Origin of the sequence: Paraburkholderia sp. JPY465, from assembly GCF_050436725.1 — a bacterium.
Lineage (GTDB): Bacteria > Pseudomonadota > Gammaproteobacteria > Burkholderiales > Burkholderiaceae > Paraburkholderia > Paraburkholderia youngii.
Genome location: NZ_JBNDMT010000003.1, coordinates 3,451,171 through 3,508,841, shown reverse-complemented (window position 1 = coordinate 3,508,841; position 57,671 = coordinate 3,451,171). Strand labels below are relative to the sequence as shown.

48 protein-coding genes and 4 pseudogenes (2 of these 52 only partly in view) are annotated in these 57,671 nt (G+C 62.7%); 27 read left to right on the top strand and 25 right to left on the bottom strand.

Annotated features, from left to right (window positions below; translation table 11 throughout):
- Nucleotides 1–439, top strand: the 3' portion of a protein-coding gene (locus QFZ94_RS30820; protein ID WP_429461545.1) for a LysE family translocator. 149 nt of this gene lie to the left of the window's left edge; only the last 439 of its 588 coding nucleotides appear in the window; its start codon lies beyond the left edge, outside the window; it ends in the stop codon at nt 437–439.
- Nucleotides 440–488: 49 nt separating this feature from the next.
- On the opposite strand, the gene QFZ94_RS30815 is transcribed toward QFZ94_RS30820, so the two are convergent.
- The 6 genes from QFZ94_RS30815 to cadR form a co-directional block, all read right to left on the bottom strand.
- The gene (locus QFZ94_RS30815; protein ID WP_429461543.1) at nt 489–1,355 is read right to left on the bottom strand and encodes an AraC family transcriptional regulator; all 867 of its coding nucleotides are present in this window, start codon (nt 1,353–1,355) and stop codon (nt 489–491) included.
- A 141-nt stretch (nt 1,356–1,496) separates the two neighbouring features.
- Nucleotides 1,497–2,291, bottom strand: a complete 795-nt coding sequence (locus QFZ94_RS30810) for an ABC transporter substrate-binding protein (RefSeq protein ID WP_429461541.1) — start codon at nt 2,289–2,291, stop codon at nt 1,497–1,499.
- A 64-nt stretch (nt 2,292–2,355) separates the two neighbouring features.
- Nucleotides 2,356–3,510: a pyridoxal phosphate-dependent aminotransferase gene (locus QFZ94_RS30805; protein WP_429461539.1), complete on the bottom strand. Its 1,155-nt coding sequence runs from the start codon at nt 3,508–3,510 to the stop codon at nt 2,356–2,358.
- 328 nt (nt 3,511–3,838) lie between these two features.
- Complete coding sequence (gene dbpA, locus QFZ94_RS30800) at nt 3,839–5,242, bottom strand: ATP-dependent RNA helicase DbpA (protein ID WP_410852488.1); 1,404 nt, start codon at nt 5,240–5,242, stop codon at nt 3,839–3,841.
- A gap of 23 nt (nt 5,243–5,265) precedes the next feature.
- Nucleotides 5,266–5,466, bottom strand: a complete 201-nt coding sequence (locus QFZ94_RS30795; protein ID WP_008918000.1) for a hypothetical protein — start codon at nt 5,464–5,466, stop codon at nt 5,266–5,268.
- 125 nt (nt 5,467–5,591) lie between these two features.
- Nucleotides 5,592–6,023: a Cd(II)/Pb(II)-responsive transcriptional regulator gene (cadR, locus tag QFZ94_RS30790; protein WP_429461536.1), complete on the bottom strand. Its 432-nt coding sequence runs from the start codon at nt 6,021–6,023 to the stop codon at nt 5,592–5,594.
- 81 nt (nt 6,024–6,104) lie between these two features.
- Here cadR and QFZ94_RS30785 point away from each other — a divergent pair, with 81 nt between their 5' ends.
- Complete coding sequence (locus QFZ94_RS30785) at nt 6,105–8,549, top strand: heavy metal translocating P-type ATPase (RefSeq protein ID WP_429461534.1); 2,445 nt, start codon at nt 6,105–6,107, stop codon at nt 8,547–8,549.
- 33 nt (nt 8,550–8,582) lie between these two features.
- On the opposite strand, the gene eutC is transcribed toward QFZ94_RS30785, so the two are convergent.
- Together eutC and QFZ94_RS30775 are read right to left on the bottom strand one after the other, a co-directional pair.
- Nucleotides 8,583–9,374 carry an ethanolamine ammonia-lyase subunit EutC gene (gene eutC / locus QFZ94_RS30780; protein WP_368587343.1) on the bottom strand — a complete coding sequence of 264 codons (792 nt, stop codon included), beginning with the start codon at nt 9,372–9,374 and terminating at the stop codon, nt 8,583–8,585.
- Complete coding sequence (locus QFZ94_RS30775) at nt 9,371–10,765, bottom strand: ethanolamine ammonia-lyase subunit EutB (RefSeq protein WP_429461531.1); 1,395 nt, start codon at nt 10,763–10,765, stop codon at nt 9,371–9,373. Before QFZ94_RS30775 ends, eutC begins: the two co-directional genes overlap by 4 nt.
- A 333-nt stretch (nt 10,766–11,098) precedes the next feature.
- Here QFZ94_RS30775 and QFZ94_RS30770 point away from each other — a divergent pair.
- The 5 genes and pseudogenes from QFZ94_RS30770 (at nt 11,099) to tnpC (ending at nt 17,026) form a co-directional block, all read left to right on the top strand.
- Nucleotides 11,099–11,980, top strand: a pseudogene (locus QFZ94_RS30770) (AraC family transcriptional regulator).
- A gap of 604 nt (nt 11,981–12,584) precedes the next feature.
- Nucleotides 12,585–13,490, top strand: a complete 906-nt coding sequence (locus tag QFZ94_RS30765; RefSeq protein WP_429461529.1) for a GIY-YIG nuclease family protein — start codon at nt 12,585–12,587, stop codon at nt 13,488–13,490.
- Between the two features lie 1,137 nt (nt 13,491–14,627).
- Nucleotides 14,628–15,086: an IS66-like element accessory protein TnpA gene (tnpA, locus tag QFZ94_RS30760; protein WP_429459834.1), complete on the top strand. Its 459-nt coding sequence runs from the start codon at nt 14,628–14,630 to the stop codon at nt 15,084–15,086.
- Nucleotides 15,083–15,427 carry an IS66 family insertion sequence element accessory protein TnpB gene (gene tnpB, locus QFZ94_RS30755; RefSeq protein WP_254346648.1) on the top strand — a complete coding sequence of 115 codons (345 nt, stop codon included), beginning with the start codon at nt 15,083–15,085 and terminating at the stop codon, nt 15,425–15,427. The genes tnpA and tnpB overlap by 4 nt, the downstream gene beginning before the upstream one ends.
- Nucleotides 15,428–15,457: 30 nt before the next feature.
- Complete coding sequence (gene tnpC, locus QFZ94_RS30750) at nt 15,458–17,026, top strand: IS66 family transposase (RefSeq protein ID WP_429461527.1); 1,569 nt, start codon at nt 15,458–15,460, stop codon at nt 17,024–17,026.
- Nucleotides 17,027–17,052: 26 nt separating this feature from the next.
- On the opposite strand, the gene QFZ94_RS30745 is transcribed toward tnpC, so the two are convergent.
- The 4 genes from QFZ94_RS30745 to dnaA form a co-directional block, all read right to left on the bottom strand.
- A complete protein-coding gene (locus QFZ94_RS30745; protein WP_429461525.1) occupies nt 17,053–17,793 on the bottom strand; it encodes a hypothetical protein in 741 nt (246 codons plus the stop codon).
- Between the two features lie 146 nt (nt 17,794–17,939).
- Nucleotides 17,940–20,411, bottom strand: coding sequence for a DNA topoisomerase (ATP-hydrolyzing) subunit B (gene gyrB / locus QFZ94_RS30740; protein ID WP_429461523.1), 2,472 nt, complete (start codon nt 20,409–20,411; stop codon nt 17,940–17,942).
- Between the two features lie 114 nt (nt 20,412–20,525).
- On the bottom strand, nt 20,526–21,629 hold the full coding sequence (dnaN, locus tag QFZ94_RS30735; RefSeq protein ID WP_410852357.1) for a DNA polymerase III subunit beta: 1,104 nt from the start codon (nt 21,627–21,629) through the stop codon (nt 20,526–20,528).
- 496 nt (nt 21,630–22,125) lie between these two features.
- Nucleotides 22,126–23,724 carry a chromosomal replication initiator protein DnaA gene (gene dnaA / locus QFZ94_RS30730; protein WP_368584817.1) on the bottom strand — a complete coding sequence of 533 codons (1,599 nt, stop codon included), beginning with the start codon at nt 23,722–23,724 and terminating at the stop codon, nt 22,126–22,128.
- Between the two features lie 383 nt (nt 23,725–24,107).
- Between dnaA and rpmH the strand changes: the two genes are divergently transcribed.
- The 4 genes from rpmH (at nt 24,108) to yidC (ending at nt 26,773) form a co-directional block, all read left to right on the top strand.
- Nucleotides 24,108–24,242 carry a 50S ribosomal protein L34 gene (rpmH, locus tag QFZ94_RS30725; RefSeq protein ID WP_004198824.1) on the top strand — a complete coding sequence of 45 codons (135 nt, stop codon included), beginning with the start codon at nt 24,108–24,110 and terminating at the stop codon, nt 24,240–24,242.
- Between the two features lie 19 nt (nt 24,243–24,261).
- The gene (locus QFZ94_RS30720; RefSeq protein ID WP_410852358.1) at nt 24,262–24,741 is read left to right on the top strand and encodes a ribonuclease P protein component; all 480 of its coding nucleotides are present in this window, start codon (nt 24,262–24,264) and stop codon (nt 24,739–24,741) included.
- Between the two features lie 112 nt (nt 24,742–24,853).
- Nucleotides 24,854–25,084 carry a membrane protein insertion efficiency factor YidD gene (yidD, locus tag QFZ94_RS30715; protein WP_013091032.1) on the top strand — a complete coding sequence of 77 codons (231 nt, stop codon included), beginning with the start codon at nt 24,854–24,856 and terminating at the stop codon, nt 25,082–25,084.
- A 30-nt stretch (nt 25,085–25,114) separates the two neighbouring features.
- Nucleotides 25,115–26,773 carry a membrane protein insertase YidC gene (gene yidC, locus QFZ94_RS30710; RefSeq protein WP_429461520.1) on the top strand — a complete coding sequence of 553 codons (1,659 nt, stop codon included), beginning with the start codon at nt 25,115–25,117 and terminating at the stop codon, nt 26,771–26,773.
- 140 nt (nt 26,774–26,913) lie between these two features.
- On the opposite strand, the gene QFZ94_RS30705 is transcribed toward yidC, so the two are convergent.
- A complete protein-coding gene (locus QFZ94_RS30705) occupies nt 26,914–27,321 on the bottom strand; it encodes an XRE family transcriptional regulator (RefSeq protein ID WP_368584819.1) in 408 nt (135 codons plus the stop codon).
- 346 nt (nt 27,322–27,667) lie between these two features.
- On the opposite strand from QFZ94_RS30705, the gene mnmE reads away from it, so the two are divergent.
- The 3 genes from mnmE (at nt 27,668) to QFZ94_RS30690 (ending at nt 30,847) form a co-directional block, all read left to right on the top strand.
- Complete coding sequence (gene mnmE, locus QFZ94_RS30700) at nt 27,668–29,062, top strand: tRNA uridine-5-carboxymethylaminomethyl(34) synthesis GTPase MnmE (protein ID WP_429461517.1); 1,395 nt, start codon at nt 27,668–27,670, stop codon at nt 29,060–29,062.
- A gap of 187 nt (nt 29,063–29,249) precedes the next feature.
- Nucleotides 29,250–30,440, top strand: a complete 1,191-nt coding sequence (locus QFZ94_RS30695; RefSeq protein ID WP_429461515.1) for a tyrosine-type recombinase/integrase — start codon at nt 29,250–29,252, stop codon at nt 30,438–30,440.
- A 245-nt stretch (nt 30,441–30,685) separates the two neighbouring features.
- Entirely contained in the window at nt 30,686–30,847 is a 162-nt protein-coding gene (locus tag QFZ94_RS30690) for a hypothetical protein (protein ID WP_176109870.1), read from the top strand.
- Between the two features lie 97 nt (nt 30,848–30,944).
- On the opposite strand, the gene QFZ94_RS30685 is transcribed toward QFZ94_RS30690, so the two are convergent.
- On the bottom strand, nt 30,945–31,274 hold the full coding sequence (locus tag QFZ94_RS30685) for an ecotin precursor (protein WP_429461513.1): 330 nt from the start codon (nt 31,272–31,274) through the stop codon (nt 30,945–30,947).
- 430 nt (nt 31,275–31,704) lie between these two features.
- On the opposite strand from QFZ94_RS30685, the gene QFZ94_RS30680 reads away from it, so the two are divergent.
- Nucleotides 31,705–32,658 carry a diguanylate cyclase gene (locus QFZ94_RS30680; protein WP_429461511.1) on the top strand — a complete coding sequence of 318 codons (954 nt, stop codon included), beginning with the start codon at nt 31,705–31,707 and terminating at the stop codon, nt 32,656–32,658.
- Nucleotides 32,659–32,689: 31 nt separating this feature from the next.
- Here the strand turns inward: QFZ94_RS30680 and QFZ94_RS30675 are convergent, their stop codons facing one another.
- Nucleotides 32,690–33,529, bottom strand: a complete 840-nt coding sequence (locus tag QFZ94_RS30675; protein WP_429461509.1) for an SDR family NAD(P)-dependent oxidoreductase — start codon at nt 33,527–33,529, stop codon at nt 32,690–32,692.
- A gap of 176 nt (nt 33,530–33,705) precedes the next feature.
- Between QFZ94_RS30675 and QFZ94_RS30670 the strand changes: the two genes are divergently transcribed.
- Nucleotides 33,706–34,641 carry a GlxA family transcriptional regulator gene (locus tag QFZ94_RS30670; protein ID WP_429461507.1) on the top strand — a complete coding sequence of 312 codons (936 nt, stop codon included), beginning with the start codon at nt 33,706–33,708 and terminating at the stop codon, nt 34,639–34,641.
- Between the two features lie 103 nt (nt 34,642–34,744).
- Nucleotides 34,745–35,170 (top strand): HIT family protein, encoded by a 426-nt coding sequence (locus tag QFZ94_RS30665; RefSeq protein WP_429461505.1) that lies wholly within the window; start codon nt 34,745–34,747, stop codon nt 35,168–35,170.
- Nucleotides 35,171–35,370: 200 nt separating this feature from the next.
- Here QFZ94_RS30665 and QFZ94_RS30660 read toward each other — a convergent pair whose 3' ends face one another.
- On the bottom strand, nt 35,371–35,550 hold the full coding sequence (locus QFZ94_RS30660) for a hypothetical protein (RefSeq protein WP_176109876.1): 180 nt from the start codon (nt 35,548–35,550) through the stop codon (nt 35,371–35,373).
- A 493-nt stretch (nt 35,551–36,043) separates the two neighbouring features.
- Here QFZ94_RS30660 and sap1 point away from each other — a divergent pair, with 493 nt between their 5' ends.
- Nucleotides 36,044–36,382, top strand: a complete 339-nt coding sequence (sap1, locus tag QFZ94_RS30655) for a surface attachment protein Sap1 (RefSeq protein WP_013091020.1) — start codon at nt 36,044–36,046, stop codon at nt 36,380–36,382.
- Between the two features lie 255 nt (nt 36,383–36,637).
- Here sap1 and araH read toward each other — a convergent pair whose 3' ends face one another.
- From araH to QFZ94_RS30635, 4 genes are all read right to left on the bottom strand, one after another.
- Nucleotides 36,638–37,642 carry an L-arabinose ABC transporter permease AraH gene (araH, locus tag QFZ94_RS30650; RefSeq protein ID WP_429461503.1) on the bottom strand — a complete coding sequence of 335 codons (1,005 nt, stop codon included), beginning with the start codon at nt 37,640–37,642 and terminating at the stop codon, nt 36,638–36,640.
- A 73-nt stretch (nt 37,643–37,715) separates the two neighbouring features.
- Nucleotides 37,716–39,275 carry an L-arabinose ABC transporter ATP-binding protein AraG gene (gene araG, locus QFZ94_RS30645; RefSeq protein WP_368584827.1) on the bottom strand — a complete coding sequence of 520 codons (1,560 nt, stop codon included), beginning with the start codon at nt 39,273–39,275 and terminating at the stop codon, nt 37,716–37,718.
- Between the two features lie 93 nt (nt 39,276–39,368).
- On the bottom strand, nt 39,369–40,373 hold the full coding sequence (locus tag QFZ94_RS30640; protein WP_368584828.1) for an arabinose ABC transporter substrate-binding protein: 1,005 nt from the start codon (nt 40,371–40,373) through the stop codon (nt 39,369–39,371).
- A gap of 178 nt (nt 40,374–40,551) precedes the next feature.
- A complete protein-coding gene (locus QFZ94_RS30635; protein WP_429461500.1) occupies nt 40,552–42,000 on the bottom strand; it encodes an aldehyde dehydrogenase family protein in 1,449 nt (482 codons plus the stop codon).
- A 172-nt stretch (nt 42,001–42,172) separates the two neighbouring features.
- On the opposite strand from QFZ94_RS30635, the gene QFZ94_RS30630 reads away from it, so the two are divergent.
- Both QFZ94_RS30630 and QFZ94_RS30625 read left to right on the top strand, forming a co-directional pair.
- Complete coding sequence (locus QFZ94_RS30630; RefSeq protein ID WP_429461498.1) at nt 42,173–43,150, top strand: LysR family transcriptional regulator; 978 nt, start codon at nt 42,173–42,175, stop codon at nt 43,148–43,150.
- A gap of 142 nt (nt 43,151–43,292) precedes the next feature.
- Entirely contained in the window at nt 43,293–43,847 is a 555-nt protein-coding gene (locus QFZ94_RS30625) for a YaeQ family protein (RefSeq protein WP_429461961.1), read from the top strand.
- 43 nt (nt 43,848–43,890) lie between these two features.
- Here the strand turns inward: QFZ94_RS30625 and QFZ94_RS30620 are convergent, their stop codons facing one another.
- Nucleotides 43,891–44,316, bottom strand: a complete 426-nt coding sequence (locus tag QFZ94_RS30620) for a VOC family protein (RefSeq protein ID WP_368584832.1) — start codon at nt 44,314–44,316, stop codon at nt 43,891–43,893.
- 435 nt (nt 44,317–44,751) lie between these two features.
- Between QFZ94_RS30620 and ada the strand changes: the two genes are divergently transcribed.
- The 4 genes from ada (at nt 44,752) to QFZ94_RS30600 (ending at nt 49,404) form a co-directional block, all read left to right on the top strand.
- The gene (gene ada / locus QFZ94_RS30615) at nt 44,752–45,912 is read left to right on the top strand and encodes a bifunctional DNA-binding transcriptional regulator/O6-methylguanine-DNA methyltransferase Ada (protein ID WP_429461959.1); all 1,161 of its coding nucleotides are present in this window, start codon (nt 44,752–44,754) and stop codon (nt 45,910–45,912) included.
- Nucleotides 45,909–46,835 (top strand): DNA-3-methyladenine glycosylase family protein, encoded by a 927-nt coding sequence (locus tag QFZ94_RS30610; RefSeq protein WP_429461496.1) that lies wholly within the window; start codon nt 45,909–45,911, stop codon nt 46,833–46,835. Before ada ends, QFZ94_RS30610 begins: the two co-directional genes overlap by 4 nt.
- A gap of 213 nt (nt 46,836–47,048) precedes the next feature.
- The gene (gshA, locus tag QFZ94_RS30605; RefSeq protein WP_429461494.1) at nt 47,049–48,665 is read left to right on the top strand and encodes a glutamate--cysteine ligase; all 1,617 of its coding nucleotides are present in this window, start codon (nt 47,049–47,051) and stop codon (nt 48,663–48,665) included.
- 223 nt (nt 48,666–48,888) lie between these two features.
- A complete protein-coding gene (locus QFZ94_RS30600) occupies nt 48,889–49,404 on the top strand; it encodes a hypothetical protein (protein ID WP_368584835.1) in 516 nt (171 codons plus the stop codon).
- Between the two features lie 49 nt (nt 49,405–49,453).
- Here the strand turns inward: QFZ94_RS30600 and QFZ94_RS30595 are convergent, their stop codons facing one another.
- Complete coding sequence (locus QFZ94_RS30595; RefSeq protein WP_429461491.1) at nt 49,454–51,016, bottom strand: DHA2 family efflux MFS transporter permease subunit; 1,563 nt, start codon at nt 51,014–51,016, stop codon at nt 49,454–49,456.
- 212 nt (nt 51,017–51,228) lie between these two features.
- Nucleotides 51,229–51,735 carry a MarR family winged helix-turn-helix transcriptional regulator gene (locus QFZ94_RS30590; protein ID WP_429461490.1) on the bottom strand — a complete coding sequence of 169 codons (507 nt, stop codon included), beginning with the start codon at nt 51,733–51,735 and terminating at the stop codon, nt 51,229–51,231.
- Between the two features lie 258 nt (nt 51,736–51,993).
- On the opposite strand from QFZ94_RS30590, the gene QFZ94_RS30585 reads away from it, so the two are divergent.
- Together QFZ94_RS30585 and QFZ94_RS30580 are read left to right on the top strand one after the other, a co-directional pair.
- Nucleotides 51,994–52,398 carry a hypothetical protein gene (locus tag QFZ94_RS30585; RefSeq protein ID WP_429461488.1) on the top strand — a complete coding sequence of 135 codons (405 nt, stop codon included), beginning with the start codon at nt 51,994–51,996 and terminating at the stop codon, nt 52,396–52,398.
- A 257-nt stretch (nt 52,399–52,655) separates the two neighbouring features.
- Nucleotides 52,656–54,251, top strand: a complete 1,596-nt coding sequence (locus QFZ94_RS30580; RefSeq protein WP_429461486.1) for an efflux transporter outer membrane subunit — start codon at nt 52,656–52,658, stop codon at nt 54,249–54,251.
- 120 nt (nt 54,252–54,371) lie between these two features.
- Here QFZ94_RS30580 and QFZ94_RS30575 read toward each other — a convergent pair.
- Nucleotides 54,372–55,031 (bottom strand): annotated as a pseudogene (locus QFZ94_RS30575) (group II intron maturase-specific domain-containing protein); the annotation flags it as partial.
- A 319-nt stretch (nt 55,032–55,350) separates the two neighbouring features.
- Here QFZ94_RS30575 and QFZ94_RS30570 point away from each other — a divergent pair.
- Nucleotides 55,351–56,499, top strand: a pseudogene (locus tag QFZ94_RS30570) (recombinase family protein); the annotation flags it as partial.
- 519 nt (nt 56,500–57,018) lie between these two features.
- On the opposite strand, the pseudogene QFZ94_RS30565 reads toward QFZ94_RS30570, so the two are convergent.
- Nucleotides 57,019–57,671, bottom strand: a pseudogene (locus tag QFZ94_RS30565) (reverse transcriptase domain-containing protein); its annotated part runs 70 nt beyond the window's last position; the annotation flags it as partial.

Sequence of the window (57,671 nt, the reverse complement as noted above, 5' to 3'; positions counted from 1 at the left end):
GCTGCTTCTGTTGATCGGCCTTGGCCTGCACGAATTGCTCGCGCGCTTTCCCAATCTGATCGAGATCGTCAAATGGGCGGGCGTGGGCTTTCTGCTCTATATGGCCTACAAGCTCAGCATCGATAACGGCCAGCTCGGCGCGGACAAGCCGGCGCGCGGGCCGTCGTTCGCGCACGGCGCGGCGATGCAATGGCTCAATCCGAAGGCGTGGCTCGCATCGCTGGCCGGCATGGGCGCATATGCGGCAGGCGGCGACGGCGGGCTCGTCTGGCAATTCGCGGCGCTGTACTTCGTGATCTGCTATCTGTCGATCGCGAGCTGGGCCTATGCCGGCACGTTTTTGCGCAGGCATCTGCGTGAGGCGAAGCGAGTCCGCGTGTTCAATCGCGTGATGGCCGCGCTGCTCGCGCTCAGTGCGATTTATCTGCTCGTGGAGTGACGCGAGTCGCGCCTGCTTGCCGACGCGGCTTCACCACGCCGCGTCACGCCTAGCTGCGATATTGCCCCGGCGTAGCTGCCACCAGCCGCTTGAAGGTTCGCTGCAAATGCGCCTGATCGGCGAAGCCGGCATCGAGCGCGACATCGGCGATCGGCGCGCCGCGCCGCAATTGCGCGCGACTGTACTGGATGCGTCGATTGATCAGATACGCGTGCGGCGTCATGCCGTAGCGCAGTTTGAACGCGCGGATCAGATGCGAAGCGGACAGCCCGGCGGCTGCGCACACGTCGTCGAGTTTCAGCGCGCGCGTGCAGTTTTCGGCGATGTACTCCGCGGCACGCGCGAGCTGGACGCTCGCGGCACGCTCGGGCAAGCTCGCCGGATTGAGCGTTTGCTGCACGTTGGAGAAGAAAGTGATGGCCGCGCTTTCCTTGCGCAGCGTGTCGATGTCGTCGTGGTTGCCGGTGAGAATCGCGCTGAGCCGGTTGAGGCCGTCGAACAGCGCGGCGTCGAGCGTCATGATCTGCGAAAATGCGCGGAACGCATGGTTCTCGTTGAAGCCCAGCTCGTGCTGCAGTTTCGCGAACCACGCAACGTCGACGTGCAGCATCCGATACGACCAGCGCTCGCCGGCGACCGGGTTGCACGCGTGCACATCGTCGGGGTTCATCAGCACGACGGCGCCCGCGCCGATCCATTCTCGCGCGTGGCGATTCAGATACACGCTGCGGCCGCCCGTCACCGCGCCGATCGAAAACGTTTCGTGCGAATGTTTGGCGTAGCAGACCTTGCGGCCATCGTCGATGGAACGCGCTTCGATGAACGGCAGCGCGTCGCTACGCCAGAAACGCGGTGCGTCTGCGCCTTTTGCGCGTGCGGTGTTCGCAGCGCCTGCCGCTTCGATCGTCTCGCTCATGCGCGCTCTCCGGTTGATCCGCCGACTTCGCCGTTGTCTGCGACTTCGCGAAGCCTACGTATCCTAGCCGTCAAACGCACGACCAACAAGCGAGCGCGCGACGCCGCCCGCAAACGGCGCCGCCGGCCGAACGCGACGCGGTTACTTCGCGCTGACGTCGATATTGCCGAGATATTTCGCGGCGAGCGTCTTTACCGTGCCATCGGCTTGCACCTTCGCGATCGCGGCGTTCAACTGATTGCGCAGCGCGGTATCGCCCTTGCGAATGCCGTATGCGATGCCGCTGCCAAGAATCTTGTCGTCACGCACCGGCTGACCGACGAACGCATAGCCTTTGCCCTCGGGCTTCGACAGAAAGCCCGTTTGTCCGGCCGGCGCGAGTACCAGCGTGCCATCGAGACGGCCCGCGGTCAGATCGGTATAGACCTGGTTCTGATCCTGATACGGCAGCACGGTCACGCCGGCCGGTTCCCAATGCACCTTCGCGAAGGTCTCCTGAATCGAGCCTTGCAGCACGCCGATGCGCTTGCCCTTCAGCGACTCAGGCGTCGGCTGCAGACCGCTGTCGCTGCGTGCGATCAGCTGCGACGGCACGCGATAGACGACGGTCGTGAAATCGATCGCCTGGCGGCGCTGTTCGGTCGCGTTCATCGCCGAATTGATCGCGTCGAACTTGCGACCCTGCAGCGCCGGAATCAGGCCGTCGAACGAGGTTTCGACCCACTTGCACGTCATATGCGCGGCCGCGCAGACCGCGTTGCCCACGTCGATATCGAGCCCTTGCAGTTCGCCGTTCGGCCCTTTCGATTCGAACGGCGGGTACTGCGCTTCGAGGCCGAAACGCAGCGTCGCGGTATCGGCGGCGCTGGCGGCCGACCACGTTGCGAGCGACGCGCCGGCACAGGCCAGCGCCAACAAGCACTTGAGAATTTTCATAACGCCTCCCTTCTTTCTCCGAATACCTTGATCACTTCGATACCTGAAGTGTGCTCTCGCGCACTCAGATTTCACACAGGCGCCGCGCGCCTTCGAGCAGCGTCGCGTCGTCCTTCGAGAAACTCAGGCGAATCAGCCCCGAATCCGTGCCGTCGGTGTAGAACGCAGACAACGGAATCGTCGCGACGCGCGCATCGCGGATCAGGCGCAGCACGAAATCGCTGTCGCTCTCATCGGAGAAGCCGCGGAACCGGGCGAGCATAAAGAAACTGCCTTCGCTCGGCAACAGCTCGAAGCGCGATTCGCGCAGTGCATGCGCGAGCAGATCGCGCTTCTTCTGATAGAAGTCGGACAGGCCGAGGTAGCTGTCGCGATTGGCGAGCGCGTCGACGAACGCGTATTGCATCGGCGTATCGGCGGAGAACACCATGAACTGATGGACCTTGCGGATTTCGTCCATCAGCGCGGCGGGCGCGAGGCAATAGCCGACCCGCCAGCCGGTCACGTGATACGACTTGCCGAACGACGACACGATCACGCTGCGCTCCGCGAGTTCGCGATGGCGCGCCATGCTCTGATGCTTCGCGCCGTCGAACACCACGTGCTCGTAGACCTCGTCGGACAGAATCACGATGTCGGTGTTGCGCGTGAGCGCCTTCAGCCGCTCGATATCGGCGTCGCTGAAAATCGTCGCGGTCGGATTGTGCGGCGTGTTGACGATGATCATGCGCGTCTTCGGCGTGATCGCCGCGGCGACTTCGTCCCAGTTCACGCGGAAGCGATCGAGCGACAGCTTGATCGCGACCGGCTTCGCGCCCTGCAGGCGCATGATCGGGCCGTAGCTGTCGAACGACGGCTCGAAGTAGATCACTTCGTCGCCCGGATGCACGAGCGCGCTGATCGTCGAGTAGAGCCCTTCGCTCGCGCTCGCGAGCACCGTCACTTCGCTGGCGGGGTCGTAGCGCACGCCGTACAGCGTTTCGACCTTGTCGGCGAGCGTTTCACGCAGCGCGACGATGCCGGCCATCGGCGCGTACTGGTTGTGACCGGCGCGCATCGCCTGCGCGACGCCGTCCACGAGCTTCGGGTCCGGCGCAAAATTCGGCGCGCCCTGCGACAGGTTCAATGCATCGTGCTGCGCGGCCAGCTGGCCGATCACGGTAAAAATGGTGGTGCCGACGTCCGGCAGTTTCGAGCGGGCTTGCATGGCGCTCTGCATAAGACTTTCTCCCTTTCTTCAGCCGCTGGCGGCCGCGCGAAACGGCGGCGGCGGAGCGTTCCTTCCAGTGCGGTGATTAGGCATCAGCCAAAGAATGGTCACAATCGAAACTTTGTCATGCGTGGCATGCGTTTTCGTCATGGGTCGCGGTTGGCCGCTGCGCGCCCGGGAAGTCAGCGGATCGTGATTTGTGGGGAGGCGGTGGCGAATGCCGGAAACCGCGTAGGTATGAAGGAATGTGATGCTGAGCGGTTTGCTTACAAGAACGGCCGCAGACGCGGCCGTTCTCGAGTTATCGGACTTTCAAGGAAAGCTGGCGCTTCGTGAATCAGGCTTCGTCCATCAGACGGACCTTGACCTTGCGCCCCTTCAGCTTGCCCGCGCTGAGCCGGCGCACCGCCTCGCGCGCGATGCTGCGCTCCACCGCGACATAGGTCGACATGTCGGTGACGTTGATCTTGCCGATCTGCGAGCCCGCGAAACCGGCGTCGCCGGTCAGCGCGCCGAGCACGTCGCCGGGACGGATCTTGTCCTTGCGGCCGCCGAGGATCTGCAGCGTTTCCATCGGCGGCAGCAGCGGTTCGTTGCTGGCCGCCTTCAGCTCGTCCAGCTTGTGCCATTCGACGTCGCGCTTGTGCGCCTGCTCGATCCCGCCGACACGCCCCATCTCGTCCATGCTCGCGAGACTCAGCGCCCAGCCTTCCTGATCGGCGCGGCCCGTGCGGCCGATGCGGTGCGTGTGCACTTCCGGGTCCGGCGTCACGTCGACGTTGATCACCGCTTCCAGTTGCGCGATGTCGAGGCCGCGCGCGGCGACGTCGGTCGCGACGAGCACTGAGCAGCTGCGGTTCGCGAACTGGATCAGCACCTGATCGCGCTCGCGCTGATCGAGTTCGCCATGCAGCGCGAGCGCATGAAAGCCTTGCGCGCGCAGGACGTCGAGCAGATCGCGGCACTGCTGCTTCGTGTTGCAGAACGCGATCGTGCTGACCGGACGGTAGTGGTTCAGCAGCAGGCCGACCGCGTGCAGTCGCTCGTCTTCGGTCACCTCGTAGAAGCGCTGACGGATCTTGCTGTCGTCGTGCCGCTCGGCGAGTTTGACTTCCTTCGGGTTTCGCAGGAATTGCTGGCTCAGCTTCGCGATGCCCTCCGGGTACGTCGCCGAAAACAGCAGCGTTTGCCGCTCTTTCGGGCATTGCCGCGCGACCTTCGCGATGTCGTCGAAGAAACCCATGTCGAGCATGCGGTCGGCTTCGTCGAGCACGAGCGTGTTCAGCGCTTGCAGCACGAGCGTGCCGCGTTCGAGGTGATCCATGATGCGGCCCGGCGTGCCGACCACGACGTGCGCGCCGTGTTCGAGGCTCGCGGTCTGCGGACGCATCGGCGTGCCGCCGCACAAGGTCAGCACCTTGATGTTTTCTTCCGCACGCGCGAGTCGGCGGATTTCCTGCGTGACCTGATCGGCGAGTTCGCGCGTCGGGCATAGCACCATTGCCTGCGTGTCGAACTTGCGCGCGTCGAGACGCGCGAGCAGCGCCAGCGAGAACGCCGCGGTCTTGCCGCTGCCGGTTTTCGCCTGGGCGATCAGATCATGGCCGCCGAGCGCGATCGGCAGACTGGCGGCCTGGATCGGCGTCATTTCGACGTAGCCGAGCTGCGTCAGATTCGCGAGCGTCGCGGGCGGTAGCGGCAGCTCGCTGAATGCGGCGCCGGCGGGGGTGGGACTGTTCATAGGGTCGTCTGTAGGAATCGCGATTACTCGGCCATCGGGCCTTGATCCGGGCGGCCCGGCAGCTGCTCGTACAGCACCTCGCCGTCGTCGCCGTCGAAACGCTCGACGTAGTTGCGCGCGCCGCACAGCGGGCAGCGGAACAGGAGCCCCTGGCCTTCGTTCTTGATGACGACGTCGGATTGCTCCCACTGCGCGCCGCAGGACTGGTTTCTACAGGTGAACACGTTGATTCTCCAACTGGATTCGATGATCGATCGGCTAGGTCGCACGCGCGGCCTTGCCGTGTATGGGGTGGTTGCGCCGGCGCTGCGTCGTGATGCGACAGCGTCGTTCGAAGGCCGGCGCGGCGTCAGCCGAGGTGCGTATGCCGCGGACGCGCCACGGCCACATCCATGTCGGTCAGGCCGTGCACGATGCCGCAGTCTTCGACCGGATGCTCGCCGTGGCATTGATCGCGCAATGTGGACAGTTGCGCTTTCAGCTGCTGCAGTTCTTCGATGCGCGTGTCGACGTGCGCGACGTGCTCGTCGATCAGCGCATGCATACCGCCGCAGCCGTTCGTCGGCGCGTCGGTCAGACGCAGCAATGCGCGGATTTCGTCGTGGGTCATGTCGAGCGCGCGGCAATTGCGGATGAAGCGCAGGCGCTCGACATGCTTTGCCGTGTAACTGCGGTAATTGGCTTCAGTGCGCTCCGCCTCGGGCAGCAGGCGCTCTTTCTCGTAGAAACGGATCGTTTCCGTCGTGCAATGGGCGATTTTCGCCAGTTCGCCGATTTTCATGACCCCCTCCTCCACGCGGCCTTGACCTTGTAGTGGCTTCAAGGTGTTTACTAGACCACAAATCGCACGAGGAAGCCACCAATGCCTGATACCAGCCGTATTGCCACGGACCGTCCGGAACTGGACGAAGCCGGTACGCACGGGGGTTGCGGCGACGTTGATGCGGGCCACGATCATGCTCATGGCAGGGGCGCGGGTGACGGGTGCGGGCATGCGCATGGCGGTGAACATGCCTGTGGCGCCGACGTGGGCGGCGGTCATCGGCATGAAGGACATGATCATCACGATGGTCACGATCATGAGCACGGCCATGCCCATGATCACGCTGCTGGCGCTTGCTGCGCCTCTTCCACCGCGTTCGCGCCGGCGTCGCTGCGGCTGCCGCCTTCCGAAGCTGTCGGCGACGATCTGCGCACCGCAATCCGCATCCTGCAGATGGACTGCCCGACCGAGGAAGCGCTGATCCGCAAGAAGCTCGACCGCATGCCCGCTGTGCGAGGCACGCACTTCAACCTGATGCAGCGCGTGCTGACCGTGGTCCACGCGCCGGAGGCGCTCGAATCGGTTCTCGCCGCGCTGCGCTCGCTCGACTTCACGCCCGAACTCGCAAGCGACGCCGGCAGCGGTGCGAACGCCAACGCGGCACCCCAACCGATTACGGATGCCATGCGCAAGCCATGGTGGCCCCTGATCGTCGCCGGCATCGTCGCGGGGGCCTCAGAAGCCGCTGGCTGGCTCGGCGCGCCCACCTGGGTCGTGGCGGGTATGGCGATCGTCGCCATCGTCTCGTGCGGCCTCACGACGTATCGAAAGGGCTGGATCGCGCTGCGCAACGGCAACATGAACATCAATGCGCTGATGAGCATCGCCGTCACCGGCGCGGCTTTGCTCGGTCAGTGGCCCGAAGCGGCGATGGTGATGGTGCTGTTCACGATCGCCGAGCTCATTGAAGCGCGCTCGCTCGACCGCGCGCGCAACGCGATCGAAGGACTCATGCGGCTTACGCCCGACGAAGCCAGCGTGCAGCAGCCCGATGGCGCCTGGCAGTTCGTTCGCGTCGACACGGTCGTGCCGGGGACGCTCGTGCGCGTGAAGCCGGGCGAGCGGATCGCGCTCGACGGCGAAATCGTCGCGGGCCGCTCGAGCGTCGATCAGGCGCCGATCACCGGCGAGAGCCTTCCCATCGACAAAGCGACCGGCGACGCCGTGTTCGCCGGCACGATCAACCAGGCGGGCTCGTTCGACTATCGCGTGACGGCGGCCGCCGGCAATACCACGCTCGCGCGCATCATCCACGCGGTCGAGGAGGCGCAGGGCACGAAGGCGCCGACACAGCGCTTCGTCGATGAATTCGGGCGCGTCTATACGCCGATCGTGTTCGCGATTGCGCTCGCCGTTGCGCTGATACCGCCGATCGTATTCGGTGGGGCGTGGCACGCGTGGGTGTACAAGGCGCTGGTGCTGCTCGTGATCGCGTGTCCGTGCGCGCTCGTGATCTCGACGCCGGTGACGATCGTCAGCGGGCTTGCGGCCGCGGCGCGCAAGGGGATTCTGATCAAGGGCGGCGTTTACCTCGAACAGGGGCGCAAGCTGACCCGGCTCGCGCTCGATAAGACCGGGACCATTACGCATGGCAAGCCGGTGCAGACGGAGTTCGAGGTGGTTGGCGATACGGGTGAAACGTTGCGATACCGCACGCTTGCGGCAAGTCTCGCGGGCCGCTCCGATCATCCGGTTTCGATCGCGATTGCTGCTGCCGCAAATGACGACGGCGTCGAACACCTACACGTCGATGCGTTCGAAGCGATCGCTGGACGCGGCGTGCGCGGTGATATCGACGGTATCGGGTACTGGCTCGGCAATCATCGCTTGGTCGAAGAACTGGGCCGCTGCTCGCCGCAACTCGAAGCGCGTCTCGATGCGCTCGAACGGCAGGGCAAAACCGTTGTGATGTTCGCCGACGCGCAGCGCGTGCTCGCGCTGTTTGCGGTGGCCGACACGGTGAAGGACACGAGCCGCGCCGCCGTCGCCGAATTGCGGCGGCTCGGCGTCGGCACCGCGATGCTGACCGGCGACAACCGACACACCGCCGAGGCGATCGCGCAGCAAGTCGGCGTCGATGAAGCGCGCGGCGATCAGTTGCCCGAGGACAAACTCGGCGCGATCGCGCAATGGTCCAGCGATGGCGCGACGGTCGGCATGGTCGGTGATGGCATCAACGATGCGCCCGCGCTCGCGCGCGCCGACATCGGCTTCGCGATGGGTGCGATGGGAACCGACACCGCGATCGAGACCGCCGACGTCGCGCTGATGGACGACGATCTGCGCAAGATTCCGGCGTTCATCCGGCTGTCGAAAGCGACGTACGCGGTGCTGGTGCAGAACATCTCGCTCGCGCTGGGCATCAAGAGCATGTTTCTCGTGCTGACGTTGATGGGCTTCGGCACGATGTGGATGGCGGTGTTTGCCGATGTCGGTGCGAGCTTGCTGGTGGTCGGGAATGGGTTGAGGTTGTTGCGCAAGTGAGTGGGCGTGCGAGGTTTACGCTCGTTGCGACCTCTACGTTGAACCGTCGCTCACGGCTGGTTGCGTCGACGCGCTTGCCAGCAGCTCATCGCTGTCGTCTTTCAGACCCACTCCCGTGAGCCTCAGCGTTCTCGCCTGCGTGAGCAGATAGTGCAGCTTGTGCGCGGCCTGGGGATAGTCGAGCCCTTCGGGGCGCACGTTCGAAATGCAGTTGCGCTGCGCGTCGCTGCAACCCACTTTCGGCGCGTACGTGATGTAGATGCCGAGGCTATCCGGCGAACTCAACCCCGGCCGCTCGCCGATCAGCATCACGACGATTTTCGCGTCGAGCAATTCGCCGATCTCGTCGCCGAGTGCGACACGTGCCTGACGCGCGACCACCACGGGACCGATGGTCCAATCGGTGAGCTTCGGATGTATTGCTTGCAGCAACGGTACAGCCTGCTTCGACGCGGCAAACGCCGATAGGCCATCACCGATCACGAACAGTACATCGTTCGATTGCGTTGGCAGGCGCGCAAGCGTCGTGCGACTCTCATCCGACAGACGCCGCCCAAGATCAGGTCGCCTCAAATAATGCTCGCGATCCGGCGCGGCGCTATGCACATCGAGCGTGTTGAAGCCTTGTTCCTGTAGTTGCGCGTGCAGCGCGTCCGCATCGAGCGGATGATGCACGGCGTCGCGTGCCTGCGCATGCGCGAGATTGAACGCGAGCAATGGCGCGGTCGGCAGGCTGTTACCGGCTCGGCCCAACGCGATGCGTGCCTGCGTAAACCGACGCAGCGCGTTCCACGGGTCCTTGTCGAGTGCATCGTTCTCGCTCATGCGATCCCCATCCAGTCGCGTGCGCCTTCGAGCAGCGGTTGCCGCGCCGATCCGCCGATCAACGCGCCGCGTTCGTCGATGATCTGCATCGACTCCAGCCATTCCTCGAATTCAGGCGCGCGCCGTAGACCGAGCACATCGCGCACGTACAGCGCGTCGTGAAACGACGTGCTCTGATAGTTGAGCATCACGTCGTCCGCACCCGGCACGCCCATGATGAAATTGATGCCCGCGACGCCGAGCAGCGTCAGCAAGTTGTCCATGTCGTCCTGATCCGCTTCCGCGTGATTCGTGTAGCAGATGTCGCAACCCATCGGCACGCCGAGCAGCTTGCCGCAGAAGTGATCCTCGAGACCCGCGCGCGTGATCTGCTTGCCATCGTACAGATACTCGGGGCCGATGAAACCGACCACCGTGTTCACCAGGAACGGCTCGAACTTGCGCGCGACCGCATAGGCGCGCGCCTCGCAGGTCTGCTGGTCGACGCCGAAATGCGCATCGGCCGATAACGCGCTGCCTTGCCCCGTTTCGAAGTACATCAGATTGCTGCCGACGGTGCCGCGTTGCAGCGACAACCCCGCGTCGTACGCTTCCTGCAGTAGCGCGAGCGAGATGCCGAAGCTCGTGTTCGCTTTCTCGGTGCCGGCGATCGACTGGAACACCAGATCGACCGGCGCGCCTTTTTCGATCGCGGCGATTGTGCTCGTCACGTGCGTCAGCACGCATGATTGCGTCGGGACCTGATAGCGCTGGCGGAAGTCGTCGATCATCTGGAGCAGTTTTGTAATCGCGGCGAGGTTGTCGCTGGCGGGGTTGATGCCGATCAGGGCGTCGCCGCAGCCGTACATCAGGCCGTCGAGCATCGAGGCGGCGATGCCTTTGACGTCGTCGGTTGGGTGATTAGGCTGCAGGCGTACGGACATGCGGCCGGGTAAACCTACCGTGTTGCGAAAACGGGTGATGACCGGGCGTTTACGTGCTGCGGTGATCAGGTCCTGGTTGCGCATCAGTTTCGAGACGGCTGCGACCATTTCTGGTGTGAGGCCTTGGGTGATGCGGGTGAGTGCGTCAGTTTCGGTTGCGGTGCTCAGCAGCCAGTTGCGGAAGTCGCCTACCGTCAGGTGAGAGATTTCGGCGAAGGCTTGGGCCGAGTGATCGTCGATGATCAGGCGGGTAACTTCGTCGGTTTCGTAAGGGATCAGCGGGTCGTTCAGGAAGGTGCGCAGCGGTACTTGTGCTAGCGCCATTTTGGCCGCGACCCGTTCTTCTTCGCTTGCTGCCGCAATGCCTGCGAGCTGGTCGCCCGAGCGTTGCGGGCTCGCTTTTGCGAGCAGGGTTTTCAGATCGGCGAAGCGGTACGTGCGACTGCCGATCGACTCCGTGTAGCTCATGTTTGCGGCTCCATCGCTTCGCGCGGACGCGGGTAGGAATGGGAACGGCGGTTCGATGCTGCGGGTTGCTTGCTGCTTGCTGCTTGCTACTGGTGGGACGTATTACACGATAGCGCCAAATTGGGGCAGCGTCACGTTGCGGGGTTGGTGCTGATTACCGGTGCTGCGTCGGTCACTCCCGCTTGTGCGGGTGCGCAATGCGCGCTCAACAGGCGCTTAATCCGCTTGTCGTGGACCGCGTTAAATCCGCAGGTTTTGGTAAACGGCCGACACGCGCCGACGTGATACTTTGTCCGCATCCTCTCGCGCCAATTTTCTGCGGTCCAGCCAGTCATGCACGAATCAGATCATCGGGCTAGATACGAAACGCGACTCGCACGCGTGCTCGACCATATCTACGATCACCTCGACGGACCGCTCGATATCGGACGGCTGGCGGAGATTGCCTGTTTGTCACCGTATCACTGGCACCGGATTTATCAGGCGATGTATGGCGAGACGGTTGCGACAACCGTGCGGCGCTTACGGTTGCATCGCGCGGCGGGGTTTCTTGCGAATAGTTCGATGCCGATTGCCCAGATCGCCGAGCGTTCGGGGTATCGCAGTTTGCAGTCGTTTTCGCGGACGTTTCGCGCGGTGTTTGGCGTGCCGCCGGCGCAGTATCGAAGGGAAGGCACTCATAGCCGGTTTCGGCCGGCGCTCTCAGGAGACGATCAGATGACGACGATTCGTGAGGTCGTGATTCGTTATGTGGAGCCGATGGAGATTCTGTCGGTCCATCATGTCGGGCCTTATATGCAGATCGGCAAGGCTTTTGATGCGTTGTTTGGGTGGCTTGCGAAACATAATCTGCTTGCGGGGCAGATGCGGATGATCGGGGTTTACTTCGATGATCCGGGGGTGGTTGAGGAAGCTGCGTTGCGGTCGAAGGCGGGGGTGTTGTTGCCGGGGCCTCTGATGGCTGAAGTGGCAGCGGGTGTTGGGGTGGGTGGGGCGGTTTCTGTCACGCGTATACGTGGTGGGCAGTATGCGGTGTTGCGGCATGTTGGACCGTATAGCGATATGCGGGCGGCTTATGAGTAGCTATACGGGAGCTGGCTCGTGCAGTCTGGACGAGAGGCGGCGGATGCGCCGGTGCTTGAGGAGTATTTGAATAGTCCCAAGGAGACGCCGCCGGCGGAGTTGGTTACGGAGATTTGTTTGCCGTTGGGGTGAGTGAGGCGGCTGGGCTGTTGTTCTCTTCCCCTGCTTGTGGGATGTTGCTGTCGCTGTGCACGTATACGTTGCGCGGGCTGCCCTGCTTCTCTGGTTTTTATAGTCTTTGTATATGTATACGTAGTAATAGTTAACAAGCGACGCGTTCGGCTGTGGATAACTTGGAAGTTCGTTTACGGATCAATGCGCTGCGGAATCGATAACCCTTGGGAGCGCGGGCGGACAGGTTAACGGAGCCAGGGAGAATTTTTTGTCGGCCTGTAAACGTTCCACTTTTATCAAGATTTCACCCACAATGTGTTCGGCTGCTTTTACAAAAGTTGTCCAGAGGGGGATGTGGATAAGTTGCGCTCGATCGTTTTAGATGCACAGCAAGAATCCATCCGAAAGAACGAAATTGCGGACACTTCAAAGCGTCGCAAACCTCTCACGAACTCAGCTAGTGGACCACATCGGCCGATCGCCTCGAAAAGTGGTCACAATGCTTACTAGCAAGATAAGTTGTTGCAGAGGTAACCTTTGCGTCTCGAGGTGGCACTCTGCACGAGCTTCGGTCGCCATAACGCAGTTGTATAGTTTAGCTTCACTTCACACGGAGACGGTCGTGTCCTTTCCATTTTCCATCACCGTTTTTGCGACAACCGGCGATCCACAGGGTATCCGCCATGTCGACAAATCGAACTGGTCAGGCTCGGGTGTCGTGTTTCCCAAGGAGTTGTTCGCCCAACTTAAGCATGAGCCTGGGTTCAATCAGGCCGGGGTGTACATCCTTGTGGGTAATGCTTCCGAAGAAACGATATACATTGGCGAAGCTGACCCCGTCGGCGAACGGCTCAAGAACCATGTCACAAACAAAGAGGGATGGGTTTGGGGCGTCTATTTTTTTGATCGGCTTCACAAGATAGGAAAAACCGAAGTCCAGTTTCTGGAGTACGCGATGATTGCGCGTGCGAAGCAATTTGATCGAGCGATTCTTTTAAACAAAAATGTTCCTACTTCTCCCACAATGTCTCTTGTGTCGAAGGCCACTGCGCAGGCATTTCTCGAGGACATATATTTAATCCTGCCGATGCTCGGCATTAATGCATTTACGCCGCCAAAGCTAGGCGATGCACCGGATGAACAAGTTCAGGCGGCGACGAGTAATCCTTTAACCGCCGAACAGTTCGACACAATCGTCATTCCGGCCAGGCAGGAAGGATTCAAACAGGAATTCATCGGCCAAAACCGCTGGTTTGCCATTCGCATTAACGCAAAGCATATTCCAAAACTGAAGTACATTGCGGCTTATCAAGTCGCACCCGTAGGGGCGGTTACTCACATCGCAGAAATTGCATCAATCGAACCCTACGCGGATAGCGGCAAATACATGTTGAGGTTTAAGGGCCCTGCGACTGCAATCGGCCCCATCCCCCGCCTCGAGAATAGCGAAGTCAACATGCAATCAGCACGATATGCGCTGAGACAAAAACTTTTGAACGCGGGAGATCTTGATGGGATATGGGCTTAGGAAATGTGAGGATCTCTGAAATGGCGAAGACGTCATTGGCCATATCGTGAACGGGACATGACTGGAAAAGAGAAAACTTATGCCAGATTTTAGCGCTGGTGCGTGGTGCTCCATCGTGACGAACGTACGCCCGCTCAAACGTCACGATATCGGTTCATTGTCACGTATGCCGAAGCAACAACGGATGACCTACTAATGAAAACGGGCCCATAAGTTTCTCCAACTTATGGGCTCGTTTTTCTCACGTAATGCGGCTATCTACACCAACCAACTGTAGATGGGCGCAAAACTTGAGAAACGCAGCCTTGTTCGGCAAGGCTCTCCAGCGGATGCAAACGCATAACGTAAGAACGTGCGACGCATAAGCAAAGAGTTTGCAGCCTCGGCTTCTTGAGTGCGGGGTGGCCGAGACTTCGAGAACGAACGTATACCATCACTACGCGTCGTTGTCTTCCGCAACGCAACCTCAAAAACTAACCATCAGACATGTCGATTTTAACGAATTCCGTGAGCGGGAGAATCAGTTCTATGCGGCCGGCAGGAGTCGTCCTGGCCATCACGAATGCTGCTCGTCAGCCCGTGAAGCAGCGACGAGTCGAGGATAGCATCGCTGCACGCGCATCCGGCGAAACCACTATGCGCGCGTCGCACCAGGTTACGAAACGAAAAAGTGGACTTCACGTTCAGCTAAAGTGCAAACCACCCGAGGAATTTGACTTGCACTCAATTGTTCGGAACTTGAAGCCACCATCGGTCCGAAAAGCTTGAGACACACGACCGTCGCCAATGCGCGCAAACAGTCCGATAGAAGTCGTACCTGGGCACGCTGCATCCTGTGTGTATTCCATGCTTACGAGGATTCTTGTCAGCACGGAGGATGCGACAGAGGTGTTCAAAATCACGAATTGAAAAGACAATATCGCCGATGCCCAAAGCAAGGTGCCAATGGGTGCAAGTAGCGCAACATTCTGTCTGTGATGAACAGTGTCGGGGTCATCGGCAATCTTGCGCCCGGTTCTGAGCCGACGCCAGAATTCACCTACCTCACAGGCAATCGGCACAGAAAAAGTGAGGTGCCTGACAAAGGTCCCCAAGACTTGTTGAGAAGTAAGCGGCTCGTGCCGGCCGTTATAGACGGTGGCTGAGGGCGACATCAAAGTGATGCCCATCATTTCCAATCTGATGGGCACCACTTTGACACAGTCTGCGGAGAAGAAGCCTGGTTCCCGGACGGGACGCCCGAACTACCCACGGGAGCTGCGTGAGCGACTGGCAGCAGCAGCTTGCGAGCCTGGCGTATCAGTCGCGAAGCTGGCCCGGGAGAATGGCATCAACGCGAACATGCTGTTCACCTGGCGGCGGCGATATCTGGCCGATCAGCAAGCTCGATCTGCCGGGCTCATTCCGGTCGTATTGCTCAGCGACACGCCGACGGAGGTCATTGCGTCAGCTCCGGTAGAGCCGCAAGCGCAAGGCGCGAAGTCCGCGTCACCTGTCGGCACGATCGAGATCCGGATCGGTCGTGCGGTGGTTAAAGTGGATGGCCTGGTTGACGCGGATATGCTGCGGATCGTGCTGGGTAGTCTGCGCTCATGATCTCCCTACCGGCAGGCACGCGCATATGGATCGCTGCGGGCGTTACTGATATGCGCTGCGGGTTTCAGGGGTTGGCCGCAAAGGTACAAACAGCTCTTGAGGAGAACCCGCTGGGCGGCAACGTCTACATCTTCCGGGGCCGTCGCGGCGATCTGGTAAAGATTCTCTGGGCAACGGAGGACGGAATCTGGCTGCTCGCGAAGCGGCTTGAACGAGGCCGTTTTATATGGCCCAAGGCCGACGGTGGCAAGGTCCATCTGAGTTCTGCACAACTGTCGATGCTGCTTGAGGGCATCGACTGGCGACAGCCCCGCCGCACCGCCGCATTATCGATGTTGTAAACGGCGAGGCAGACTCGTAAACTACGGCGCATGTCGAACGGCGCCGATCTCCCTGACGATATCGAACTGCTGAAGGCCTTGCTGGTCGAGGCCCGTAGTCTGCTTGCCGAACGCGATGTCGAGATTGAGCAGCTCAAGGCGCAGATCGACAAGCTCAGACGCATGCAGTTCGGTCGCAAGTCCGAGCAGCTGCAGCGGCAAATCGAGACGCTCGAGACTCAACTTGAGGATCTGGCCGCCGGGCGCGGCGTTGTGGATGTGCAGCGTGCGCAGGCCCTCGGTGCAAATGCGTCCACCTCGAACACAACGGCGGACGAAGCGGCTTCCAGGCAAGCGCTTCCCGCGCATCTGCCGCGCGAGGATCATGTGCTCGAGCCTGAATCAAGCTGCCCTGATTGCGGTCAACCAATGCAGGCGCTCGGCGAGGACTCATCCGAACAACTCGCCCGGGTTGCAGCGGCGTTCAAGGTCATTCGCACGATCCGGCGCAAACTGGTTTGCCCGTGCTGCAGCACTATCACGCAGCTGCCGATGCCTGGGCTGCCGATCGAGCGGAGCATCGCCCATCCGAGCTTGCTGGCAGACATCCTCGTCTCGAAGTATGCAGACCACCAGCCGTTGTACCGGCAATCGACGATCGCGGCGCGCAATGGCGTGACGCTTGACCGGGCCAGTATGGGGCGCTGGGTTGGCCAGTGTGAGGCGCTGTGCGCTCCGCTAACAGAGGCGCTGCGCCGCTATACCGTGGCCGCTACCAAGCTGCACGCGGATGACACGCCGATCCCGGTGCTCTCACCGGGCAACAGGAAGACCCGTACCGGCCGGCTATGGGTCTACGTGCGCGACGATCGTCGCTCGGGTTCGGCGCAACCGGCTTCGGTCTGGTTCGCGTACTCGCCGAACCGGCAAGGCATCCATCCTCAAACCCATCTCGCCAGCTTCAAAGGGATTCTGCAAGCGGACGCGTACGCAGGCTTCGACGAATTGTTCCGCGATGGCTCGATACGCGAGGCGGCATGCCATGCCCACGCGAGGAGAAAGTTCTACGACATCCACGTGCGCACGCCGTCGGACACAACACAAAAGGCACTCGAATATATTGGCGGGCTCTACGAAATCGAGGCCTCCATTCGCGGCAGGCCAGCCGCCGAGCGGTTGCGAATACGGCAGGAGAAAGCCAGACCACTGCTTCAAATCTACGAAGCGTGGCTTAGGGCAAAGCTTGAAACGCTGTCGTCGAAGTCCGATACGGCCAAGGCGATCAACTACACGCTGAACCGGTGGAGTGCACTGACGTTGTATTGCGAAGACGGTACGCTCGAGATCGACAACAACATCGCGGAGAACGCGCTGCGTTGTGTAAGCCTGGGTCGGAAAAATTTTTTATTCGCCGGTTCAGACAGCGGCGGCGAACGGGCAGCCGCGATGTACGCATTGATTGGCACTTGCAGACTGAATAACATCGATCCGCGTGCCTACCTCGACTACGTGCTAACCCATATCGCCGGTCACAAAATCAATCGCATCGACGAACTCCTGCCTTGGCGTGTGGCCGACAAGCTGCACACACCAAGCAGTCCGCCAGATCCCTCTACCTGACTGGCAGTTCCAGTCACCATCTTGCCTTACGCGCACGCGAATGGACGAACGGCCCAGCTGAGCCGCTTACGTTGAGAAAGAAGCTTAATTAACTGAAAAAATGCCACGATAGTGAGAAGCAGTGCAAATATCTGGATCAGTCGTACTGCGGTACCTACAGAGGTCAAGAGACCCGAAAAGCTCGAAAAGTGGTCATAGGTTTCCCGGGTCAACCTGAGAACGATTCTTGCCGTATCAGCATGGCTAAGCCATAGAGCAATGGTGCTTACACCTAGATAAAAAGCTTTCCACACGGGTTTGCTCCACGTCCAACGAGCAATCAGTCGAACCGTGGCGTAGTGGTGACGCGCCGTCGCATACCCAAGTGACGCAAAGCACGCGATTGCGCCGTAGCCCGTGATGATTGACGGGGCACGTAATGCGACAAACAGTATACCGAAGGTTATTATAAGAAGAGCCGTTGCGTTGTAAGCAAAGGCCGCATCGGGAGGAAGCTTATCGAAGCGTCGCAACTCCTTCATAAGACGAGCAAACCGCCTTACGAGCCAGCGCCGAAACGGGGGCATTGAGACCAAGAATGCGCGCACGTAGCCAAGAGTGACTGCCAGCAGCAGTCCGCCCGTAACGAGTGCTTTTCCAAGGTCGAATTTGCACAACCACAACGCGAAGAGCAAACTAAACATGACAACGACCATCCAACCGACCGACGGTGGTTTCTTGTCTTTCTTCCGGAAGCTACCCTCGTCATTTGGACCGTTTTCAAACATCTACGAACCTCGACTTATTAGAGCATGGGAAGCCAATCTCACCGTGCTTCTCGACCCAATCTAGGCTATCAATAAAAAGGCCCATAAATTTCTCAACTTATGGGCCCCAAATTCTCAGGTTATGCGTCTACCTACACCAACAACCCTCAAACATCAATATTCCCCGCCCTAAGCGCATTAGACTCAATGAAAGCCCGACGCGGCTCCACATCATCCCCCATCAGCGTAGTAAAGATGCCATCAGCAGCAATAGCATCCTCAATCTGCACCCTCAGAAGACGCCGCACTTGCGGATCCATAGTCGTCTCCCAAAGTTGCTCAGGATTCATCTCACCGAGGCCTTTATAGCGCTGCTTGGACATATTCCGCTCAGCATCAGCAAGCAACCACTTCATCGCACTCTTGAAGTCGGTGACAGCCATGCTCCGCTCCCCACGCTTGATCACAGCTCCAGCCCCAATCAATCCCTTGAACGTATTGGCGGTATTAACAAGCTGCTGATAATCCGCGGTCAACTGAAACTCTTCATCGATCACGGAACTCTTCTGATTCCCATGATGCGTCCGCGCGACGCGCAGCGAGCGCAGTTCCCGCACAGGGTCATACATCGTGGTCACTGTCACATCAGGCTTCAGCGCGTCATCCCGCAGCTTCGCTTCGAGCGCGCGAGCCGAAGCCTCGGCCGCCTGCTCGCTGGAGAGATCGACAGCGACGCCATCCATCACCGCCTCGAGCGCGCCAGCGTCGTACAGACGGCTCAAACGATCGACCACCGCCTGCGCCAACAGATAAGACCGAGCCAACTCACCGAGCGCATCCCCGGTAATCGGAGTCGCACCATCGGAAGCGACCAACTCCGACCCCTGCAACGCAAGGCGAAGAATATGCGCATTAACTTCCGACTCATCCTTCAGATACCGCTCGTCCTTCCCCGCCTTGATCTTGTACAGCGGCGGCTGTGCGATATAGATATACCCGCGCTCGATCATCTCCGGCATCTGCCGATAGAAGAACGTCAGCAACAGCGTCCGGATGTGCGCACCGTCCACGTCAGCATCGGTCATGATGATGATGCGGTGATAACGCAGCTTGTCGAGGTTGTAGTCTTCCTTGCCGATCCCGCACCCAAGCGCGGTAATCAGCGTAACGATCTGCTCGGAAGACAGCAGCTTGTCGTAACGCGCCTTCTCGACGTTCAGCACCTTACCGCGCAGCGGCAAGATAGCCTGAAACTTCCGATCCCGGCCCTGCTTCGCCGACCCACCCGCCGAGTCACCCTCGACGATATAAATCTCCGACTTCGCCGGATCCTTCTCCTGACAATCCGCGAGCTTCCCAGGCAAACCAACGCCATCGAGCACGCCCTTACGACGCGTCATCTCACGCGCCTTGCGCGCGGCATCGCGCGCACGCGCCGCATCGACGATCTTGCCGCAGATGATCTTCGCGTCGCCCGGCGTCTCGAGCAGGAATTCCTCGAGCGCCTTCGCGACCACTTCTTCCACCGGCGCGCGCACTTCCGACGACACCAGCTTGTCCTTCGTCTGCGAGCTGAACTTCGGCTCCGGCACCTTCACCGACAGCACGCACGACAGCCCTTCACGCATGTCGTCGCCCGACGTTTCGACCTTCGCCTTCTTCGCGACTTCATGATCGGCGATGTACTTGTTCAGCACACGCGTCATCGCCGCACGCAAACCGGTAAGGTGCGTGCCGCCGTCGCGCTGCGGAATGTTGTTCGTGAAGCACAGCACGTTTTCGTTGTAGCTGTCGTTCCACTGCATCGCCACTTCGACGCCCACACCATCCTTCTCGCCCATGATGTGGAAGATATTCGGGTGCAGCACGGACTTGTTCTTGTTGATGTACTCGACAAAGCCCTTCACGCCGCCAACGAACGCAAAATCTTCTTCCTTGCCCGAGCGCTGATCCAGCAAGCGAATCCGCACGCCGTTATTGAGGAACGACAGTTCGCGAATCCGCTTAGCGAGAATGTCGTAGTGATATTCGACGTTGCCGAAAATCGTCTCATCGGCCATGAAATGCACTTCGGTACCGCGGTTTTCGGTCTCGCCGATCACCTGCATCGGCGACGTGACCACACCGTCGGTTTCTTCGAGCACGCGATTCTGCGGCACGCCACGGTGGAACTCCATGAAGTGCTTCTTGCCGTCACGGCGCACCGTGAGGCGCAGCCACGCCGACAGCGCGTTCACGCACGACACGCCGACGCCGTGCAGGCCGCCCGACACCTTGTAGCTGTTCTGGTCGAACTTGCCGCCGGCGTGCAGCTCGGTCATCACGATTTCAGCGGCGCTGCGCTTCGGATCGTGCTTGTCGTCCATCTTCAGGCCGGTCGGCACGCCGCGGCCGTTGTCGGTGATCGAGATCGAGTTGTCCGCGTGGATGATCACCTGGATGTCGTTGCAATGCCCGGCGAGCGCTTCGTCGATGGAGTTGTCGAGCACTTCGAACACGAGGTGGTGCAGACCGGTGCCATCCGATGTATCCCCGATGTACATTCCAGGCCGCTTGCGCACGGCTTCCAGACCTTCGAGGATCTGGATGGACGAGGCGCCGTAGCTGTTATCGGGCTGCGTATTGTTCATGTCAGTCATGGATTTTTTCCGGTTCTGCGTTACTGCGAGGTTGCTGCTCTGGACTTTTCAAAACGCCATAAAAACACCAAAGGGGCGCTGCGCCCCTTGGTGTTCTTCTTGATGTTGGACGCGTCAAATGCGCATCGGCATCACCACGTACTTGAATTCGTCGTTCTCGGGAATCGTGATCAACGCGCTGGAGCTGGCATCACCCAGGCTCACCTGCAACATGTCGACCTTCAGGTTCGCGAGCACGTCGAGCAGATACGTGACGTTGAACCCGATATCGACGCTGTCGCCGTCGTATGCGATTTCCAGTTCTTCCTGCGCCTCTTCCTGATCGGCGTTGGTCGACATGATCTTCAACTGGCCCGGCTCGACGATGCAGCGCACGCCCTTGAACTTATCCGACGTCAGAATCGCCGCGCGTTGCAGCGAGCGCTGCAGTTCTTCACGACCGATCAGGAATTTGTTCTTGTGCGACTTCGGAATTACGCGCTGGAAGTCGGGGAACTTGCCTTCCACGAGCTTCGACACGAGTTCGACCTGGCCGAACGTGAACTTGACCTGCGTCTGCGCGATGTCGATGTTCAGCGTGTCGTCGATGTCTTCGAGCAGGCGCTGCAGTTCGAGAATCGTCTTGCGCGGAATAATCACTTCCTGGCGCGCGAACGAGCCCTCGATTTTCATCGACGAGAACGCGAGACGGTGGCCGTCGGTCGCGACCGCCATCAGCTGATCGCCGTCCACCACCAGCAGCATGCCGTTCAGGTAGTAGCGGATGTCCTGCTGGGCCATCGAGAAATGGACCATGCCGAGCAGCTGGCGGAACGTCTTTTGCGGAACCACGAGGCTCGCGCCGTAGTCTTTAGCCTGAGCGACGGTCGGGAATTCGTCCGCGGCGAGCGTTTGCAGCGCAAAGCGGCTCTTGCCGGACTGCACTGTCAGGCGCTTGTCATTCAGCGTCAGCGTGACCTGGCCGTCGGGCATCGCGCGCAGAATGTCGAGGAGCTTGCGCGCCGCCACCGTGGTCGCGACCGATTCGCCGCCCACACCGAAATCGGCGCGCGTGGTGATCTGCAACTCGAGGTCGGTCGACAGGAACGACACGTCAGGACCGTTCTTCGTGATCAGCAAATTGGCGAGGATCGGCAACGTATGGCGGCGTTCGACGATGCCGCTCACGGTTTGCAGCGGCCTGAGGAGGTTGTCGCGTTCGGTCTTGACCAGTTGCATAGGGTTCCTTCGTTGATATAACGGCCTGCACGCCTTACGGGACAAGCTTTTCAGCGTGCAGCCACGGCTCCCCGCCGGCGCCCTGAAAAGCGCCCGACACGGCGTGAAATCCGCCCGTCGCCGCCGGGCGGTTAAACCTGTATTGTGCCTGAAAACGGGACCGCCTCACTAAAATGGGGGCGAGTTCGGGAATAAACAGGTCGATTTTGCAAGGCGTGATCCGGATCGCCGACGGTTTTTCATGCCGCTGCCCGGTGCTTCTGGTTTGCGGGCGCGTTTTTCCGCCACTTCGGGCCGGTTGCACCGCAAACTCATCGGGGGTTCGCCACGTTTTTGCGCCGCTTCTGCTCGCTTGCTGTCGCGTCCCTTGCCATTTCGCGTCAGGACCCGGCTGCGCCGCCGGGTTGTTGGTCCCCTGCCCATTTCTCTATCTCACAGCGCACACAGCGCTTCCCGCCGCCCACGCCCTTTTCACTGTCGCGTGCGGCCGGCCCGTTTAGCCCTTCAGCGTCTGTTCCAGCACGTGCAGTTCGTGGTTCAACTGCGCGTCCTTGCTGCGCTCGTCGGCGATCTTGCGCACAGCGTGCAGCACCGTCGTGTGGTCGCGCCCGCCGAACAGCTCGCCAATTTCGGGCAGGCTCTTCTGCGTCAGTTCCTTGGCCAGGTACATCGCGATCTGACGCGGCCGCGCGATGTTCGCCGGACGCTTCTTCGAATACATGTCCGCGACCTTGATGCTGTAAAAGTCGGCGACCGTCTTCTGGATGTTTTCCACCGAAATCTGCCGGTTCTGCACCGTCAGCAGGTCTTTCAGAGCTTCCTTGGTCAGTTCGATCGTGATTTCGCGGCCGTGGAACTTCGAATACGCGAGGATCTTGCGCAGCGCGCCCTCGAGCTCACGCACGTTCGAGCGCAGATGCTTCGCGACGAAGAACGCCACGTCCTCGTTCAGGCTCACGAACTCCGATTGCGCCTTGCGCATCAGAATCGCGACGCGCATTTCGAGTTCGGGCGGCTCGATCGCCACCGTCAGACCGGAGTCGAAGCGCGAGATCAGGCGATCGTCGATACCCGAGATTTCCTTCGGATACGTATCGCTCGTGATGATCACCTGCGCCTTGTTTGCGACCAGCGCCTCGAACGCGTAGAAGAATTCCTCTTGTGTGCGCGATTTACCCGAAAAGAACTGAATATCGTCGATCAGCAGCAGGTCGAGCGAGTGGTAGTAGCGCTTGAAGTCGTCGAACGCCTTGCGCTGGTACGCCTTCACGACATCGGACACGTACTGTTCCGCGTGGATATAGCGAATTCGCGCGCCGGGTTTGTCCATCAGCAACTGGTTGCCGATCGCGTGGATCAAGTGGGTCTTGCCGAGGCCCACGCCACCGTACAGGAACAGCGGGTTATACGAGATACCGGGGTTGTCGGCGACCTGAATCGCCGCGGCGCGGGCGAGCTGATTCGCCTTACCGGTCACGAAGTTGTCGAAGGTCAGGACGGGGTTCAGCTTCGAGCGCTCGTACATCGAGTCGCTTTCGCTGGTTGCCGCCGCACCCGCGCCTTGGCCCGGACGCCACGTGCGGCGCCCAGCGGCGGCCTCGTTCGCGTCAAGGCTCGGCAGATCGAGGTCGGCGGCATCTTCGGCGGCGCTGCGCGGATTCGCGTTTTGCGCGGCGAGCGCCGCTGCCGCGGCTGCGGGATTCGCGCGCGCGCCATGCGCTGCCTGCACCGCGCCCACAGCGGCATCCATGGCTGCGACGCCGCCGGCATTACCGCCTTGCGGCGCGGTCGAAGCCGGGCGCGCAGACGACGGAGCCGGCGCTGCGGCCGCCGGGCCGCGCATACCAGCCTTCGGATCCAGTACGAATTGCACGTCCACCGGCGCGTGCCAGAAATCGCGGGCCATATCCGCGATGCGGCCGGAGAACTGGCTCTTGACCCAGTCGAGCTTGAAGCGGTTCGGCGCGGCAATGCTCAACGTGTTCGCATCGGCGTCGAAGGCGACCGGGGCCAAGGGTTTGATCCACGTCACGTACTGCTGGGGCGTAAGCTCACGCTCCAGCAATGCGGAACAGTGTTGCCAGAATTCGTTCATCAAGTTGCTATCGTTATGGTGTGCACGGCGGTCGCCGCTGCCCCTGTCGCGCGCCCGCAACAAGGCCCTAAGCAGCCAGGCGTAACGGCCCCAGGCGCCTGTGCCACAAGGGTCTGCGGGACGAGCGTGCCGGAGCGACGTGCAACATTTTTGGGAAGTAAGGCGAGATTCTAACGCCAAAACGGACCCGGAAGTGAGTTATCCACAGGGACCGATCAGCTCGCCCGGCAAACCCCGGCTGCGCCAGATGCGGGCTAAACTATTGACGGCCAACGGAAAACCAGTTTAAATAGCGGGTTCCGCGAAAACCAATTCCAGTAAACCACCGGCCATTGCGCTTTCAGCGATGATCGCGCGGTTTTTTTCGATCAAGTGAGAGCAACATGAAACGTACTTACCAACCTTCCGTTACCCGTCGCAAGCGCACCCACGGCTTTCGCGTTCGCATGAAGACCGCTGGCGGCCGCAAGGTCATCAACGCACGTCGCGCGAAGGGCCGCAAGCGCCTCGCGATCTAAGGCAAGCGGATTGCGCGCTGTGACCGAAGCCCGCGGCGAAGCGGGAGCGGCCGGGGCGCAGCAACCGGGCTCGGTTCCGTTGCGAGCGCAAGCCGCCTTCCCCAAAGCCGCAAGGCTGCTAAAAACGGATGAATTTTCATCCGTTTTTCGTTTGCGGCCGTGGCGCCGTACCGCGCACTTCGTCGTGTACGGGCGGCCCACCGGCAACGAGGCGCGTCTTGGCCTCGTCATCGGCAAGAAGTACGCGCCGCGCGCGGCTACGCGGAATCTGGTGCGTCGGATCGCGCGTGAAGCCTTCCGGCTGCGTCGCGCGGAATTCGGCGGTTGGGATGTGCTGCTGCGTCTGCACACGCGTTTCGACAAAAAAGCTTTGCCGAGCGCGTCATCGCCGCCGTTGAAGGCGCTGTGCCGCAGCGAAATCGAGGCGTTGCTCGACAAGGCAGCGCGCGAAATTACCCGTCGTCAGGTGCCGCCCGCGGAGGCGCCCAGGACGGAATGACGCAGTGACCGCCCGCACAGCGGTCGCCGCAACGGGCATTGCGCCGGCAGCTTCAGGGCGCGGGCGTCGCCCGGTACTTCACGTTGCGCGGCGCCGTACGGCCGCACCTGCCATGCAAACGGTACTTCTCGCTTTATTGCGTTTTTACAAGCTTGCCGTCAGCCCCATGCTCGGCAACCGGTGCCGTTTTTACCCTTCCTGCTCTGATTACGCGCGCGAGGCAATCCAGTATCATGGCGCCGCGCGCGGGACTTATCTCGCCGTGAGGCGTGTTTGCCGCTGCCATCCGTTTTCCGCGGGCGGCATCGATCTCGTCCCGCCACCCACTTCTGAAAAGCGCTGACGCGCCGTTCCATCGACACTGAGACAACGCATGGATATCAAACGCACCGTCCTATGGGTCATCTTTTTTATGTCAGCTGTCATGCTGTTCGACAACTGGCAACGCGACCACGGACGCCCGTCGATGTTCTTCCCGAGCACGACGCCGACCCAGACCGCCGGCACTGCCGCGCCGGGCACAACGACGCCGGGCACCCAGCCGGCCGATCTGCCGGCCACTAACGCGGCCGCTCCCGGCAACGCGCCGGCGGCCGAGCAATCGCAACTCGTGAAGTTCGGCACAGACGTCTACACCGGCGAAATCGACACCCGCGGCGGCACATTGTCGCGCCTGTCGCTCATCAAGCAGGGCGACGGCAAGCAGCCGGATCTCGTGATCACACTGTTCGACAAGACGAACAGCCACACGTATCTGGCGCGCACCGGCCTGCTCGGCGGTGACTTCCCGAATCACAACGACGTCTTCACGCTGATGCCGAATCAGCCTACCCACCTGGCTGACGGTCAGAACTCGTTCCAGATGAGCTTCGAGTCGCCGGAAAAGGGCGGCCTCCGGGTCATCAAGACGTATACGTTCACGCGCGGCAGCTACGTGATCGGCGTCGAGACGAAGGTTCAGAACGTCGGCACCACGCCGGTGACGCCGCAGGTCTATATGGAGCTCGTTCGCGACGACCAGCCAGTCGAAACGCCGCGCTTCTCGCACACGTTCATCGGACCGGCTGTCTACACGGACGAGCATCATTTCCAGAAGATGACGTTCAGCGATCTCGACAAGAACAAGCAGAACTTCGCGGCGTCGGCCAACGACGGCTGGGTCGCGATGGTCCAGCACTACTTCGCGTCGGCCTGGATTCCGCAAGAAGGCGTGAAGCGTGACTTCTACGCCGAGAAAATCGATCCGTCGCTGTATCGCGTCGGCATGAAGCAGGCGATGCCGACCATCCAGCCGGGCCAGACCGTCAGCGTGTCCGCGCGTCTGTTCGCCGGTCCGGAAGAAGAGCAGATGCTCGCGGGCATCGCGCCGGGCCTCGATCTGGTGAAGGACTATGGCTGGGTCACGATCATCGCGAAGCCACTGTTCTGGCTGCTGTCGAAGATTCACAGCTATGTCGGCAACTGGGGCTGGTCGATCGTGCTGCTCACGCTGCTGATCAAGGCGGTGTTCTTCCCGCTGTCGGCCGCAAGCTACAAGTCGATGGCGCGCATGAAGGCGATCACGCCGCGCATGCAGGCGCTGCGCGAGCGCTTCAAGGGCGATCCGCAGAAGATGAACGCGGCGCTGATGGAGCTGTACAAGACCGAGAAGGTCAATCCGTTCGGCGGCTGTCTGCCGGTCGTGATCCAGATTCCGGTGTTCATCTCGCTGTACTGGGTGCTGCTGTCGTCGGTGGAAATGCGCGGCGCGCCGTGGATCTGGTGGATTCAGGATCTGTCGCAGCAGGACCCGTATTTCATCCTGCCGGTGCTGATGGCCGTATCGATGTTCCTGCAGACCAAGTTGAACCCGACGCCGCCGGACCCGGTTCAGGCCAAGATGATGATGTTCATGCCGATCGCGTTCTCGGTGATGTTTTTCTTCTTCCCCGCGGGTCTCGTGCTGTACTACGTCGTGAACAACGTGCTGTCGATCGCGCAGCAGTACTACATCACGCGGATGATGGGCACCTCGAAGGCGAAGCCGGCCTGATGTTCCGTCCCACGGCGCTCCGCATGGCCGCCGTGACGCAAAGCGAAAACGAAAAGCCGCCCGGTGCGAACCGGGCGGCTTTTTTCATGGTGCGGTCGAAGAAAATGCGACGGGCGGCGGCTGCGCCTACGTTTCGACGTTCACTCCTCGTCGGAATCTTCGCCGTAAAAACGCACGATCATTTCCTCGACCAGATTCCGATCCTTCGGGGTCAACGATGCGATCTTCGAAGCGAGTTCGATCGTTTCCGGTGTCGGCGGATATTTTTCGCCACGTGCCATCGGTCGTGCGCTGGCGCCGGGCGGCGGTCCGTAATGGAGCCAGTGCTCGTTGACGTTCAACCATTCGGCGAGCGTGCGCAACTTGTCCGGCTTCGGAATCGTCGTACCCGTCAGCCATTTGTGCGCGGTCTGAGGTGTCACGGGACGCTCGCCGTGATAGCGAAGATTGAACTGCTCGGCGAGTTTGGTCCCGCCGCGAATTTTCAGCGGCTCGAGCAGATCCTTCAGCCTCTTGGCGAAGGCGGCTTTTTCTTTGTCGGTCGGCATGGGCCAGATTGTGCAATTCAGCGTTCAACCAGTTGACAACCGACCAAGCTTTGTTTTCTCTTATTTGAGATAGTTTTAGCTTGCAGCGTGCGCCAGATAAAGCGTTGCGCGAATTCGATTTTTTTCATCTCTTTATTGCCTGGCTTGGCTTTGCCTGAACTGCAGGTGCTGCCAAGTCTCAATTATTCTTAAGTAGCGCGATAATAATCCTAGCTTACTTGGGATAAATCCGAGATGTTTACACGATAGGAATGCACCCTTTCGTCCGTAGCGCGCGCGTTACAATGCCTCGCGCCGACTCGACCAACGCGGCCCTGCCCTTCCCCTCCCGTTTCGCCGACTTCACATGCTCACGACCGACTCCGATCCCATCGTTGCCATTGCTACCGCATCCGGCCGGGGAGGTATCGGCGTCGTGCGGATTTCGTTCGGCCGCGCCGGCGCGGCGGCGGCCCAGCCATTGATGCAGGCGCTCACCGGCCAGATGCTCGAGGCGCGTCACGCGAGCTACGTGCCGTTTCTCGACGCGAGCGGCAATCCGCTCGATCGCGGCATCGCGCTGTACTTTCCGGCGCCGCATTCGTACACCGGCGAGCACGTGCTCGAACTGCAGGGCCATGGCGGCCCGGTCGTGCTGCAATTGGTCCTGCAGCGCTGCATCGACGCCGGCCGCGCGTTCGGTCTGCGGCTCGCCGAGCCCGGCGAATTCACGCGCCGCGCGTTTCTGAACGACAAGCTCGACCTCGCGCAGGCCGAAGCCGTCGCCGATCTGATCGAGGCGAGCACCGAGGCCGCCGCGCGTTCGGCCGGCCGCTCGCTCGACGGCGCGTTCTCGCGCGATATCCACGCGCTGGTCGAAGAAGTGATCACGCTGCGGATGCTGGTCGAAGCAACGCTCGACTTCCCGGAAGAGGAAATCGACTTCCTCGAAGCCGCAGACGCGCGCGGCAAGCTCGCGCGCATTCGCGAACGTCTCGCGCATGTGCTGAGTGAGGCGCGCCAAGGGGCGTTGTTGCGCGAGGGTCTGTCGGTCGTGCTGGCTGGGCAGCCGAACGTCGGCAAATCGTCGCTGCTGAATGCGCTCGCTGGTGCCGAACTCGCGATCGTCACGCCGATCGCCGGCACGACCCGCGACAAGGTCGCGCAGACGATCCAGATCGAAGGCATCCCGCTCCACGTGATCGATACGGCCGGCCTGCGCGACACCGAGGACGAGGTCGAGAAGATCGGCATCGAGCGCACGTGGGGCGAGATCGAGCGCGCGGACGTGGTGCTGCATCTGCTCGACGCGCGCGCCGGCATGACGACCGACGACGAAACGATCGCCGCACGCTTTCCGCGCGGCGTGCCGGTCGTGCGCGTGCTGAACAAGACCGACCTGACCGGGCTCGCGCCCGCGACGCAGGCGCTCGACGCCGATCTCGAACTCAGCGAGGTGCGGCTGTCGGCGAAGAAGGGGGACGGCGTCTCATTGTTGCGCGACGAACTGCTGCGGATTGCCGGCTGGCAGGCGGGCGCGGAGAACGTCTATCTCGCGCGCGAGCGGCATCTGATTGCATTGCGTGCGGCCGACGAACATCTGGCGACCGCCGCCGCGCATGCGGAGCAGAACGCGCAGGCGCTCGATCTGTTCGCCGAGGAGTTGCGGCTCGCGCAAGATCAGTTGAATTCGATCACGGGTGAGTTCAGTTCGGACGATCTGCTCGGAGTGATTTTCAGCCGATTCTGTATCGGCAAGTAACGCCTAACACGCTCGCCAGCGCTGTTCCGTTCTGATATAACGTCCGCGGTCGAAAAGCCGCTGCTGCCACGCAATCGAAAACGCACTCTGTCGACCAAAAACCCGGCAAATTTTTGGTACACAGCCGGGGCAAAAGTCTTAAAATCTCGGCTGTCCGAACCTAAACGACGTACAGCGTTCCGAAAGCATGCCCCGCCTCGCCACTCCGCTCACCGAATCCGAGATCCGCGCGCTCGAACCGCGCGCGACCCGCTACTGCGTCGCCGACGGCAACGGTCTCGTGATCGAAGTCATGACGACCGGCACCAAGGTCTGGCGCTTCCGCTATACGTTGAACGGCAAGCGTCAGCCGCTCGCGACGATCGGCGACTACCGGATGATTTCGCTGCGCGTCGCGCGCGCGAAGGCCCAGAGGTACGCGGCACTCGTCGCGCAGGGCATCTCGCCGGTGGCGACCGCGCGGCGCGATCGAGGTGCCGAGAGCAAGGCCGACGTGCTGCGCGAAGCGGCGGAGCTTTATGTCTCGACGGCGCTGGCCGGCAAGTCCGACGAATATCGCCGTACCACGCGGCGCGCGCTCGACAAGGACGTGCTTCCCGCGCTCGGCCACAAGCCGATCGGCGCGGTCACCGCCGACGACATCGTCGCGATCTGCGAGCGCATCAAAAGCCGCGGCGCGCCGAAAATGGCGCTGCACACGCGCAACGTCGTGAAGCGCCTGTATGCATACCTGATCGCGCGTCAGCTCGCGACCCGCAACCCCGCCGAAGTGGCGCCGGCGCGCTCGATCGCGACCTTCGACAGCCGCACCCGCGTGCTGTCCGGCGCCGAGATCGGTGTCATGCTGCGCACCATCGACACGTCGAATATCCGCCGCCCGCTGAAGCTAGCGCTGCACCTGCTGGTGCTGACGATGGCGCGCAAATCGGACCTCGTCGAATCGACATGGGCGGAGTTCGATCTCGACAACGCGCTATGGACGATCCCCGCTGCCCGCCTGAACGCGCGCGAGGACCGCATCCTACGTCTGCCGCGTCAGGCGGTTGCGCTTTTGCGCGAGCTGCAGCGCGCGCGCACCAGCGAGACGTTCGTGTTCCCGAGCGTCAGGGGCGACGATCGGCCGATCGCGAAAAGCACGCTGAACCAGGCGGTCAAGGCATTGGGGCTCGAGGTGGAGCATTTCGTGCTGCACGACTTTCGTCGCACCGCGTCGACGCATCTGCGTGACATGGAGCAGCAATCGGCCGCGGCACGCGACATCACGAATCGTGAAGCAACCGATGAAGCAGCGCGGGACAGTCGCATGCTTCAGAGTTGGGCGGACTTTGTCGATAGCCAGATGGAAATCGCACGGCAGACTGCGAACGGCACGGCTTGACGGCATCGTCATGGGTTTTGGCGTGATCTGACGCTTGCTGCCATGGCGGAATCGGGATGGTACACAGGCCGATTCGACCTTGTCCCAAAGCTGGTCAAACAAGGGAAAATCATTAAAAAATAAGGTTTCTAAAGCGCGCGAAAATGCGCCTTTATCCGCTCCTCGTGACCGTCTCACATCATCGTTCTTTCCCCGCTTCCTTCGCCTACACTGAGAGATGGATGCAAGCAGATACGGAGGTTTCGATGCCTGAATCAATGCTCGCCTATCTGATGGGGCCTGCCGTCATGCTGGTGGTCGGCTTTGCCATCTGGATGATGTCGCGTCACCGCGACCCGTCCAAACCGCCCAAGCTCGAGCGCTGGCTCGACACGCATTACGCGGAGTGGCTACATCACAAGCACTAAGGCGTGCCTCAATGGAAAAGGCCGTCGCATCGAGCGACGGCCTTTTTGTCTGCGCGTTGCCAGGCTGGATCATCCGCGCATCAGAGCCATGCCGCGTTCACCACTGCGGCTCGGGTTGCGGCTGTGCGTAGCCGTACTGTCCGGGCGGCGGTGCGCCGCACGCGACATAGGCGCGCTGATACTGGTCATAGCAATACCCGGGCGGCGGTGCCACGTAGGCCGGCGCGGGCAGATACGCGGGCTCGGCATAAACCGGCTGCGGATACGCGACCACCGGCGCCGGCGTCAACACCGAACTGACCACCGCACCCAGCACCGCGCCGCCGATCAGCGCACCCACCACGTCGCCGCCGTGTCCGTGCGCGGACGCCTGGCCCGCGACCGTCAAACTACCCGCCATTACCAACGCCACTGCGATCTTTTTCATATTGACCTCCCGCCGTTCAGGCATGGACGAATTGTCGCTGGCGCGGGCGGAAATAGATGCTGCAGTTGGTAACGGGACATTAACTCTGTAACAGGCGCATAACGTCGGATGCTTCCGCCTGCGCATGGGATCGCGCGGCGACAGCGCGGACGATTGCCGCGCTGGTCTTGTCGCGGGCGCCGACTATTATCTGACCAATGGCACTGCTCAAGGAGCGCCCCGCCTCAGCGCAACCTGACCGGCCTTTCCTGACCTTCATTCGGGCTGAACTACATGGACACCTCTAAACTGCCCCAGAACGTCGCAACGCTGCATCCCGCAGACGAAGCACAGACGCAGGCACACGCGCTCGTCGCGGAGGGTCCGCCCAATCTCGCCATCGACGACTCGTTCGCGCCTCGCCGACCCGCCGGCGGCCGAGTGCCCGATCATGGTTCTGCTGGTCGATGACCAGGCGGTCATCGCAGACGGGGTGCGCGAGGCGCTCGCCGATGAACCGGGCGTCGACTTTCACTACTGCGCGTCATGGGAAGACGCGGTGCGCTGCGCCGAAGACAAGCGCGCGACGGTGATCCTGCAAGATCTCGCGATGCCGGGCGCCGACGGTCTGACGCTGGTCCGGCAATATCGGTTGAACCCGGCCACGCGCGACATCCCGATCATCGCGCTGTCGACCAGGGAAGAGCCGCTCGTCAAAAGCGCGGCGTTCGCGGCCGGCTCGAACGATTACCTCGTGAAGCTGCCGGATCGCATCGAGCTGATCGCGCGCATCCGCTATCACTCGCGCTCTTATCTGAACCTGCTGCAACGCGACGAGGCGTACCGCGCGCTGCGGCAGTCACAGCAGCAACTGCTGGCGACGAAGCTGGAATTGCAGCGGCGCACGCATTCGGACGGTCTGACCGGCCTGTCGAACCGCCGCTACCTGGACCAGCATCTGGCCGACGAATGGCGCCGCGGCGCGCGCGACAAGACCGGCCTCGGCCTCCTGATCATCGATGTCGATCACTTCAAGGCCTATAACGACACCTACGGGCACGTCGCCGGCGACGAAGCGCTGAAGAGCGTCGCGCATAAGATCGAGGCGTGCCTCGGCCATTCACCGGATCTCGCCGCCCGCTTCGGCGGCGAGGAGTTCGCGGTGGTCGTGCCGGGCACGTCGGCGGGCGGCTTGCGCCTGCTCGCGGAAAAAATTCGCATTGCGGTCGAAGATCTCGCGATCACCCATGCGGGCTCGGCAGAGGGCGTCGTCACGATCAGCATCGGCGCGGCGATGGTGGTGCCGTCGGCGGCCGAGCCGGTCACGACGCTGATCGAGGCCGCCGGTGTCGGCCTGCATCGCGCGAAACACGACGGCAAGAATCAGGTGGCGGTGAGCGGCTGAGTCGGGCGCCGCCCTTCCCCCACCCTCTATTTCACGCCGCCACGGCGCGCGTATAGCGCTCGGCCGGCGCGCTGTGCGACAGATTCGGCTGCAGATGCAAGCGCGCGTTGTTCAGACGCTCCCAGTCGGCGGCATCGGGCAACGACGGGATCGTCACCAGCTCGCCCTGGTCGAGACCGGCCAGCGCCGCGTCGACCATGTCCTCGGCGCTCATTACGATCTCCGCAGGCAGGTTCTCGACCGCGAGACCTGCGCGATCCCAGAACGCGGTGCTCGTCGCGCCCGGCAGCACCGCCTGCAGCCGCACGCCCTTGCCGCCCACCTCGTGATGCAGCGACTGCGTGAGATTCAGCACGTACGCCTTGGTGCCGCTATAGGTGCCGTTCAGCAATTCCGGCGAAAGCGCGACGATCGACGAGATATTGATCACCGTGCCCGCGCCACGCGCGATGAAACCCGGCAACACGGCCGCCGTCAGGCGCGTGAGCGAGGTCACGTTCAGGTCGATCATCTTCTCGAGTTCATCGATGTCGGAGTCGAGCAGCGTCGCGGTCGCGCCGATGCCCGCGTTGTTGACCAGCATCGTGATGCCTCGCTCGGCGCGCAATTGATTCTCGATGCGGCGCACGTCGGCCTTGTCGGTCAGATCGGCGCTGACGGTGCTCACGCGCCGGCCGGTCTCCTTCGTCAGCCGCTCGGCGACGCTGCTGAGGCGCGCGCCGTCGCGCGCAATCAGCAGCAGATCGTAGCCGCGTCGTGCGAGCCGGTCCGCATAGACCGCACCGATCCCCGACGATGCGCCAGTGATCACCGCCGTGCCCTTGCCTTCGTTCGAATCGCGTTGTACGCCCTTCTCTGCCTGTGTTGCCATTGAAACTCTCCTTGCGGGCTGCGCACGATGCGACCGCCCTGACTGGTGAATGGGAACATCCGTGAACTCGCCCTCTCGCGGCCTTCGCGCTGATGCGGCGGTGTTGACGAGCTGAGTTTAGGCGCGTACCGTTTTGTCTCAAACGTCGTATTTCCCTCGTTTCAGGACATCGCAAAATGAAGCGCATCGGCGTAGTGGTGTTTCCGGGCTTCCAGATCCTCGACATGATCGCGGTATCGATTTTCGAACTCGCCAATCAGGACGCCGACGAGCCCCCGTACGACGTCACGGTGATCTCCGAGCACGGCGGCATGGTGCGCAGTTCGGCGGGGGTCGAGGTCGCGACCCGGCCGTTCGGCGATCCCGCCTACGACACGGTGATCGTCACCGGCGCGATGCAGATCGCGCCGTCGTCGCCGGGGCTGCTCGCGTTTCTGAACGACGCCCTCGCCGCCTCTCGCCGCACCGCGAGCATCTGCACGGGCGCGTTCGTGCTTGCCGAAGCGGGCATCCTGGACGGCCGCCACGCGACCACACACTGGGCGCATGCCCGCGATCTGCAGCGGCGCTTTCCGCGCGCGCGGGTCGACGAGGACCGCATCTTCATCGTCGACGGCTCGGTGTGGACGTCGGCCGGCATGACCGCGTGCATCGATCTGTGCCTCGCGCTGGTCGAGAACGACCTCGGCGCCTCGGTGTCGCGCGCGATCGCGAAAAAGCTCGTCGTCTATCACCGCCGCACCGGCGGGCAATCGCAGTACTCGGCGATGCTGGATCTCGAACCGAAGTCGGATCGGATCCAGAACGCGCTGTCGTATGCGAAGAGTCATTTGCGCGAGCCGCTGAGCGTCGAGCAGCTCGCCGAGGTCGCGCATCTGAGCCCGCGCCAGTTCAGCCGCGCGTTTCGCGACGAGACGCGCCAGTCGCCGGCTCGTGCAATCGAGGCGCTGCGCGTCGAAGCAGCCCGCACGATGCTCGAAACCGGCCGTCATTCGATCGAAACGGTCGCAGCCGACACTGGCTTCATCGACCCCGAGCGGATGCGGCGCGCGTTTTTGCGCGCGTTCGGCCAGCCGCCTCAAGCAATCCGGCGCGCCGCACGCGTGCCGTGAGCATTCGGGTAGAAAATAGGAAGCCCGCGATGCGAAACTGCGCGAAACAGCAGCGTGCCGCTCGACCCATGAATCGAAACCAGACCAAACGAAAGGAAACGCGATGAACTACAACGACAGCAACCCGTTCGCCAAAATCTTGCGCGGCGAACTACCGTGCATCAAGGTGGCCGAAAACGACCAGGCGCTGGCTTTCATGGACTTGATACCGCAGGCCGACGGTCATCTGCTCGTCGTGCCGAAGGAAGCGGTCGCGGAGATTTTCGATCTGTCGGATGAGGCGCTCGTCGCGTCGGCGCGCATGGCGCAAAAGCTCGCGATTGCGGTGCGCGCGGCACTGCGTCCTGACGGCGTGTTCATCGGCCAGTTCAACGGTGCGGCGGCGGGACAGACGGTGCCGCATGTGCATTTCCATGTGATTCCGCGCTGGGAAGGCCAGCCGCTGAAGCTGCATGCGCGCGAGGTCGCCGACGCCGACACGCTTGAAGCGCTCGCCAAACGGATTCGCGCGCACTGGCGCGCCCATTGAAGCGCGACGCGCGGGCCCGCACACATTGCCGCGCCAGGCGTGACGGTCACGTGCGGTAACAACTGTAAAAACCGTCGAAACCACCGACTGATGAGTCGCGACTAGACTGCTATTGCCTTGTGTTCAAGACATTGAGTGTGGATCTCTTTTTTCAGCCTGCCCTTGTGGCAGGCTTTTTTCTTTATGGTCCGCTCGCAATCTCAGAGCCGATCGCGAGAACGGCGCAGCGGATGCCGCCAGTCGATACGCCGGGGACGCGGTGACAACGGCCGCCCGTCGTGCAGGTCGCGATGCTCCTGCCACAGTTCGTCGGAAAAAAGAAACATCACGATCAGCAGCGGAACGACCAGAAAAATCCCGAGTATTACGTGCTCGTTCACGATAGCCTCCAGGTGCGGGAGATTTGTTTCAATTGTAGAGCAGCGCCTATACCCGCAAGCCGTTGCAGGCCCTTCACGAAAGCGCGCGAGAGACGGCTGGCACCATTTGTTTTCTGCACCTGCCGCGTTATTGCACTTAGCGGCTTTTGCCCGCCGAATGACTTTGTGTGCGACGCACAAACTCGTTGATTAAATTGTATTAGAGCGCTTAATTGGCGCTACGCGTTTACGCGAATGCGGGCGCAAAGCTTTACCAGCTAAAGCGCTGAGCGAGTTGGATTTTTAGTGATTCGTTTCATTGTCATTTGATCAGGCGTCTGCGCAAGCTCTAATCAGCCATGACAGCGGGTGCGACAATTAGCCACTGTTGCGACCGCACACAAGATGTGCTTGTCGTTCTTATAGCTTCTCCTAGAGTGCTAGCTGTGGGTCCACCGTTAAAGTTAAATACATAGCTAACCGAGTATTTTTTCGACCCGCCCCGGAGGAATAAATGAAAACTCGAATTGCCGTTGTTTTCGCCATCGCGGGTTTGGCTGCCGCTAGCGTTCAGGCGCAAGACGTCGTGATCAAGCCGCAGCAAACGATCCAGTTCAAGGCCAATGCGTATGGCTGCGTATCGAAGGACAAGCTCGATGCCGTCGATCACCATGCGCAAGCTGGTGAGCAACAGCAGATGCAGGAATTCTTCTCCGGATATCAATGCGTATCAACACCGACGGACTCGAGTTTCCGCGTGGTGCGCGTGGTCGGCCACGACGTCGAGTTCGTGAATGCGGCCAATAGCGACACCGAGGGGCTCTGGGCCAACGACCGATTTATCAAGCAATAAGTACAACACCGGTATTCCGGCAAAAGCCGGAATACGGTCGCACGCGTCTCCACTGCGGCTTTAAAGTCGCAGGCGTGAACGCGTGAGCTAAAAAAGGACGGCTTGGGCATTCAGATGCCAAGCCGTTTTTTTTATTGCTTTTCATGCAGGCCGGACTTCACGTGCATTAAAAAAAGCCGATGCGGGTTTTATCGACCCGCATCGGCAGTACGCCTTCTCGCAAAGCGCAGGAAACCGGCCTGGTGCAGCGGCGCGTCAGTGCACGCGCTTGCTGCGGCGGAACTGGTCGAACAGCACCGCGAGCAGCAGGATGCCACCGCGGATCAGGTACTGATAGAACGTCGGCACGTTGAGCAGGCTCATCGCGTCCTGTACCGAACCCATGATCAGCACGCCGACCAGCACGCCGGAGATCGTCGCGACACCGCCCGTCAGCGACACGCCGCCGAGCACGCAAGCCGAAATGACGCCGAGTTCGAGCCCGACCGACGTCTTCGGATCGCCGAGGCTCATGCGCGACGCGAGCATCACGCCCGCGAAGCCGGTCACGAGACCTTGCAGCACGAATACGGTGATCTTGATCCGCGTGACGGGCAGCCCCGCGAGCACGGCCGCTTCGCTATTGCCGCCGACGGCCAGCACGTTCTTGCCGAAGACGGTCTGTTTCAGCAGGAAGCCGAACAGCACGAAGCCGATGATGTTGCTCCAGATCGGATAAGAAATGCCGAGGAACGAACCGCCGCCGAGATCGAAAAAGCGCTCCTCGGAGATCATCACCGCGTCGCCGTTCGACGTGATGTAGGCGAGGCCGCGCACGACCTCCATCATCGCGAGCGTGACGATCAGCGAGTTGATCTTGTAGCGCGCGACCAGCGTGCCGTTGACGAGCCCGACCGCGCCGCCCGCAAGCACGCCGGCCGCGACTCCGATGAACACGCTATGCGTGGCGGTGATCAGCACGGAAGCCACCACGCCCGAAAACGCGACGATCGACGCCACCGACAAGTCCACCTCGCCGAGCGCGAGCACGAACATCATCGTGACGGAGATCGAGCCGATCAGCGTGACCGACAGCAGCAGGCCCTGGATATTGCGCGAGCTCAGAAAGCCGGGGACCGTGAACGACAGCACCGCGAACAGGATGATGAACACCATCACGATGCCGGATTTGTTGATCAGGTCCCAGGTGCGTGCGGCCCGCGCGGTCAACCCGGCGGAGGCGACGGCGGGGGTCGAGGAATCGGTGGAAGGTATGCTCATGATGTGTGTTCCATTCAATGCCGTTTCGTTGCGGTATTCGATAAGAGGTCTGGTGGCGAGAGCCGTTGGCGGATCAGCGGGGCAACGCCAGCTTGATCAGCGCATCCGGCGTGGCTTGCGCCTTCGGCAGATCGCCGACGATGCGGCCTTCCTTCATCACGATCACGCGATCGGTCACACCGATCACTTCGGCGAGATCGCTCGACACGACGATGACCGTGCGGCCCGCCTCGGCGAGTCCATACAACAGCCCGTAAATCTCGCTGCGCGCCCCGACGTCGATGCCGCGCGTCGGCTCGTCCATCAGGAACACGTCGATCTCTTCGGCGAGCCAGCGCGACAGGATCACCTTCTGCTGATTGCCGCCGGACAGCGTGCCGATCGGCGTGTCGCCGTTGCGGGTCTTGATCGCGAGCTTGCCGATGTAGTCGCGCGTGGTCTGCGCTTCCTTGCGGCCGTTGAGCACGTTGAAGCGGCTGAAGTGGCGGCGGCAGCTGATGTTCAGGTTGTCCGACACCGACGCGATCGACACGATGCCTTCCTGCTTGCGATCCTCCGGACACAGCGCGACACCGGCGCGCACCGCGTCGCGCGGCGTGGCGAACTGCACGCGCTTGCCCTTCAGCGCGACCCCGCCGGCGCTGGGCTTGACCGCGCCGTAGATCAGCTTCATCAGTTCGGAGCGGCCCGCACCGACCAGCCCAAAAAAGCCGACGATTTCGCCCTTGCGTGCCGAAAACGACGCCGGTTCGCGCAGGCCCGGCCCCATCAGGCCGTCGACCTGAAGCTGCACGTCGCCGTGCTCGCGCGCGCGATAGCCGTACACATCGGTGATCGAGCGGCCCACCATGCAGCTGATCAGCCGATCGCGATCGAGTCCCGCGCCGGCCTCGAAGGTGTCGATGCGGCGGCCGTCGCGAAACACGGTGACGCGATCGCACAGCTCGTAGACTTCCTCCATCCGGTGCGTGACGTAGATGATCGCGCGGCCTTCGGCCTTCAGCGCGCGGATGATGCGGAACAGTTGCGTGGTTTCGCGCGACGACAGCGAGCTGGTCGGTTCGTCGAACGCGATCACGCGCGCGTCGCGCATCAGCGCCTTGCCGATTTCGATCATCTGCCGCTGACCGATCGACAGATGCTTGACCTGCTGCGACGGATCGAGCTTTTCGCCGAGCCGTTCAAGCTCGCGCATCGCGCGGGCGACCAGGGCCTTTTCGTCCAGAACCCCGAAGCGATTCGGCAGCGCGCCGAGCATCAGGTTCTCGGCGACGGTCAGCTCCGGCACCAGATGCAATTCCTGGTAGATGATCGCGATGCCCGCGGCGATCGCCGCCTTGGTCGTCGCGAACTGCTGCTCGACGCCGTCGAGCGACAGCGTGCCCGACTCAGGATGATTGACGCCGGACAGCACCTTGAGCAGCGTCGACTTGCCGGCGCCGTTTTCGCCCATCAGGCCGTGCACCTCGCCGCGGCGCACTTCGAGCGACACCTGGTCGAGCGCGAGCACGCCCGGAAAACGCACGGTGATGCCGTCGAGCTGGAGATAGGGGGCGTCGGATGCGGGCGTCGTTGCAGGCGAGGGCGCAAGCGCCGCGTCGCCGGCATGAGACCCGGTGAATAAGGACGTCATCGGAAAAACCTCGAACGGATGGAACCAGAGCGGGCCACGCTCACGCTAAACGCAACGCGCGATGCGGCCCGCCGTCTGCTGCGAGAACTTCGCTTAAATACCCAGTTCCTTGCGCACGTCCTGCCAGTTGCTACGGACCATCAGCTTGCCGGTAGTCTGCGTATCGGCGGGCGGCTGCTTGCCGTCCTTGATCCATTCGACGAGGTTTTCAGTGCTCTCCTTGCCGTGGTTCGTCGAGCTGACCGCGATCGTGCCGTAGAAGCCCGTCGGTTCCTTCTTCTGGAATTCGGCGAACGCCTCGCCCGCGCCGTTGATGCCGACGCCGATCACGTCCGTGCCCGGAATGTGCAGCTGTTCGGTCGCGCGCACGCCGCCGAGCACGCTTTCTTCATTGAGCGCGAAGATCACCCACTTCTTGATGTTCGGATGCTGCGCGAGCACCGGCGACACCGCGTTGAAGCCGCCTTCGTCGTCGGTGGTTTTCTGCGGCGCGTCGAAGATGTTTTCCTTCTTGAAGCCGCCGGCGAGCAGCGACTGGGTCGCACCGTCGGTGCGCAGCTTCGCGGTCGGCAGTTCGTAGTCGGTGATGCGCAGCGCGCCGACTTCCTCTGGCTTCCAGCCGCGGCGCTTCATTTCCTCGGAGATCGCCGTGCCGACCTGATTGCCGATCTTGAACGCCGACATGCCGAGGTGCGGCACGTTCGCAAGCGGCTTGCCGGTCGAATCGACCAGTTGGTCGTCGACGGTCACGAACTTCATGTTGTAGCGCTTCGCGCGTGCCTGAATCGCCGGACCGAGACGCACGTCGGGCGCGCAGATCACGAAGCCCTTCGCGCCTTGCGCGCCGAGGTTGTCGATCGCGGCCAACACTTTTTCGCCGTCGGGCGTACCGATGTTGACGACCGAGAATCCGTCCTTCTGGCCGAGAGCGGTCGCGGCTTTCTGTTCGTTGATGAACCACGCCTGTTCCGGCATCTTCACGAGGAAGCCGACTTTGAGCGGCTCATCCGCATGCGCGGACAGTTGCGCGGCAAACGGGGCGGCGAGGGCGGCGGCGGCCATCGCGGTCAGAGTCAAACGGCGAAGCTTGCTGGTCATCTACTGTCTCCTGAGGTTGAAAAGCTGCATTGATGTCGTGGTAGTTGCAGCGGGGTAACGCGGGCGGCGTCAGCCGACGCGCGGATCTGGTTGGATCTGGGCTCGGCAGGCCGGGCGATTCGTAAAGCGGGGCGCACGGCCAGGGGCACGGCGAAAAACGTGGTGCGGCTCATCGGTGCTAGCCCGCCACGTAAGCCGTTTTCACGGCGGTCCAGAACGCGGCATCGCTCGCGCCATAGGCCGACGCCTTGCGTCCGCCGCCGGGTCCGTGATGCTCGACGGCCGTGGTCGGCAGGTTGATCGTGACGAGACCGCTCTGCACGTGGCGGCGAAAATGCCGCGCGCGTTCGAGCGAGCGCGTGCAGATGCCTGCGCACAATCCGTAGGTGGTGTCGTTCGCGAGATGCAGCGCGTGTTCATAATCGTCCGCGCGCAGCACGACCGCGAGCGGCCCGAAAATTTCTTCGCGCGCGATGCGATGCTCGGGTTCGCCGATAAACAGCGCCGGCTCGAAAAAATAGCCGCGCGTCGCGCGCTCCAGCTGCCGTCCGCCGCGCAGCAACTGCGCGCCTTCCTGCTCGCCGATGCGCACGTATTCGAGATTGCGTTCGAGCTGCGCGGCGTTCGCCACCGGGCCGATGTCGGTGCCGTGCTTCAGCGCGTGATCGACGCTGAGTTTCGCGAGCTTTGCCTGCAATGCGTCGACGAATTGCGCGAACACCGCGCGTTCGACGATCAGCCGCGCGGCCGCGGTGCTGCGCTGGCCCGTCGCGCTGAAGGCGCCGGTCAGCGCCGCATCGACCGCGCCGTCGAGATTGGCGTCGGCCAGCACGACGAACGGATTCTTGCCGCCCATCTCGAGTTGCACCCGCGCCTGGCGCGTCGCGGCAGCCTGCAGCACACGCGTGCCGGTATCGGACGAACCGGTAAAGCTGATCGCGGCGACGAGCGGATGCGCGACGATTCGCGCACCGACTTTGCGGCCGCTGCCCATCACGAGGTTGAACACACCGGCCGGCAAGCCCGCGCGACTGATGATCGACGCAAGCGCCGCCGCACAGGCCGGCACCGATTCGGCCGGCTTGTAGACGACGCAGTTGCCGTGCGCGAGCGCGGCACCGATCTTCGCCGCGGCGATCGCGAGCGGCGCGCTCCACGGCGTGATGACGCCGACCACGCCGAGCGGCTCGCGCGTCACGTCGATTTCGACGCCGGCACGCGCTGACGCGAGCGGTTCGGCGAACGCGCGCAGCGCTTCGGCCGCGAACAGCTTGAACAGTTGCCCCGCGCGCGTCGCCTCGGCGAGCGCCTCGGGCAGCACCCTGCCGACTTCACGCGCGAGCAGGCGCGCCAGTTCGTCGCGGCGCGCGAGCATTTCGCTGCCGATCGCGTCGAGCGCGTCGGCGCGGCGCTGCGCGGAGGCGAGCGACCAGTCGCGAAACGCCGCGTGCGCGGCCTCGATCGCGCTGTCGGTCTGCCGCACGTCGGCGCGCACGTATTCGCCGACGGGTTCGTCCAGATCCGACGGATTGAGCGACACGCCCGCGGTCGCACCCGTCTCCCATCCGCCATTGATGTAATGGCGAAACGGGCTGGCAACGAGCGGGACGAGCGGATCGCGGTTCATCGGCGGAAAAGGCGCACCGGAAGTTCACAAAAGTCCACGAATGGTATGAGCCGTCCCAATAACTTTCCAATCCCTTTTTTGGCCTCTCCGATATCAGTTTCGATATGGCATCATGGGAACTTCGGACGAAGAACGTACAAACATCGCTCATAAAAACCTGGAGACCCCTGCGATGACGCGTAGCTATTCGAACTGGTTCGTGCGTGCGCGGCTGAAGACGCGCCAGTTGCTGCTGCTTGCCGCGATGGAGGAGGAGGGCAACGTGCGCCGCGCGGCCGACGTGCTCGGCATGACACAGCCGGCCGCGTCGCGCTTGTTGAAAGAGCTCGAGGACATGCTCGGCGTGAGTCTGTTCGACCGCACGCCGCACGGTATGCACGCGACGCTGTATGGCGAGGTGATGATCCGCCACGCGCGCATGGTGCTGTCGAACCTGAGCCAGGCGCACGACGAAATCTCGGCGCTGCGCTCGGGGCTCGCCGGTCAGGTGCGCATCGGCGTGATCGCGGCGGCCGCCGCGACGATGGTGCCGCGCGCGATCGCGAGCGTGAAGGAGCGTTATCCGCAGCTGCAGATCTGGACCGAGGTCGAGACCTCCGACGTGATGCTGCCGCGGCTCGCCGAAGGCGAGCTCGACATCATGATCGGCCGCGTGCTCGAACGGCATAACCAGTTCAAGACCGACGTGCGCTACGAACCGCTCGCCGACGAACCGCTGTGCGTGGTCGCGCGTCCCGGCCATCCGCTCGAAAACGAAACGGGATTGACGCTGCGCGGTATCGTCAACGCGGCGTGGGTGCTGCATCCGCCGGGAAGCGTGCTGCGCCACCGCTTCGATCTGATGTTTTCGCAGATCGGCCTGAATCCGCCGCAGAACGTCGTCAATACGAACAACTTCCTCGCGATTTCTAGCCTGCTGCTGCAAAGCGACATGTTGGCGGTATTGCCCGACGAAGTGGCGCGTCAGTACCAACAGTACGGGGTGTTGAAACGCGTACCGATCGATTTACCGTGCAGGATGGACACATTCGGTATCATCACGCGCCAGTCGCATCTGTTGTCTCCGGCGGCCGCCGTCGTGCTCGAGGCGCTGCGGGAGGCGGCTCGCGACGTGTACGGCACCGCCATGGAAACGGTGGTGGCCCGCTAAATGCTTCCTTCTGTGTCATAGGCACCGGCTGACGGCGCGGGAGGAACAGACGATGTACAGCAAACACCAGAAACGGCAACGCGCCGTCGACGATTCATTTTCGCTGCGCTCCGGCGGAGCGAGCGCCTGGTTTAGCAACGGTATGGCTCTCAAATCGACGATATACAAGGCTGAATTGCAGATCGCGGACATGGACCGGCACTATTACGCCGACCATTCGCTGACGATCGCCCGTCACCCCTCGGAAACCGACGAACGGATGATGGTCCGCGTCGCCGCGTTCGCGCTGTTCGCGCAGGAGCGGCTGGAGTTTTGCAAAGGTTTGTCGGATGTCGACGAGCCGGATCTGTGGGCGAAGGACCTGACCGGCGCGATCGACACCTGGATCGAGGTCGGTCAGCCCGATGAGCGCCGCATCGCGAAGGCGAGCGGCCGCGCCAATCGCGTGGTCGTGATCGCGTATGGCGGGCGAACCTCGGAAATCTGGTGGCAAGGCGTGCGCAACAAGGTCGAACGGCTCCGCAACGTGACGGTCTGGACGCTCGGCGAGGAAGTCGCGGCATCGCTCGGCTCGCTCGCCGAACGCACGATGCGGCTGCAGTGCACGGTGCAGGACGGCGAAGCCTGGCTCGGCAGTGCCGAAGCCGACGCGGTGAAGATCGACTGGACCGTACTGAAAGCGCCCGCCGACGCGTGATGGAACCGGTCTGAACCGGTTTTGAGCAGTTTCGTTTTCGCTTTCAGAGCGACGTGACTCGCGCCGCCTCGGGCGGCCCCTTCAGTTCGACCATGTTGCCCTCCGGGTCGAACAGATACAGCGACGGTCCGAACCCGTCCGCGCCATAACGCACCCCTTGTTCGCCGAGCCGCGCGCCATGCGCGCTCAGATGCGCCTTCAGCGCGTCGGCGTCGAACGACTCGACGCGCAGACACAGGTGATCCATGTTGCGCCCGGTGCCCGCCTCACCGTTTTCCGCCCGATCTAGCTTCGCGCCGACCTGCAGCAGATCGATCAGCGATCGGCCCGCGCGCAGTTGCGTGAGGCCGAGTTCGCGCTGCTCCTTTTCAAGGCTGCAACCGAGTACGTCGCAGTAAAAGCGCGCGAGGGTGTCGACGTGCGTCGCCCGGATCACGACGTGGTCGATCTCGCGAATGTGGATTTTCATGTGGAACGCCCTTTCGCTAGTTCGGAGAACCGATTAGGAAGTGTAGGAGAAAGGGCGGGGGCGGATCGGCGGGCAAAAAAAAGCCCGCTCAAATGGAGCGGGCTGAATCCATATCAGGAGGAGACATGGAGGAGACAGGTACTAATATACACACCGGCTTGGTGCGACGCAATAACTTTTTAAGGGAAAACCCGACATCGTGCGAAATTGTCGCACTTTGAGGCAAAACGCCCGGCCGCGGGGCGTTCCACAGTGCTTCGGACCGCGATTTGCCGGGTTTGACCCCACTACCCCTAAGGGCAAGCGCGTCCGAATGACAGAGCAAGAACCGGCGCGTACTGTGTAGCGAACGGGCCTAGATTGATGAGCATCGACACTGACTGCCCATCCGGGCCCCAGGACATCATGAACGCCACCACTCGCAATTCCACCCCGATGCGCACCGCCGCCGACGTCGACGCGGCCCAGTGGCGCACCGACGACGAGCGCTGGGACGCCGTCACCCACCGCGACCAGGATGCCGACGGCGCGTTCTTCTACGCGGTCCGAACGACCGGCGTGTTCTGCCGGCCGTCGTGCGCATCGCGCCAGCCGCGTCGCGAAAACGTCGCCTTCTTCACCGATGCCGCCGCCGCGCGCGCCGCGGGCTTTCGCGATTGCAAGCGCTGCCAGCCCGGCGGCCTGCCACGCGAGCTCGACATCGTCGCGAGGGCATGCGCCGCGCTCGACGCCGATCCGCAGCAGCGTCTCACGCTCTCGCAACTGAGCGACGCCGTGCACGTGAGCCCGTTCCATTTGCAGCGCCTGTTCAAGCGCGTGGTCGGCGTGTCGCCGCGTCAGTACCAGGCGGCGCAGCGCGGTGCCGCGCTTCGCGATGCGCTGCAGGGCGGCGCCGATGTCACGCGCGCGACACTCGACGCCGGTTTCGGCTCGCCGTCGCGCATGTACGACAGCGCGCCGGCCGAGCTCGGCATGGCGCCGTCCGCTTACCGCCGCAAGGGCGCCGGGCTCACGGTGCGCTACGCGAGCGCGCCGACCTCGCTCGGCTTCGTGCTCGTCGCGGCGACCGATAAGGGCATCTGCAAGATCGGTTTCGGCGACGACACCACGCTGCTGATCGACGAATTGCGCGGCGAGTTCTCGAACGCCGAGCTGCGCGAAGACGCCGGGCGGCTCGCGCCGTTCATCGCGCAGATCGATGCTTATCTGCGCGGCACGCGCCAGGACTTCGACTTGCCGCTCGATATCGCGTCGACCGCGTTCAAGCAGCGCGTCTGGGATGCTTTGCGACGCATCCCGTACGGCGAAACGCGCAGCTACTCGCAGATCGCCGAGGCGGTCGGCTCGCCGCGCGCGGTGCGCGCCGTCGCGAGCGCATGCGCGACCAATCCGGTCGCGCTCGCGATTCCTTGCCATCGCGTCGTGCAGAAGGGCGGGGCGCTCGCCGGCTATCGCTGGGGGCTGCCGCGCAAGGCCGCGTTGCTCGACAATGAGGCGCAGCACGCAGGCGGCGCTCCAGCCGACGACGCGCCGCGCGGCCACGCAAGCCGCACCGATGCCGATTCCCGCCACTCCAAACTGGATCACGCCGCTTGAGCACGCTTAACGACGTCGCAACTCTCGAATTACCGTTCAACGCACCGTTCGACTGGCCGCGGCTGCTGCGTTTTTTCAGCGGCCGCGCGACGCCCGGCGTAGAAGCCGTCGAGGATGGCGCGTATCGTCGCGCGATCGACTGGGACGGCGACAGCGGCACACTCAGCGTGCGCTTGCATCCGCGCAAGCGCTGCATCGTCGCGAGCATCGAAGGGCCGGCGAGCCGGCATGCCGACGCACTCGCCGCGCCGATCGCGAAGATGTTCGATCTGCGCGCCGATCCGAAGAAGATCGCCGCCGGACTCGCCGCGGACCCGTGGCTCGCGCCGCTCGTCGCGGCGGTGCCTGGCCTGCGGGTGCCGGGCGCGTGGTCCGGCTTCGAACTGGTGGTGCGTGCGATCGTCGGTCAGCAGGTCAGCGTGAAGGCCGCGACGACCATCATCGGACGGCTCGTGCAGCGCGCGGGCCAACGCATCGACGGCCATCCGCATGAGAACACCGCGTGGCGTTTTCCGACGCCGGCCGCGCTAGCCGAAGTCGATCTCGCGCAAATCGGCATGCCCGGCAAACGCGTCGCCGCGTTGCAGGGTTTCGCGCGCGCGGTCGCGAGCGGCGACGTGCCGCTCGACAGCAGCGACACCGTCGACGCCGCGAGCCTGCGCGCCGCGTTGCTCGCGCTCGCGGGCATCGGCCCATGGACCGTCGAATACGTCGCGATGCGCGCATGGCGCGATCCCGATGCATGGCCCGCGTCGGATCTCGTGCTGATGCAATCGATCTGTGCGCGCGATCCTTCGCTGATACGGCCCGCACAGCAGCGCACCCGCAGCGACGCATGGCGGCCGTATCGCGCGTACGCCGCGATGCATCTGTGGAACGAGGTAGCGGATCGGGCGGGCGCGGCGCGCGGCGGCGTGAGTTGAGCTGAGCGTCGTCACGACGTGCTGATGGCGACGGCGTAGTTCAGCATGACCCCGACATGCGCGGTCAAACCCCGCCGAAGCGGCCGCAAGCAGCCGTTCTGGCGAGATGTTAAAGTGCCCGCTACTGAAAATTCCGCCGAACGTTGTCAGCCGCTGTATCGTCTGTGAATCGTCTGGCGATACACGGCGACCGGCAACGCCCGATTTGCATCAATGCCAAACACCACACCATCCGGCACGACCGACGCGCTTTCGCACCGCCTGTCCGTGCTCGACTCGAGCCCGCAGCGCGATGTGCTGATACGCGGCCTGCGCGGCATCGAAAGGGAAAGCCTGCGCGTCACGCGCGACGGCCAGCTCGCGATGACGCCGCACCCGCGCGCGCTCGGTTCCGCGCTCACGCATCCGTCGCTGACGACCGACTACTCCGAGGCGCTGCTCGAGCTGATCACGCCGGCCGAGCAGGACGCCGCTGAAACGCTCGCGCAGCTCGACGTGCTGCATCGTTTCGTCTATGCGGAGCTCGGCGACGAGATCCTGTGGAACAACTCGATGCCGGGGCTGTTGCCCGCCACCGACGACGGCATTCCGATCGCGCACTACGGCACGTCGAACATCGGCAAGCTGAAGTACGTATACCGGGTCGGCCTCGCGCTGCGCTATGGCCGCACGATGCAGTGCATCGCGGGCATCCACTACAACTATTCGCTGAACGAAGAAGTGTGGCGCCTGTTGCACGCCGATCAGCAATCCACCGCGAACGCGGTCGACTTTCAGTCCGACCGCTACCTCGCGCTGATCCGCAATTTCCGCCGCACGAACTGGCTGCTGATGTATCTGTTCGGCGCGTCGCCGGCGCTCGATCGTCGATTCCTCCGCGATCGCAAACACACGCTCGACACGTTCGACGCCGACACGCTGTATCGCCCGTACGCGACGAGCCTGCGCATGAGCGATCTCGGCTATTCGAACACGACCGCGCAAGCCGCGCTGCACGCCGACTACGACACGCTGCCCGGCTATCTCGACGCGCTCGCGAAAGCCGTGAGCCAGCCATATCCCGCCTACGAGCAGATCGGTACGCAACGCGACGGCGAGTGGGTGCAGATCAACACCAACGTGCTGCAGATCGAAAACGAGTTCTATTCGACGATCCGTCCGAAGCGCGTCACGTATCCGGGTGAGCGGCCGCTGCATGCGCTCGCCGTGCGCGGCGTGCAATACGTCGAAGTGCGTTGCATGGACATCGATCCGTTCGAGCCGACCGGGATTTCGCTCGAAACATCGCGCTTTCTCGATGCCTACCTGCTCGTATGCGCGCTCGACGACAGCGCGCCGCTGCCTCCGCCCGCGTACACCGAAGCGAATCAGAACTTCGGCCGCGTGACGATGGAAGGCCGCAAGCCGGGCCTCGAACTGGTTCGCGACGGCAAGCCGGTCGCGATGACCGACTGGGCCGACGAATTGCTCGCGAAGATCGACGCGGCGGCGGCCGTGCTCGATAGGTTGAAGGGCGGCGTCGAACACGCACGCGCGGTCGCCGCGCAACGCGCGAAGCTCGCGGACGTATCGCTGACGCCATCGGCGCGCGTGCTGCAAACGATGCGTGACCAGCAACAAAGCTTTCTCGCGTTCGGACTCGCGCAAAGCGAAGCGCACGCCGCGTACTTCCGCGCGCGTCCGCTCGATGCCGCGCAGTCCAAGGCGTTTGCGGAGCTCGCGGTGCGATCGCTCGACGAACAGGCGAAGCTCGAACGCGAAGAAGTTGGTTCGTTCGACGCGTTCGTCGCTGCGTATCGTGCCTATACGCTCAATCGCTTCAGTGTCTGAGCGCTCGGACCGCAACAACTCGAGATGTGATCAAGCGGCCCCCGTGGCCGCTTTTTCTTTGTCGTTCGAAACCCGCAAGTAAGCTCTACGGATTGCGCTCTTCGAGCGCGCGCAATCGGCAAATTCTCCACGCGTCGTCGCGATTCTCTGATCTGGGTGAAACACCGCTTCGATGGGGTGGTCCAAAATAATATGACAGGCTCCACAGGGGGGAGGTATCGACGTGAAGAACAAAGCTCTGTTGGCCGCACTGTGTCTCGCAGCGACTGCGGGATGCTCAACGCAGGGTCAGGTCAATCCGGACGTCATGCAGATCGCGACCAAGCCATTGACGTGTTCGACCAAGGCCGAATGCGACCTCTGGTGGCAACGGGCGCAATCGTGGGTCGCGAGTCATTCGAAGTACAAGATCGAGACCGCTAACGACTCGCTGATCCAGACCACCGGTCCCGACGGTGGCAAGCGCGCTCTCGCGTTTCAGATCACGCGTGCCTCGGAACCCGATGGCACCGTTACGATCGGCTTCTCCGCGCACTGCGACAGCTCGCTCGGCTGCAAGCCGAATCCCTGGGAAGCCGGTGCGGATTTCAAGCAGTATGTGAGAGGCACCACTGGCACAGCCGCCAGCGCGCCGCAAGGCAGTGCGACGCCATCGCAGAACGCGCCCGATACGACGCATCCGGAGACGATTCCCGGAAAGAGCAGCAGGCTGCCGAATGGCGAGGCGATGTCGCAATAGCTGAAGCTGGCGGCAGCGGCGATGCATTCGCCGCTGCGGCGCGCTTGCTTCAGTGTCCTAGCGCGGGTCCGCTGCCCTTGCGTGGCTTGGTGATCCACACGAGCAACGCCAGCACGATAAACGCCGCGCACGAGATGCGGAAAAAGTCGTTGGTGGCCATCATGTACGCCTGGCTCGTCACTACCTGGTTCAACTGCGCGGTGAGACTGTCGCCGGACAGCCCGGCGCCCGCGAGCGCATTGGTATAGGCGTTGGTGTTGGCCGAATACGTGTTGACCGTATCGGCGAGCATCGCGTGGTGATAGATCGTGTCGTTTTCCCAGAACGTCGTGCTGATCGCAGTGCCGATCGCGCCCGACAACGTGCGGAAAAAGTTCGACAGACCCGACGCGCTCGCCAGGCGCTCGTCGGGCACGCTCGACAGCGTGATCGTCGTCATCGGCACGAAGAAGCATGCGACGCCGATACCCTGCACGAGCCGCGGCAGGATCACGTGGCCGAACGGCACGTCGAGTGTGAACGTCGAGTTCCAGAACGACACGATCGCGAACACGATGAACGCGAAGCTCGCGACCATGCGCAGATTCAGCCGATGCATGTTCTTGCCGATCATCGGCGATAGAAACAACGCGAGCAGTCCGACCGGAGCCGTGGCGAGACCCGCGAGGCCCGCCGTGTAGCCCATCACCGTTTGCAGCCATAGCGGAAAGATCACCACCGAGCCGAAAAACGCCATGAAGCCGAACGAAATGATCACGACGCCAAGCGCGAAATTGCGATCCTTGAACAGCGACAGGTCGACGATCGGTTCATCCTCGGTCAACTCCCACACGAGCAGGAACGCGATCGACACGAGCGCGATCACGGCGAGCGCGACGATGAACGTCGAGTTGAACCAGTCGCGGTCCTTGCCGAGGTCGAGCATCATCTGCAGGCAAGACACGCCGGTCACGAGCAGCACGAGGCCCACCACGTCGATGCGCTGGCGCGTCGTCTGGGTCTCGCGGCCACGCAGCAGCAGATATGCGCAGAACGCCGAGAACAGGCCGATCGGAACGTTGATATAGAAGATCCACGGCCACGTGAAGTTATCGGTGATGTAGCCGCCCATCACCGGGCCGAAGATCGGCGCGCAGATCACGGTCATCGCCCATAAGCCGAGCGCGAGGCCGCGTTTCGCGGGCGGGTAGGAGCGCATCAGGATCGTCTGCGACAGCGGCACCATCGGCCCGGACACGAGCCCTTGCACGAGCCGGAAGGCTATCAGCGATTCGAAGTTATGCGCAAAACCGCAGGCCGCCGACGCGATCGTGAACAGCAGCACCGACAGCGTGAAGAGCCGTACCTCGCCGACGCGTCGCGCGAGCCAGCCGGTCAGCGGCACGGCGATCGCCGAGGCGACCGAATACGACGAGATCACCCAGGTACCCTGACTGGCCGCGACACCGAGACTGCCAGAAATGGTCGGCACCGCGACGTTCGCAATCGACGTGTCGAGCACCTCCATGAAGGTGCCGAGCGCAAGGCCGACGGTCAGCAGCGCGAGCGTGCCGCCTTTGAGTGGGGCCGCTTCGGCTGCGGGCAGCGCGGCGTTGGAAGCCGTGGCATCCATAGGTTGGGTTCTCCTCAGGCGGCAAATGCTTGTCGCGGCAGCTTTATCGGGTGTCCTGGACATGATGCTTACATGCCGCATCACCCTCTGCCCAGACAGATATCTGGTGACAATGGCGCCTTGAAAAGGTGCCTTGTGATTGTCTTGCTAGTACTTCGTGATGAAGCGCCACCGCCATCCGACGACGACCGCGCCTCGACGCATGCTTCGGCTCATCGCCGCGGCTCGTCCGACGGTGGGGCCGGACCGCAACCCACGTCGGCTTCCCCCTCGGGACCGTTTGCGATGAAACGGGCGAGCAGGTGAATCAGCGTCGCGTGTTCTTCGGCGGTAAAGCCGCGCAGCTGGTCGTTCAGCACGGTCGCGCCCAGGTTCGGCAACTGCCGTGCGGCCTCATGGCCCTGCGGTGTCAGCTCCAGTTTCACCATGCGTCGGTCGTCGTTGCTGCGCGTGCGCACGACGAAGCCTTTCTTTTCCAGACGATCGAGCAGTCGCGTCATCGAGCCGCTGTCGTACGACATCGCGCGCGACAGCTCGAAAGGCGTGCTCGCGCGTCGCGACGACAGCATCAGAATCACGCCGATCTGCTGCGCGGTGAGTCCGAGGGGCTTGACCGCACGGTCCGTGCGCTCGACCAGCACATTGCGCGCTTTCGTCAGGTAGTAGCCAAGACTGCTCGTGAGCTCGACTTCATCCGCTTTGTAGGGGCCATCAACCATGGGGTATCCGAAACGTCCACGCAAGACGAAGTTTAGCTGCCTAAGCAGACAAGTCAAATCACATTTTGCGGTGCGCAACCGGGCCAACCTAAAAACAACAGTCGAATCTTTTGCACCGCACAGTATCTTGAAATTTGCTTGCCCAGTCAATATTATGACAAGCAATGAGTTTCGCGCGTCCTGCGCCATTCGAGACCATGTTCTGACCGATCGACCGCACGCCGCCCGCCTCGCGACGCGCGCCAAAGGATTCCCCCGATGCAGTACCTCAAACACACGCTTGGCGGCCTCAGCCGCTCACTGACCGATTCCGCACTCCATAGCTTCCAAGGCCGGCACCGCTGGTGGAAGCTCGCGCTGTTCGCGGGATTGTTCGTGCTGCCGGGCGGGTCGGCGGGCGTCGCGCTGCTCGCCTGGGCCGAGCATCGACGGGAGTCGAAGCGGGCGAAGAAAGGCAAGGCCGCGCTCGGCCAGTCCAGCGAAATCGTGTCGCCGAAGAAAAGCCTGCCGATTGAGACGGAAGACGTCGTCGCCGCGACGGCCAACAGCGGCAACGTTTGCCTCGCATCCGGCGGTGCGTCGTGCCGCGCCTCGGCTGGCAAGCTCGCGAGTCAACGTCAGCGTCAACGCCAGCAGGCCCAGTCCACGGAAACGAGGCTCTGAAGGCGCACCGGTTCGCCGCGCGCTTTTCTCGCTATTTCAAACACACAAACCCGCCGCCCCTCGCTGCGCCAGTAACAACGCGTAACCATCGCGTTGCTGCAAGTAACACACCTGCGCACCGCCTCGCATTAACCTTCCAGCTTTCAGTTTCCCGCGCTCGCGCGGGCCCATACGCTAACATTCCGGCAGACCACGATCTCGCCCGGCCGGTGGCGCCGTTCCCGGCCATACCGCGGCGTCCAGAAGGAATTCATTGCATGCAGTCTGTTCGAATCCCGCCCGCGCGGGCATTTGCGCCGCGCGTCCTGTCCCTTGCCGTCAGCGCGGCCTGCGCGGCACTCGTCACCGCCTGTGCGGTCGGCCCGAACTATCAGCGGCCGGCCACCGAGATCCCCGCGTCGTTCAAGGAGGCCGCGCCCGGCTGGAAGGTTGCGGAACCCGCCGATCAGCACGACCGCGGCGACTGGTGGGCGATCTACGAAGACCCGAAGCTCAACGAACTCGAAGACAAGCTCAACGCCGCGAACCAGACCATCGCGCAATTTGCCGCGAACTACCGGCAGGCGCGCGCGCTCGTCGGCGAAGCGCGGGCGGCGTACTTCCCGACCATCGGTGCGTCGGCGGGCGCGACCCGCTCGGGCAATGGCTCGCAAACCGGCGGCAATGCGACGACGGCGACGAGTCGCGAAGGCATCAATAACAGCTTCAACGTCCAGATGACGGCGAGCTGGGAGCCGGACCTGTGGGGCTCGGTCACGCGCTCGGTCAACGCGCAGAAAGCCGGCCAGCAGGGCGCGGCCGCCGAACTCGCAAACGCGCGCCTGTCCGCTCAGGCAACGCTCGCGCAGACCTACTTCCTGCTGCGCGCGCTCGACTCCACGCAGAAGCTGCTCGACAACACCGTTCTCGCCTATCAGCGCTCGCTGCAGCTCACGCAGAATCAGTACGCGGCCGGCGTCGCCGCGCGCTCGGACGTGATCCAGGCGCAAACGCAGCTGCAATCGGCGCAGGCCGCCGCGATCGAGAACGGCATCCAGCGCGCGCAGGACGAGCACGCGATCGCGGTGCTGATCGGCGTGCCCGCGTCGATGTTCTCGCTGCCACCGATGCCGCTCACCGCGACGCCGCCCGCCGTGCCCGCGCAGATGCCGTCCGCGCTGCTCGAACGCAGGCCGGATATCGCATCGGCGGAACGCAAGGCCGCGGCGGCCAACGAGCAGATCGGCGTGGCGATCGCCGCGTTCTTCCCGTCGCTCACGCTATCGGCGACCGGAGGCTTCGAGAACTCGGTGTTCTCGCAATTGCTGTCGTTGCCGTCGCGCTTCTGGACGCTCGGCCCGCAACTGGCCGGGACGATCTTCGACGCCGGCCTGCGCAAGGCGCAAACCGAGGCCGCGCGCGCCACCTATGACGCGGATGTCGCAAGCTATCGGCAGACGGTGCTCGCCGCGTTCCAGGACGTCGAGGACAACCTCGCGTCGCTGCGCATCCTCGAGCAGGAAATCGTCGTCCAGCGGCAGGCGGTCGACTCGGCGCGCCAGGCGCTCGCAATCGTGACGAACGAGTACAAGGCGGGTACGGTCGGCTTCGTCAATGTGCTGACCGCGCAGACCACCGCGTTCACGGCCGAACAGAAGCTCGAGAATATCGCCGGGCAGCGGATGGTGTCGTCGGTGGGGCTCGTGAAGGCGCTCGGCGGCGGCTGGGACGCGTCGCAGATGAATCGCGAGACCGGCGATGTCGCGGCGCCCGCGCCGCTGCCGGCATCGGCTCCGGCGGCTGCGGCTGCGGCAGTCGGCGCGGCGTCCATCGCACAGAGCAACGCGCCGCAAGCGCGGGTACAAAGCAAATAGTTGTCCGCTGCGCCCGCCGCGCAGCATCACCACAATCGGCATAGGGGGCAGCCATCGGGCTGCGCCCCTGCCACACCACCCGGCATGCGGGTCCGCACCGGGCGGTTCGGGAAGTTGAGGTCATGAGAGACGGGGCAAACCCAGCCGGTCGAACCACGCCACCGTGAACAGTCTGCTTAGCAGCCTGCCGCTGTTGCGCCACCAGCGACGGCCGTTGGCCGCCACCCGTCGCGCCACATCAACGGCGGCGCCCATCGCGCGCAGTTCGCGGTACATCGTCGTACCGCGCTTCCACTGCTTGAGCTGGATTGCGCGCAGTCGGTGACGCAACCACTTGTCCAGCTCACGCCAGACCTTCGGTGTCTGCGCCAGACGGAAGTACGCCTTCCAGCCCAGCAGGTACGCGCGTACCTGTCGCACCACTTCCCGCAGGCTGCGCCCGCATGAACGAGCGGTCAGTTCCCGGATGCGTTGCCGAAACGTCGCCAGCGGTTTGTCCGCCACGCGGCGCTTGACCTCGCGTCCGGGTGCCACCCAGAAGCTGTAGCCCAGGAACTTGCGTCCAAACACGCTGGCCACTGCGCTTTTGGTCTCGTTGACCTTCAAACGCAGTCGCCCGTACAGCCGCCGCAGCAACGCCATCACCCGTTCGCCCGCGCGCCGACTGCGAACGTACACGTTCGCGTCGTCGGCATAGCGCGCGAAGCAGTGACCGCGCCGCTCCAGTTCCTTGTCCACCTCGTCGAGCAACACGTTGGCCAGCAACGGCGATAGAGCCCCGGCAACAACATAGCAAACTCGCGGGTAAGATGGGGCCTTCGCATATCGAGGGAGTGTCTGGCGCCATGGTCCAGAGAATGTCCTGCCAGTAATGCGGTTCTCGTGCTTGAGGCCGTTGCTCCCGCTAACCGGGAGCCCAGTCGATGACACGGGGACGACGCAAACACTGGCGAGTGCGTCTCGCTTTCGAGCCGAACCGCTATTCCAGCGAACAACTGGAGAAGGCCTATGATCAGCTCAGTCCGATTGATGCCCGAAGCACGAGGCGCGCATCGGATGCAAGGCCAGCAACGGCGAAAGCGATGAAGCGAGGGAAACGATGAGCAACGTTGCCATGGTCGCGCTTTACGCGCGCGTGTCATCCGAGCAGCAAAGCAAACGCGGCACGATAGACAGCCAGATCGCTGCATTGAAAGAACGAATTCAGGCCGACGGGGCGCAGATTGTGGAGGACATGTGCTTCGTCGATGCCGGGGTGAGCGGTGCAACGCTGGTCAGGCCGCAATTGGAGCGCCTGCGCGACGCCGCCGCGCTCGGGACGGTCGATCGGCTGTACATCCTCGCGCCAGACCGCCTGGCGCGCAAATATGCGCACCAGGCCCTGTTGATGGAGGAATTCTCCTCGTGCGGCGTACAGGTCGTGTTTCTCAATCATGCAATTGGCACGACGCCGGAAGAATCACTGCTGCTGCAGATGCAGGGCATGATAGCGGAGTACGAGCGGGCAAAAATCGCAGAGCGTCACCGCCGCGGCAAGCTTCACGGCGCGAAACGCGGTACCGTCAACGTGCTATCAGGGGCGCCTTACGGCTACCGCTATATCCGAAGACAGCTCGACGGGACGCCAGCCCGGTACGTCATCGAACTGCCGCAAGCCGCCACGGTGAAAGCGATCTTCGAGTGGGTCGGGCTGGAGCGCCTGAGCCTCGGAGAAGTGATACGTCGGCTTGGCGAGGCCGGTACCGTGACGGCATCGGGCAAGCCGTACTGGGACCGCAGCGTGGTATGGGGCATCTTGCGTAATCCGGCGTACATGGGGCGGGCTGCGTTTGGCAAAACGCAGGCGTGCGATCATCAGGTGCGCGTGCGTGCCCAGCGTCACAGCGCCTGCGTGCCCAGGAAACCGTATTCAGCGAAACGCGCGGACCGGCAGCAGTGGATCGAAATTCCGGTGCCAGCAATCGTCAGCGAAGCACTGTTCGAAATCGTTCAGGAGCAGCTTGCCGAGAACCGCAAGCTGGCACGCCAGCGCCGGGATAATGCGCCGCTTCGCCTGCTGCAGGGGCTCACTGTTTGTGGGCAGTGCCGTTACGCCTACTACGCGAAGAAAGTGAGCAAGTCGGCGGCCAAGGGACATCATCGAGACTATGCCTATTACCGCTGCGTTGGAACCGACGCCTACCGGTTCGGCGGCGAACGTATCTGCGACAACCTGCAGGTACGGACAGACAAGCTCGATGAGCTGGTATGGCATCAGGTTGTGGAATTGCTCAGGCATCCCGATCGACTGAAAGAAGAGTATGAACGTCGACTCGACGTGATGGAGCGTAGCGAAAAGCGCGGCTTCGATACCGGCAGTCTGGAAAAGCAGCGGCTTCAGCTCCAAAAGAGCAAATCGCGACTGATCGACGGCTACTCCGACGGTATCATCGACAAGGCTGACTTCGAGCCAAGGATGCAGCAGTTGAAGAGTCGGCTCGCACAGATTGAACAGCAGATCCAGGAATCACGGCGCCACGGCGCGATGCAAAGCGAGCTGTTTCTCGTCATTAACCGGCTTGAGGAGTTTGCAGCCGCCGTCACTGAAAAGCTGGATGCGATTGATCTTGAAACGAAACGCAAGATCGTTCTGGGCCTGGTCAAGCGCGTAGAAATCCACAAGGACGAGATCGTCGTCGTGTTCCGTGTCGATCCGCAACCGCCGGTTCGCGGCAGCGAAAATTCGACCGACTCAGACGCAGGAGAGAAAAGTATGCAACATTGTAGGCGGCGTAACCGGCCCGCCCTGCGGCGTGCCCTGTTCGCGCTGCTGAACCACACCGCCATCCATGATGCCGCTCGTCAGATACGCCCGGATCAGCCGGATCACCCCGGCGTCCCCAATACGTTTCTGTAGACGGTCGATCAGGATGTCGTGGTTGACCCGGTCGAAGAACTTCTCCAGATCAACGTCCACCACGATTCGCCGGCCCGACTGCACGTACGACTGCGCGGCAAGCACCGCATCGTGCGCACGCCGTCCGGGCCGGAAACCATAGCTGTGCGCGCTGAAGGTGGGGTCCAGAACCGGTTGCAGCACCTGCAGCAGCGCCTGCTGGATCAGCCGGTCCGTCACCGTCGGGATGCCAAGCTCGCGCTCGCTTCCGTCCGGTTTCGGGATCGTCACCCGCCGTACCGGGCTGGGCCGGTACGTCCCCTTCAGCAACTGTTCACGGATCGCCGGCCACGCCGTCACCAGATGGCGCGACGTCTGGTCAATGTCCAGACCGTCCACGCCAGCGGCTCCCTTGTTGGCCCGTACCCGTTTGAATGCCTGCTTCAGGTTCTCTCTCGTCAGCGCCGCCATCAGCAGCGCTGACCCTGTGTCCCCGGATTCATGGCGCGGGCAACAGGCTTCGTCGCTCACGGGCATAGACGCAG

Coding starts and splice junctions, on each gene's coding strand:
- QFZ94_RS30815 (WP_429461543.1), bottom strand. CDS start 1,355: ATGAGCGAGACGATCGAAGCGGCAGGCGCTGCGAACACCGCACGCGCA.
- QFZ94_RS30810 (WP_429461541.1), bottom strand. CDS start 2,291: ATGAAAATTCTCAAGTGCTTGTTGGCGCTGGCCTGTGCCGGCGCGTCG.
- QFZ94_RS30805 (WP_429461539.1), bottom strand. CDS start 3,510: ATGCAGAGCGCCATGCAAGCCCGCTCGAAACTGCCGGACGTCGGCACC.
- dbpA (WP_410852488.1), bottom strand. CDS start 5,242: ATGAACAGTCCCACCCCCGCCGGCGCCGCATTCAGCGAGCTGCCGCTA.
- cadR (WP_429461536.1), bottom strand. CDS start 6,023: ATGAAAATCGGCGAACTGGCGAAAATCGCCCATTGCACGACGGAAACG.
- QFZ94_RS30785 (WP_429461534.1), top strand. CDS start 6,105: ATGCCTGATACCAGCCGTATTGCCACGGACCGTCCGGAACTGGACGAA.
- eutC (WP_368587343.1), bottom strand. CDS start 9,374: ATGAGCGAGAACGATGCACTCGACAAGGACCCGTGGAACGCGCTGCGT.
- QFZ94_RS30775 (WP_429461531.1), bottom strand. CDS start 10,765: ATGAGCTACACGGAGTCGATCGGCAGTCGCACGTACCGCTTCGCCGAT.
- tnpB (WP_254346648.1), top strand. CDS start 15,083: ATGATCTCCCTACCGGCAGGCACGCGCATATGGATCGCTGCGGGCGTT.
- tnpC (WP_429461527.1), top strand. CDS start 15,458: ATGTCGAACGGCGCCGATCTCCCTGACGATATCGAACTGCTGAAGGCC.
- QFZ94_RS30745 (WP_429461525.1), bottom strand. CDS start 17,793: ATGTTTGAAAACGGTCCAAATGACGAGGGTAGCTTCCGGAAGAAAGAC.
- gyrB (WP_429461523.1), bottom strand. CDS start 20,411: ATGACTGACATGAACAATACGCAGCCCGATAACAGCTACGGCGCCTCG.
- dnaN (WP_410852357.1), bottom strand. CDS start 21,629: ATGCAACTGGTCAAGACCGAACGCGACAACCTCCTCAGGCCGCTGCAA.
- dnaA (WP_368584817.1), bottom strand. CDS start 23,724: ATGAACGAATTCTGGCAACACTGTTCCGCATTGCTGGAGCGTGAGCTT.
- rpmH (WP_004198824.1), top strand. CDS start 24,108: ATGAAACGTACTTACCAACCTTCCGTTACCCGTCGCAAGCGCACCCAC.
- yidD (WP_013091032.1), top strand. CDS start 24,854: ATGCAAACGGTACTTCTCGCTTTATTGCGTTTTTACAAGCTTGCCGTC.
- yidC (WP_429461520.1), top strand. CDS start 25,115: ATGGATATCAAACGCACCGTCCTATGGGTCATCTTTTTTATGTCAGCT.
- QFZ94_RS30705 (WP_368584819.1), bottom strand. CDS start 27,321: ATGCCGACCGACAAAGAAAAAGCCGCCTTCGCCAAGAGGCTGAAGGAT.
- mnmE (WP_429461517.1), top strand. CDS start 27,668: ATGCTCACGACCGACTCCGATCCCATCGTTGCCATTGCTACCGCATCC.
- QFZ94_RS30695 (WP_429461515.1), top strand. CDS start 29,250: ATGCCCCGCCTCGCCACTCCGCTCACCGAATCCGAGATCCGCGCGCTC.
- QFZ94_RS30690 (WP_176109870.1), top strand. CDS start 30,686: ATGCCTGAATCAATGCTCGCCTATCTGATGGGGCCTGCCGTCATGCTG.
- QFZ94_RS30685 (WP_429461513.1), bottom strand. CDS start 31,274: ATGAAAAAGATCGCAGTGGCGTTGGTAATGGCGGGTAGTTTGACGGTC.
- QFZ94_RS30680 (WP_429461511.1), top strand. CDS start 31,705: ATGGTTCTGCTGGTCGATGACCAGGCGGTCATCGCAGACGGGGTGCGC.
- QFZ94_RS30675 (WP_429461509.1), bottom strand. CDS start 33,529: ATGGCAACACAGGCAGAGAAGGGCGTACAACGCGATTCGAACGAAGGC.
- QFZ94_RS30670 (WP_429461507.1), top strand. CDS start 33,706: ATGAAGCGCATCGGCGTAGTGGTGTTTCCGGGCTTCCAGATCCTCGAC.
- QFZ94_RS30665 (WP_429461505.1), top strand. CDS start 34,745: ATGAACTACAACGACAGCAACCCGTTCGCCAAAATCTTGCGCGGCGAA.
- sap1 (WP_013091020.1), top strand. CDS start 36,044: ATGAAAACTCGAATTGCCGTTGTTTTCGCCATCGCGGGTTTGGCTGCC.
- araH (WP_429461503.1), bottom strand. CDS start 37,642: ATGAGCATACCTTCCACCGATTCCTCGACCCCCGCCGTCGCCTCCGCC.
- araG (WP_368584827.1), bottom strand. CDS start 39,275: ATGACGTCCTTATTCACCGGGTCTCATGCCGGCGACGCGGCGCTTGCG.
- QFZ94_RS30640 (WP_368584828.1), bottom strand. CDS start 40,373: ATGACCAGCAAGCTTCGCCGTTTGACTCTGACCGCGATGGCCGCCGCC.
- QFZ94_RS30635 (WP_429461500.1), bottom strand. CDS start 42,000: ATGAACCGCGATCCGCTCGTCCCGCTCGTTGCCAGCCCGTTTCGCCAT.
- QFZ94_RS30630 (WP_429461498.1), top strand. CDS start 42,173: ATGACGCGTAGCTATTCGAACTGGTTCGTGCGTGCGCGGCTGAAGACG.
- QFZ94_RS30625 (WP_429461961.1), top strand. CDS start 43,293: ATGGCTCTCAAATCGACGATATACAAGGCTGAATTGCAGATCGCGGAC.
- QFZ94_RS30620 (WP_368584832.1), bottom strand. CDS start 44,316: ATGAAAATCCACATTCGCGAGATCGACCACGTCGTGATCCGGGCGACG.
- ada (WP_429461959.1), top strand. CDS start 44,752: ATGCGCACCGCCGCCGACGTCGACGCGGCCCAGTGGCGCACCGACGAC.
- gshA (WP_429461494.1), top strand. CDS start 47,049: ATGCCAAACACCACACCATCCGGCACGACCGACGCGCTTTCGCACCGC.
- QFZ94_RS30595 (WP_429461491.1), bottom strand. CDS start 51,016: ATGGATGCCACGGCTTCCAACGCCGCGCTGCCCGCAGCCGAAGCGGCC.
- QFZ94_RS30590 (WP_429461490.1), bottom strand. CDS start 51,735: ATGGTTGATGGCCCCTACAAAGCGGATGAAGTCGAGCTCACGAGCAGT.
- QFZ94_RS30585 (WP_429461488.1), top strand. CDS start 51,994: ATGCAGTACCTCAAACACACGCTTGGCGGCCTCAGCCGCTCACTGACC.
- QFZ94_RS30580 (WP_429461486.1), top strand. CDS start 52,656: ATGCAGTCTGTTCGAATCCCGCCCGCGCGGGCATTTGCGCCGCGCGTC.